The following is a 55,807-nucleotide window of genomic DNA, read 5'->3' as shown; positions in this document are numbered from 1 at the left end:
GACATCTGGATCGACCTGCTGAAGGTCGACACCCTTGGCGTCGCCGATAATTTCTTCGATCTCGGCGGTCATTCGCTGTTGGCGGGCCAGGCGATGGCACGCGTCGCCCGTGCGCTTGGCGTTTCGCTGCCGATCAAGACGATCTTCGAAGCGCCGACAATCGAAGAGCTTGCCCGGCGCGTCGACGAGGCCGTGACGACGAAACCGCTCAAGCCCGACGCAAACGTCCCAAGGTTCGCCGAAAGCGGTCCTCCCACGCTGTCGATCGCGCAGGACCAGATGATACGGATCGAGCAGAACCTGCCGGGTCTGCCGATGTTCAACCTGCCCTTCGCGCTCCATCTGCAGGGCCCACTCGATGCCACCGCCCTGGCGCAGGCGATCGACGACGTCGTGCGCCGCCACGAATCGCTGCGGACAGCGTTCGGCTGGAGCGGCGATGAGCCCGTCAGCCGCATCGCCGCCCCCGGCATGCTCGGCCCGGTCCTGACCGTCGAGACCATCGGCGACGGACGGCCACACAACAACAAGCGGCGCAAGGCCCTCGAGCTCAGGAAGATCGAGCTCCTGACGGAACAGGAAACCTTTACCCCGATCGACATCACGCGCGCGCCGCTGCTCCGGGCGCGGTTGTTGCGGCTCCACGCCGACGATCACGTGCTGCTGCTGACGCTGCATCACGCCATTGCCGACGGATGGTCGCTCGGCGTGCTGTTCGACGAGCTTTCCAATCGCCATGCGGCCCTCGCCGGACATCCGTCCGTACCGCTGCCGAAAGTGCCGCTGGCCTTTTCGGACGTCGCGCGCTGGCAACGCTGGTGGTGCAACACGGAAGCGGCGCGCCGGCAAGCCCGTGAATGGGCGCAGAGTTTGCGTGGCGCGGTCCCCGTGTTCGACGGCGAAGCACGCCCGGGCGTGTCTGCCGGCCACCATCCGGTCAGCCTGGAGCCCGAGCTGATCGCGCGGCTCACCGCGTTCGCCGGCCAGCAGACCGGCACGCTGTTCATGGCTCTCCTCACGGGATTGAAGGCCCTGCTGCTGGCGCGGACCGGGCGCACCGACATCTCGGTCGCCACCGCCATGGCGAATCGCACTCAGCCGGACACCGACGGCATCGTCGGCCCGTTCGAGAACACGGTGATCGTCCGCACCCGAATCGCGCCGGAGCTGTCGTTCGCGCAAGCCTTCGCACGGGTGCGCCAGAGCGTGCTCGACGCGCATGCGCGGCAGGAGCTGCCGTTCAACATCCTGGCCGACCATCTGCTGCAGGAGGGAATCGATCCGGCCTCGCTGGTCCAGGTCTATTTCACTCTGCAAAATCCGCTGCGCAAACCGCTCGATCTGCCTCAAATCACTCTGCGATCGATCGGAAACGTCGCGCGCGAGGGCCAGCCGGTGCTGCCAATCGACCAGACCTTTCTGTCGCTGATGCTCAAGGAGCGGCCGACCGGCATCACCGGATCATGCAACTACAAGAGCGAGCTGCTCGACGGGCGGATGATTGGCGAATGGATGGAATATCTCGTCGCACTGCTGGCAGAGGCGGTCGCGCAGCCCGACGCGCCGCTCGGACGATTGCGCAGTCGCAGGGCGGCGTGAGAGGTCGCCTTCGCATGCTGGAGCGAAAAACCACTCACCCGCCAAAGCTGTGAATGCCCAAGTTGCATCTTGATTATTTGGCGCTGTCGCGCAACATTATTCCCGCGTTTTGATTTGGACTTTGGACTATCTATTTTCAAACCGGGGGAGTGCGTTATGGGTTTCATCAAATTTACCAAGGGCACCTCGCTGAGCGACAAGGATCGCAAGTCGCTGCAAAAACTGCTGACGGACGAGAAGAAGAAGCTTCAAGCCGCGCTAAAGGACGTCGACGCCAGCCTTTCGATGCTGGGCGGCAAGAAGAAGGCCAAGAAGAAGCGGTAGGACTCGTCGGCTCGGACGCCTACGACCTTCGGATAAGGGCCGCTCGCCTGCGAGCTGGGGTCTCGCACAAGCTTGCGCCCGTAAACCGGCCAGCGGAATCGTCAAGAATTTGCCTGGGTGGACCGTTAGAAGCGGTCCGCTCAGTTGATTCTTGCGTCCCAGCCGGAGATTTGAGCCTCCGCCTGACGCCAAGGGCCCAATTGATTGATGGCAGACGACACAATTGACCTGTTTGTCGGACTGATCGAGACCATCGATACGCCGGGGGCGGTCGATGCGTACCGGCAATTTCTGTCGGCCAACGAACGCGCGCGGGCCGATCGCTTCATGTTCGAGCGGCATCGACGGCAATACATCTTCGCGCACGCGATGTTGCGCCTGGCGTTGTCGCACGTTGCACCCAATGTTGCGCCTTCGGATTGGTCCTTCGATACCGGCCGCTACGGACGGCCCTTTGTCGCATCGCCCGCGACCGCCCTGCATTTCAGCCTGTCCCATGCCGACGGCTGCGTCGCCTGCGTGGTCTCGAGACACGAGGCCGTCGGCATCGACGTCGAGACCGTGTCACGGCGTGTCGCGCCGCTGTCGACGGCGCTGCGCTTCTTCGCCCCCGAAGAGGTCGAGACACTGCGCGGATTGCCGGAGCCCGACGCCACCCAGCGCTTCTTCGACTATTGGACGCTGAAGGAAGCCTATCTGAAGGCCAGGGGTTTCGGGCTCAACCTGCCGCTCGACGGATTTGCGATGCAGGTGTCGCAAAAGGCGATCGAGATCAGCTTCAAGCCCGACATCGCCGACGATCCCGATGGCTGGCGCTTTTCGCTCAGTTCGCCCTCGCCCTCGCACCGCCTGGCGATCGCCGACGGCTCCCGGACGGCCGGCGGTCTTCCGATCAGCCGTCACGCCTGGCCGCTCCAGGACGCGGCCGAATGACCGGCCGGCGACTTCGCGTCTTTCCGGCCATCTCGCGCAATCGCGACCCCAAGAAATATATCGGCGAATTGATGCGGGTGGCGCAATTCGCCGACCGTAATGGCTTTGCGGGCATCCTGCTGTTCGAAGGCAACGACGTGTTCGTCGAGCCCTGGGCGATGGCCCAGCACATCATGGGGCAGACGTCGCGAAGCTCGCCGCTGATCGCCGTCAATCCGGTCTACATGCATCCGTTCACGGCGGCAAAATTCGTCTCGTCCTTCGCGCAGCTGCATGGCCGCAAGGTCTATCTCAACATGATCACGGGAACGGCGGTCAGCGACCTGCAGGCACTCGGCGACGAGCAATCGCATGCCGACCGCTACGACAGGCTCGGCGAATTCGTCGCGTTGATGCGCCAGCTCCTGGAAAGCCCGCGCCCGGTCAATTTCGACGGTCGGTTCTATCGCGCGAGCAATTTGCAGCTTCGTCCGCGCCTGCCGGCGGAGCTGATGCCGGAATACTTGATCGCCGGCCAGTCGGAGGCGGCGCAGCGCGTGGCAAGGGACACCGGCTGCATCAAGATGCAGATGCTGCCGCCTGATCTCGATCGCGGCCTCAGCGCACCCGGAATGAATTTCGGCATCTTCGCCCGCGAGACCCGCGACGCGGCGCGGCAGGCGGCGAAGGCCCGCTTCCGCGATAATCCCGATGATCGCGAGCTACTCTCGCTCACGATGGAGAACACCGACTCCACGTGGAAGCGTCGTCTCTATGACGGCCAGAGCGGCGAGCTCCAGGAGAACGGCTACTGGCTGTTGCCGTTCCTGACTTTCCAGGCCGACTGCCCCTATCTCGTCGGCAGCCATGCCGAGATCGGCGCGCGGCTGAAGGATTTCGCGGCGCAGGGCCTGACCACGATCATGCTCGACATGGTCGCCGACGAGACCGAGATGCAGCACGTCTGCAAGGCGCTCACGGCGAGCGGGATGCTTTAGAACTTCTTCCAACTCGCTTACTGAAGCCGTCGCATCGTCATGGCCGGGNCCATCCACGCCTTCCCGTACGGTACAAAGAACGTGGATGCCCGGGACAAGCCCGGGCATGACGGCCTCCCGTGGAGGCGGATATGCGATACCCCTGCCGCAAGCGGGGAGAGGCGAAGAACGGCCTCAGCGTGCCTCCTCAAATCCCGCCAGCACCGAGGTCAAATTGGCGCCGAGGATGTCGGAGAGATAGCCGCCCTCCTGCACGAACACAGTCGGCAAGTCCATCCGCGCGATGGCCTGGCCGATGCGGCGGAAACCGGGCGTGGTGACGGCGAGGCCGCGAAGCGGATCGTGCTCGGAGGCGTCGAGGCCGAGCGCGATGACGAGCGCGCCGGGCGCGAAGGACTCGATCGCCTTGCGCACCAGATCCATCGCCTGGATATAGCCGTCATCGCCGGTGCCGATGGCCAAGGGGATGTTGAGATTGGTGCCGAGGCCCGCTCCTTCGCCGCGCTCATGCGCATAGCCCCACACGAAGGGATAATAGTCGGTCGGATCGGCATGGATCGATATCGTGTAGACATCAGGTCGCGCGTAGAAAATTCCCTGCGTGCCGTTGCCGTGGTGGACGTCGACATCGAGGATCACGACGCGCTCATGCTTGAGCCGCAGATGCGCGGCCGCGATCGCGCTGTTGTTGAGGAAGCAGAAGCCGCCGGCCATATCGCGATAGGCGTGATGACCGGGCGGACGGCAGAGCGCGTAGGTCGCGTCCTCGCCGTCCATCACCATCTGCGCCGCGGTGACCGCGACGTCGGTCGCTGCGCAGGCCGCGGCCCAGGTACCGGGGCCGATCGGCGCTGCCGTATCAGCGGTGTGCCAGCCGAGCTTGCCGACGATGTGGGTGGGATAGGTCGCGGCTTGGCGGACCGGATGGATGTTGCCGATCATCTCCGGACCGGAATCGCCGAGTGCGGTCCAGGCGTCCCAGGCTTCGCTCAGGAACGACAGGTATTCCGGGCTGTGAATGCGCGCACGCGGCCCCTGCCCGAACTTTGTCGGCTCGACCAGTTGATGCTTGCCGTCATTCAGGCCCTTCAGCAGGCGGTCGGCGCGCTCGGGCTGCTCGGTGGTGCGCTTGACGACGCCGCGGACCAGGAAGAATTGCGGATCATGGCTGCGATGCAGCTCGGTATGGACGGCCTTCACTCAAACACTCCGGGTCGCATGCGCTTTGATGGTGCCATAGATGTCTTGATCCCTGTGGCGACAACATGCAAGCAAGAAGAATGCCGACCCTCGCCGCACCGTTCTGCGGATTGTCAGCGCACCGAGCATGATGACACTTGGCTCGACTGTTGCCATGAGGAAGATGCGCCCCCTCTCCCGCTTGCGGGGGAGGGCTGGGGTGGGGGTGTCGCCACAATCGAGACTCCCGATGTGGAGGAAGCCCCCACCCGGCGCTTCGCGCCGACCTCCCCCGCAAGCGCAGGGCGATCGCATATGAATGAGAGTTTGGCGGACAGCCTCCTTGCGGCCCATCCTTCGAGACGCCCGCTTTGCGCGGGCTCTCAGGATGAGGTCTTGATTTGTGGCGAAATGTTAGACCCTCATGGTGAGGAGCGCCGCCTCACGGCGCGTCTCGAACCATGAAGGCCGAGCACGTTCCAGCCAGTAAGGACCATAGCGATAGCCCTGCCCGCAAGCGGGAGAGGTTGAACGAGCCCGCCGGCTCAGCAGCGCCCGCGCTGGAGGCAATGTTCGCGGCCCTGCTGATCGGTGCGGAAGGACTCGATGAAGCCTCCCTGGCGCTGCGTGACGAAAACGGTCTTGCCGTCGCTGCCCCCGAAGGCGAGATTGGTCGGCTCCTTGCCTCTCAGCGCGATCTCGCGCTCGACCGCGCCATTGGGCTTCATCAACGCGACGGTACCCTTGAGAATCCGTGCGATATAGAGCCGGCCGGTGACGTCGGTGCGCAGGCCGTCGATCGAGTCAGGCTGGAATGCTTTCACGAGCTTCGCATCGGTAAGCTGGTTGCCGCTGACAGCGTACGACCAGACCTGGCCGCTGTTGGATTCGCCGACATAGAGCGTCTTGCCATCCGGGCTGAGATCGATGCCGTTGGTCGTGCCCATCGCGCGCGGCGCTACCATGATCTGTCCCTGCACCGAGCCGTCTGCCGCTTTCGCGATGCGCCAGATGTGACCCTCTCGCCCCTTCCAGTTCGGATCGCTCGCATAAATGGTGCCGTCGCGGGCGATGGTGATGTCATTGGGCTGATTCATCTCGTCGGAGTGAAACCAGACGGCGGGCTCGGTGTTGCCTTTCGGAATCGCGAGAACGTTGTGCTTCTTGTAGTCCGCAATGAACATCGTGCCGTTGCGATCGAAGCGGATGGCATTGCCGACGCTGCCGTCGGGAAGCACGACGAATGGCACCGAGGCGGCGCCGCCCGCAGGCAGTTTGCCGATGGTGCCGGGCTTGCCGAAATTGACGACGAAGAGATTGCCGTCGAGGTCGGCGGCGGGTCCTTCGATACCAAACGTGTATTCGCCGGCTGGCGTCACCTGCGCACTTTCGAACAGCTTTGTTTCGGCGCTGGCCGACGACGCCGCGATGACGAGAAGGATGCTACTGCACAGGCACCAGAGATTCCTGCCGGATGTAATAGCCATCGCCGTCGGTACACTCGCCGTTCAGATAGGGATCGGCCGGCCTGAAGAACCGGCTGAAGCCGGATTTGTCTACAGCGCTCCTTTGTGTCACGACGACGACCTTGGCGGCCGGTATTTCGCCGCATTCCTGGTTCGTTTTGCTGAAGAACTTGCGCTGCGGCGAGCCAGACTTGATCCGCATCCGCGTTCCCGGAACCATCCGCGCAACCAGCAAGTCCGCGGTATCAAGCAGGCGCGCATAGCGCGGCTCCGTCCTCGCGAGGTTCTCGCCGCCCGGCGGCATCAGCTTCTCGGCGCCCAGGCCGCGCAGCCGTGTGCGCAGCTTGCCGGAGTCGGGATCACCCGGGTAGATCCAGCCGTCCTGCGACAGCATGAACCGCAGCACGGCCCCGTCCTTGTCCGCGTCCGATTGCCCTGCCTTCAGACCGAAATCGGAATGGCAACCGACACAGTGCTTTTCGACCAGACCCTTGCGCAGCGTGGTGAGGCGGTCGCGGTTCTGCGCGTCCCTCGCCACGAACGCCGCGAGCTGATCGATCTGGGCCTGACTGCGCATATCGCAGGGCAGCGGCTGCGGCGCTTCGCCGGCGGCGCGGTCAATCCGGATCACTGTCTGGTTCTTGTCCTCGACCAACCAGATCGCGCCGTCCTCGGCGACAGTCATGCCGACGGGCGCGCCTTGCGGCCGCGTACCGTTGACCCGATGCCAGCCCGCGATCAGCTCCTCGAAGGGCGCGGCAGCGACCTCGCCGGTGTCGGTCTGGAAGCTTCGCGTCGCCTCGGCCGCGCAGCTGACGTGATAGCGCACCGGCGCCGGACTCGGCTTGGGGAAGCCATGATCATCGACGTCGTAGATGAGGACGCGGCTGCCGGTCGGGCGATAGCCGTGCAGTCCGACAAGCAGCTTGCCCTCCAGCTCCGGAAATTTTGCGCCGTGATAATAGAGCATGGCCAGCGGCGCGCCGTGCGGCGGCATCAGCGAGAGCGGTGCCTTGTAGAGCGCATTGCCGGTGCAGAGCGCCTTGTAGGGCCCGGACTGCAGCACGGCTTTGAATTCCGGGCTCGGCGTCGACAGATCGTAGCAATACGGCCAGCCATAGTGCTTGCCCGGCTCAATCGCGTTGATCTCCTCGTTCGGCTTGAAGATATCGGGCAGGTCGCGGCCGTTCTCGCCCTGCAGAAAGGCATAGCCGGTATCGGGGAAGCTCGGGTGCAGCGCCAGCGCCATCGAGTTGCGCAGACCTCGCGCATAGACCTGATGCGCCGGATTCGGATCGTTCGGCTTCAACGCCGGAAAAATGCCGCCCGCAGGCGGCGTGAACAGCCAGATCGCGGCCATGGCGTCGGCCCCTTCGGTGGCCGCGCAAGGCCGGTTGATCGGCGCCGGCGTGATACAGTCGTCGCTGTGCGACCCGATATTGACGAACAGGCGCCCGTTCTTGTCGAAGACAAACTGCTTGAGCGGGTGCGCGCTCTCGTCGAGCTTCGTGCCATCAGGCAGCGTGATCCGGCGGCCCGGCAAATGACGGATGATGGTCTCGACCGTGCTGCGCGGATTGTCCGCGAGCGGATCGACCCTGAAGATCGTCTCGGCGGACGAGGCGTACAGCTTCTTGTCCGGGCCGATTACGAGGCCGAACGGGTATTCGATCGCCGTCAGGAGTTCCTTGAACCGCTTGCCTGCCGGAGCGCGCGGATCGAGCAGCAGCAGCCGTCCATCGGTATGGCCCCAGCCGCCCATGTCGGCGACCACGAACAGGTCGTGGCCGGGCACCTGGATGATCGAGCGCGGAAATTTCAGATGATCGTCTTCGCTGGCGACAAGGCCGGCGCAGAACCCACCCTTCATGTCGAGCTGGATCCGGGGAAAGGCGAGATCGCCGCTGCCGCAGGTTTCCGCGCCGATCGCATAGCCGCTCTTCCTGAGTGGCTCGGACCACGCTGCCGAGGCGAGGCCGAGCAGGACTGTGAAGGCAGTCGCCATCAAGCGGCGGCTTCGATGTCCGCACCGTAATGTGAAGTGGTTCACCCAACCCTCCCCCGACTTTCGTCGAATCGAGCCTTCCACGCCGCCCGTGCGCCGTCCAGTTGATCATCACCCCCCTGTGATCAAACCCACCGAGGCCGAGCTAGCGACCAATATCCGTAGATTCCCTTACCGGGCTTGGCCCGAATGTTTTTCGGCATTTTCTGATGGTATCGATTTGCCATCCAAATCGCTTTCTACAGGAGGCGTATATGGTTCAGGTCTATTTTCACTGCTCCAATACTGACGGCACGCTGATCGATCGCTGCGGCACCGCCGTCGCCAACCTGACCGAGGCGCGCGATCGCGCCACCCAGATCATGCAGTCGATGATCCTGACGCCCGGCGCCGAAGACTGGCGCGACTGGGTGATCCACGTCAGCGACGACGACGGCGAGGAGATTTTCGATCTCCCCTTCACATCGATGCTCGGCAAGCCGCATTGAGGTGATGCCATGCTGTTCGCTTCGTTGAGCCTGCTCTGCCAGCCCCTGAACTTCGTTGCCACCAAGTGGCAAAGGTTGATTAAAATCGCAGGCAATCCCTACCGCCCCGAGCTTCACTACATGCGCGGGCCTGGCCCGAAATGGCACGCCAAGCATCAGGCCCGCCGTCGCGACGGCGCGCTGTAGGAGCTGCAGCTTCGACGCTTCCTGACTGACTTCCCCAAACTCGTCATGCCCGGGCTCGTCCCGGGCATCTTTGTCTTCACCGCCCGGTGAGCTTTGCCTTGCGCTTCTCGCCTGTTTCACACCAGCCATGTCGCTCCTGCCTATGGATGTTCTCGCTATCGGCAATGTGCCATTGTCGTTTTGCTTCGCCAATTGCGGAGCTGAGACGTCAACGCAACGAAGCACGACACCTGGGACACAAGACGACATCATGCCTCACCAGTTCAGCCTCGCCCAAAACATCCGCAAACCCGCCGTCAGGGCCAAGGGCGGCATCGTCGCCGCGCAGTCGCGCCGCGCGGCCGAGGTGGGCGCAGAGGTGCTGGCGGCGGGCGGCGACTGTGTCGATGCGATCGTCGCGACCACCTTCGCGCTGAACGTACTGGAACCCTGGATGAGCGGCATGGGCGGCGGCGGCGCGATGGTGCTCTTCCGCGCCAAGGAAAATCGCTACGAGGTGATAGACTACGGCATGCGCGCGCCGCAGAGCCTGCGCGTCGCCGACTATCCGCTCACCGGCCAGGGCGCGGCCTCCGACCTGTTCCCCTGGCCGCGGGTGAAGGACGACCGCAACATTCACGGCCCCGGCTCGATCGCGGTGCCCGGCGTCGTCGCCGGCATGGAGGAGGCGCATCGCCGCCACGCCAAGCTGCCGTGGAAGGATCTGCTGGCGCCGGCCGCGAAGCTCGCCGGCGAAGGGCTGCTGGTCGACTGGTGGACGACGCTGATGATCGCGAGCACAGCCGCCGATCTGCGGCGCTATCCGGCCAGCGCGGAAGCCTTTTTGAAGGACGGCCTGCCGCCGAATGCGCCGTGGGGTATCAAGGCCGAGACGCGGCTGCCGCAGGACAAGTTGAAGGCCACGCTGTCGCATCTTGCCGAGGCCGGCGCGCGCGACTTCTACCAGGGCGACCTCGCCAAAAGCATCGCATCCGACATCAAGGCCGACGGCGGCTCGCTGTCGGCCGAGGACCTCGCCGCATTCCGCGCCCATCTGCGCGAGCCGCTGGCGATCCCCTATCGTGGCGGCAAGGTCTTTGCGACGCCGGAGCTGACGGCCGGGCCGACGATGGCGCATGCGCTGCGCCTGCTGCAGCAGAATCTGAAGCCGGGCGGTACACCCGATGCGGCGACCTACGCCGAATATACGCTCGCTTTGCAATCGGCCTATCGCGAGCGGCTCGGAGACATGGGCGATGCCGACGGCAAGCGCTCGCTCGGCGCGGAATATCTGGCGCCGTCCTGCACCACGCACTTCTCCGTGGTCGACCGCCACGGCAACATGGCCGCGGTGACGCAGACGCTGCTCTCCACCTTCGGCTCGAAATACGTGACGCCGCACACCGGCATCACCATGAACAACGGCATCATGTGGTTCGACCCGACGCCGGGCACGACCAACTCGCTTGCACCCGGCAAGCGCTGCCTCACCAACTACACCCCCGTCATCGCCGAGACCCAGGACAGCAAGCGCCTCGCGGTCGGCGCCTCCGGCGGCCGCCGCATCCTGCCGGCGGTGATGCAGCTCGTCTCCTTCGCGATGGACTTCGGCATGGATCTCGACGCCGCGATCCACCAACCACGCATCGATGCCAGCGAAGGCGCAGTCGTGATCGGCGACGCCCGCCTGCAGGCGGACGCGCGCAAGGCGCTCGCGGCGCGCTTCGACTATGAGGAGACGCAGGTGCAGGCGCTGCCGATGAAATTCGCCTGCCCGAGCGTGGTAATGCGCGAGGGCGATACCAATTCCGGCGCGGTCGAGATCTTCCAGCCCTGGGCCGATGCGGTGGCCGAAGGCTGATCGTCACGACTCCTCCATATTTGCACGCGACACCGCAATCGATGTCCGCTCATCGAACGGACAGATGCGTGCCTAAAGGAGAGAATTAGGATGAAGAAGCTTGCGCTCGCCGCAACATTGATCATCGCGGCCGGCTTCACGATGCCCGGCGCGGCATTCGCCAGAGGCGGTCATGGCCACGGTCACGGTCATGGACACGGCCATGGTGGATTCCATGGACATCACCATGGCACGCCGCCCGGCTGGTATCACGGGCGCAAGGTCGGCTGGCACGGCCGGGGCTGCCCGCCCGGCCTGTGGAAGCAGGGCCGCTGCTGACACCCCATCTGCAACTCTTAAGAGGCGCCACCCCTGACCGGGCGGCGCCTTCTTTAAATGCCGAGACGGTCCCGCACGCGACCGGTGATCACGGCGCTGGTCACGGCCACCGGCCAGAGCGCGTGCATCGGGATCGGCTTGATGCCGGTGATCGGCATATCGATCTCGGCCTTGGCGCCGCCGATCAGGCGACGCGCGAGCTGCGCGCCCATCGCGGTCGAGAGCGCGACGCCGCGGCCGTTGCAGCCGAGCGAGATCAGGATGTCTTCCGCGGGCTCATGCACGTGCGGATAATGATCCTTGGTGATGGCGAGCCGGCTGTTCCAGCCATGAGTCCAGGAAACGCCCTTGAGCTGCGGCCATAGCCGCTCGGCATAGCGGACGAGATAGGCGACGTCGGACGGCGAATTGATCCAGCGCATCGGGCCGCGGCCACCCATCAAGAGGCGGCCATGCTGGTCGATGCGGTAGTAGACCGTGATGTGTCCGCTTTCGTAGAGCACGGAACGCGTCGGCATGATCGAGCGGGCGACCTCGTCCGAGAGCGGCGCCGTGGCGGCGATCGAGGAGAATACCGGCACGATGGTGCGGCGAAGCGCCAGCCAGAGATCGTCGGTAAAGCCGTTGGTGGCGAGCAGCACCTTTTCGGCATGCACCGCGGCACGCGGCGTTTCGATCCGCCAGCGGCTGCCCTCGCGGCGCAGCGACAGGGCCGGCGTCTCACCATGGACATTCGCGCCTGCGGACATCGCGGCGCGCGCAAGGCCGCGGGCATAGCTGAGGGGATGCAGATCGCCGCCGCGGGCATCGAGCATGGCACCGATGTAGCGGTCCGTGCCAGTCATCTCGCGCAACTGCTCGCGATCGAGGAACGACACCGGCATGCCGCGGCGGATGCATTGCTGCGCGGTCCTCTCGATCGCGGCGGCGCTGACCTCGTTATAGGCCGCGCGCAGCGTACCCTTCTGCCGCGCCTCGCAGGGGATCTGGTAGCGGCGGATCAGGTCGTGGGTGAAGTTCGTCGTTCCGTAGGAGAACTCGATCATGCGGCGGCCGAGTTCGGGGCCGAAATCGGCCTCAATCTGATCGGGATCGTGCTTCAGCCCGGGATTGGTCTGGCCGCCATTATTGCCGGAGGCGCCCCAGCCGGGCTCCTGCGCCTCCAGCACCAAGGCCTCTACGCCCTGCTCCGCCAAATGCAGCGCGGTCGAGAGGCCGGTGAAGCCGCCGCCGACGATGGCGACGGAGACATTCTTGTCGATGTCGAGCGGCGGCGTTGCAGTCGGCGCCACGGCCGTGTCGGCATAGAGTGAGGGCGGTAGTGGCAGGCGCGCAGGCGCATTCATGGCGAAGACCGATCAGAGCGGATGCAACACGCGGCGCAAAAAGTCCTGCGTGCGCGGATGCTGCGGTTGATTGAGGACGGCCTTGGCCGGTCCCTGCTCGACGATGACGCCGCCATCGATGAACAGCACGCGGTCGGCAACATCGCGGGCAAAGCCCATCTCGTGAGTGACGACGACCATGGTCATGCCGTCGTCGGCGAGCTTGCGCATGACGCCGAGGACATCGCCGACGAGCTCGGGATCGAGCGCCGAGGTCGGCTCGTCGAACAGGATCGCCTTGGGCTGCATCGCCAGCGCGCGGGCGATCGCGACGCGCTGCTGCTGGCCGCCGGAAAGCTGCGGCGGATGCACGTCGGCTTTTTCGGCGAGGCCAACCCGGGCGAGCAGCGCGCGTCCACGCTCAAACGCCGCGGCGCGCGGCTCCTTCTTCACATAGAGCGGTCCCTCGACGACGTTTTCGAGCGCGGTTCGATGTGGGAACAGGTTGAAGCGTTGAAATACCATTGAGACCTGGGTGCGGATCGCCACGATCGACGGCGCATCGCGGTCGACTTTCAGTCCCTCGACGCTGATCTCGCCGCGGTCGTAGCTTTCGAGCCCATTGATACAGCGCAGGATGGTCGACTTGCCGGAGCCGGAGGGGCCGATGATGCAGACCACCTCGCCCTTCTCGACGTTCGCCGTGATGCCCTTGAGCACCTCGACCTTGCCGAAGCTCTTGTGGACGTCGCTCAGCTCGATCATCGCTTGCCGGCCCGCTTCTCGAAGTGACGGACGAGCAGGATCAGCGGAATGCTCATGGTGAGATACATCAGCGCCACCAGCGTGAACACGCTGGTGTTCTTGAAGGTCGAAGATGCGATCAGCTTGCCTTGAAGGGCGAGCTCGGCGACCGTGATGGTCGAAGCCTGCGAAGAGTCCTTCAGCATCATGATCATGACGTTGCCGTAAGGCGGCAACACGATGCGCACCGCCTGCGGCAGCACCACGCGGCGCATTGTGAGCCACCAGCCCATGCCGATCGACTGCGCCGCCTCGATCTGCCCCTTGTCGATCGCCTCGATGCCGGCGCGGAAATTTTCGGCCTGGTAGGCTGAATAGGCGATGCCGAGCCCGAGGATCGCGGCTTGCAACGCGGTCAGCGTGACGCCGAGATCCGGCATCACGAAGTAGAGGTAGAATAGCAGCACGATGATCGGGATGCCGCGGATCACGTTGATCAGGCTGGCGCTGAGCCCCGACAGGAGGCCGATGCCTGAGACCCGCATCATGGCCCAGACGAGGCCAAGCACCGTCGACAGCAGCAGCGAGCCGATGGTGACGACGATCGTCAGCGCGACGCCGTTCAACAGGATCGGGAAGAACTCGACGGCGTCGTGCCAGAAGCCTTTCATCGCGCGGCCTTCTCAGCCCTCTATTGATCAGCCCTGCGCCTTCAGGCCCCATTTATCGAGGATCTTGTCGATGGTGCCGTTGGCCTTCAGCTTCGCCAGCGAGGCGTTGATCTTGCCCAGAAGCGCAGTCTCTCCCTTGCGCACGCCGATGCCGACCGAGCCGACGGTGACGGGTTTGTAGCCATCGACGAGACGCACCTCGGGGAAGCCCCCCTGCTTCAGATTGTAGGCGAGGATGGGATAGTCGGCATAGCCGGCCTTGAGGCGGCCGGTGTTCACGTCGCGCAGGATGTCGGGAATGGTCTCATAGGCCTTGACCTCGGCGAACAGGCCGGACTTCTTCAGCGCGTCGACGAAGGCGGTGCCGACCTGGGCACCGACCGTCTCGCCCTTCAGATCCTCCTGCGAGGCATAGGCCTTGGTGTCGCCCTTCGGCACGACGAGGCCTTCGCCATAGGTGTAGATCGGGTCGGAGAAGTCGACGACCTCCTTGCGCGGCGGCGTGATGAACATCGCGGCCGCGATAATGTCGATCTTGCTCGAGGTGAGCGAGGGAATCAGCGCCGAGAACTGCATCGGCTCGATCTGCACGTTGAGACCAGCGTCCTTGCCGATCTCGGTGATGAGATCGACCATGATGCCTTGGATGGTGTTGGTCTTGGTGTCGAGGAAGGTGAAGGGAATGCCGGTCGGCGTCGAGCCGACCTTCAGCACCTGCTGCGCCGATGCCGGCACGGTGGCTGCAATCGCGAGCGCCGCGACCGCGGCCTGAACGAAACGCTTCATCGCTATCCCCCTTTGGGTTCGGCCGATCGCGACGCCCGCGTGTATGGCGAGGCAGACGTTGCGGGCGACGCCTTTTCGGCTTATTTTCACCAATATGAAAATTTGGTCACACTTTCGCGGTCGATGCAAGCGGTTTTCATGCACATGAAGGAAGCGGTTTGACGTGAGCGGTGGCAAAAGAATGCGCAAACCGGCCGCCGCAAAGCCGGTGAAAAAGGCGAAGGCCAAAACGGCCGAGCCCGCGATGGACGTTGCGGTCGGCCGCCGCATCCGCGATCTCCGGCGGGTCAGGCAATTCTCGCTCGAAACGGTGGCCGAGCGCACGGAGCTTTCGATTGGCTTCCTCAGCCAGATCGAGCGCGGCCTGTCCTCGCCCTCGCTGCGCGTGCTGGCGACGCTCGCCGACGTGCTCGGCGTCGGCATCGCCGCGCTGTTCGGGACGAGCCCGAGCAGCGACGGCGTGTCCGACCAGATCGTGACGCGCGCGCTGCAGCGCCCCGAGCTCAAGCTCTGGCGCACCGGCGTCTCAAAACAGTTGCTGAGCCCGGCGAGCGCCGAGAACCGGCTCAATTTGTTCCTCGTGCATCTGGAGCCCGGCGGCTCAACCGGCGATGAGCTCTACACCCATGACGGCGAGGAAGCCGGCCTCGTGCTCGAGGGCGAGATGATGCTGACGGTGGATACGGAGACTTGGTCGCTGAAGACGGGCGACAGCTTTCGGTTTGCCAGCCGACGGCCGCACCGTTTTTCCAACCCGGCGCAGGATGCGAAGGCTGTGGTGCTGTGGGTGAATTCGGTGACGGCGGCGGGGTAGTTCTTCTCGCTCCACGGGCACAGCCGCAGTCCCGTCATCCCGAGGTGCGAGCGATGGGGCGCAACGCGCCACATGGCTCGCACCTCAGGGTGACGGTGATGGATTGGATATGGGCTTCCACGCCGTCATTGCGAGCGACGCGAAGCAATCCAGAATCTCGCCGCGGAGGCAGTCTGGATTGCTTCGTCGCTTCGCTCCTCGCAATGACGGGCGGATAAACCTTTACCCAAACCTATGAGCGTAGCGGTCCACCGTCAGCTCGCTCGTGTCGATCTCCGGCTTCTTGCCCGACAGCATGTCCGCGAGCACACGGCCGGAGCCGCAGGACATGGTCCAGCCCAGCGTGCCGTGGCCGGTGTTGAGGTGGAGATTACTGTAGCGCGTCGGGCCGATCACGGGCGGGCCGTCCGGTGTCATCGGGCGCAGGCCGCTCCAGAACGTTGCTTTGGAGAGATCGCCGCCGCGCGGGAAGAGATCGATCAGCGAATGATCCAGCGTGGCGCGGCGCGCGGGGTAGAGCTTGCTCGAATAGCCGGAGATCTCGGCGGTGCCGCCGACGCGGATGCGATCCCCCAAGCGGGTGATCGCAACCTTGTAGCTCTCGTCCATCACGGTCGATTCCGGCGCGCCGCTGGCGTCCTTGATCGGCACCGTGATCGAATAGCCCTTCACTGGATAGACCGGCAACGAAATGCCGAGCGGCGCAACCAGTCGCGACGACCAGCTTCCGAGCGCGAGGACATAGGCATCGGCCTGCAGCAGGCCGGCACTGGTCGCAACACCAGTCACGCGCGTGGCGTCCGTCACGATGCCGTTGATGCCGGTGTTGAACATGAAGCGCACGCCGAGCGCTTCGGCGTGCTTGGCCAGCGCCTGCGTGAACATGTGGCAGTCGCCGGTCTCGTCCTGCGGCAACCGCAATCCGCCCGCGAACTTCTCCTTCACGCCGCCGAGCGCCGGCTCGACCGCGATGCAGCCTTCTCGGCTGAGCACCTCATAGGGCACGCCGTATTGCTTGAGCACGGCGATGTCCTCGCCGGTGCCGTCGAGCTGCGCCTGGTAGCGGAACAGCTGCAAGGTGCCCTGCGCGCGCTCGTCATATTGAATGCCGATGTCGCGGCGCAGATCGCGCAGGCAATCGCGGCTGTACTCCGCAATCGGGATCATCCGGCTCTTGTTGACCGCGTAACGCGCGGACGTGCAGTTGCGCAGCATCTTGAGCAGCCAGATCCACATCACGGGATCGAGCTTCGGCCGGACCACCAGCGGGCCGTGCTTCATCAACAGCCATTTGACCGCCTTCACCGGCACGCCGGGGCCGGCCCAGGGCGAGGAATAGCCGGGCGAGACCTCGCCGGCATTGGCGAACGAAGTCTCCAGCGCCGGCTGCGGCTGACGGTCGACGACCGTCACCTCATGCCCGGCGCGCGCGAGATAGTAGGCAGAGGTGACACCGATGACACCGCTGCCGAGGATCAGGACTTTCACGCTTCGTCAAACTCCCGCGGCATCACGCGCCGCTGCCAAGACAGAAAAACACCGTGAACCGCGGGAGCAATTATCAGGCCACCCGCTTGATGGCGTCGCCGAGGATCGAGACCATCTGGTCGATGTGGCTCTTCTCGACGATCAGCGGCGGCGACATCGCAAAGGAGTCGCCGCTGGTGCGCAGGTAAAGGCCGCTGTTGAAGCAGTCGACCATCACGTCATAGCCACGCGCGCCGATCGCGCCCTCGCGCGGCGACAGCTCGACCGCACCCATCAGGCCGCAATTGCGGATGTCGATGACGTTCGGCAGACCTTTCAGCGAATGCAGCGCATCGCGCCAGTATTCGGCGATCGACGCACCGCGCGTGAGCAGGCCCTCGTCCTTGTAGATGTCGAGCGTGGCAAGGCCTGCGGCACAGGCGACGGGATGCGCCGAATAGGTGTAGCCGTGGAACAGCTCGATCTGGTTCTCCGGGCCGGTCATCAGGCCGTCATGCACCTTGCGGCTCGCGAACACAGCGCCGCAGGGGACAGTGCCGTTGGTGATACCCTTGGCGGTGGTCATCAGGTCCGGCGTGACGCCGAAGAAGTTGGCGGCGAACGGCGTGCCGAGGCGGCCGAAGCCGGTGATGACCTCGTCGAAGATCAGGAGGATGCCGTGCTTGTCGCAGATCTCGCGCAGCCGCTTCAGATAGCCCTGCGGCGGCGGCAGCACCGCGGTCGAGCCCGGCACCGGCTCGACGATGACGGCGGCAATCGTCTCGGCGCCGTGCAAGGCGACGAGGCGCTCGAGATCGTCAGCAAGCTCGGCGCCATGCGTCGGCTGATCCTTGGCAAAGGCGTTGCGGGTGAGATCGTGGGTGTGGCGGATGTGGTCGACGCCCGGAAGATGGGTCGCAAACGCACGGCGGTTCGCCACCATGCCGCCGACCGACATGCCGCCGAAGCCGACGCCGTGATAGCCGCGCTCCCGGCCGATCAGGCGGGTGCGCGTCGGCTGGCCGGTCGCGCGATGGTAGGCGAGCGCGATCTTCAGCGCGGTGTCGACCGATTCAGAGCCGGAGTTGGTGAAGAAGATGCGATCGAGCCCCTTCGGCGCGATTTCGGCGAGCCGCTCGGCGAAGTCGAACGCGAGCGGATGACCCATCTGGAACGACGGCGCGAAGTCCAGCGTCATGAGCTGCTTTTCGACCGCGGCCGCGATCTGCTTGCGGCCGTGGCCGGCGTTGACGCACCAGAGGCCGGCGGAGCCGTCGATCACCTTGCGGCCGTCGACGCTTGTGTAGTGCATGCCCTCGGCCGAGGAGAACAGGCGCGGCGCCTTCTTGAACTGCCGGTTGGCCGTGAACGGCATCCAGTACGAATCGGTCTTGATGGTGTTCGGAATCTGATGAAGGGTCACGGCCGCGCTCCTTTGCTGACCCTTTAGCAGAGCCACGGCTTCCTAAGCGCAACAAGCCCTTTTCTGTGCATTCGCAACCCATTGATTTGATTGGGCGGGCCGGTCCATATTTGCGCGATCCGCAACACCTGCAACAGGGACTTTGGGCATGAGCGTCGACATCGGTGGACGGCTGCGATTCATCCGGGCGCGCCACAAGCTGTCGCAGCGGGAACTCGCCAAACGCTCCGGTGTCACCAATTCGACGATCTCGCTCATCGAGTCCAACCAGATGAACCCGTCGGTCGGTGCGCTCAAGCGCATTCTCGACGGGATTCCGATGGGGCTCGCCGAGTTCTTTGCGCTCGAGCCTGAGACGCGGCGCAAGATCTTCTACCGCGCGGAGGAACTCACCGAGGTCGGCAAGAAGCCGATCTCCTACCGCCAGGTCGGCGACAATCTGTTCGGCCGGAGCTTGCAGATCCTGAAAGAGCGCTACGAACCCGGTAGTGACACCGGCCGAGTGCCGCTGGTCCATGACGGCGAGGAAGGCGGCGTGGTGATCTCCGGCAAGCTCGAGGTCACGGTCGAGGACGAGCGCCGCATCCTCAATCCCGGCGATGCCTATTATTTCGAGAGCCGCCGCCCGCACCGCTTCCGCTGCGTCGGCGGCAAGCCGTGCGAAGTAATCTCGGCCTGCACGCCGCCGACGTTCTGAGAGGCGTCGGCGCTTGTATGATCAATGATCTCGGCAGGCAGAAACGTCATGATAGACGCGCTCCCCCATAGTGTCCTAAGGTTGTGCTGAGCTGATGGGACAGGCATCATGTCGAAGGTCGGAGAGCACTTCATCGCACACGATGGCATGACAGAGCCGGGTCCGCTTGGAAGACTCTACGAGCACCTTCCTCCTGACATAGCTTCGCTGCGCGACATCGTATCAGGGCTCATTGTGCATGTGTCGTGCGCAGACCAGTACGGCATTCCGGCCAGCACGCCGCGCCCCCGCGAGACGCAGCCGGTTTCCGCTCGGCTACAACTCATCCAGGAATGCTTCGACGGACCGCTGGAGGTGCCTCGCCCTCCGCGGCAGCGGACGTTCGGCACATGCCGTGACTATTCGCTGTTACTCTGCAGCATTCTGAGACATCGCGCGATTCCTGCGCGTGTCCGGTGCGGATTTGCCACCTATTTCGACGCCGCGCCCAACCAGGATCACTGGATTTGCGAGTATTGGTCGGCGGCAGAGCAGCGCTGGCGTCGCGTCGATGCACAAATCGATGAGATGCAGCAAAGGGACCTTGGCATCACATTCGACCTGACTGACCTGCCGAATGATGTCTACCTGACGGCGGCCCAAGCGTGGAGATTAGCGAGGAGTGGGAGCGTCGATCCGGATGATTTCGGGCACGGCGACGCAAGGGGCCTTTGGTTCATGAACGTAGATCTCCACCGGGATCTCCTGGCGCTCGCAAACCGGCACACGTCGGTCTGGGACACGTGGCGCAGCGCGACAGCAGAAAACAGGTGCCTGGACGAGACGGACCTGGCCTATGGCGATCGCGTCGCGACGTCCATCGAGACGATTGAACAATCCGAGGGTTGCTCTTCCAGGCCTGATGAGACGGTAGCGTTTCTCAGAAACCCGTCATGGATTGATACGAGCGGCGCCTAGCTCCTTCTCGGAAGACGCCGCGGCGGGAGGAGCTCCCGACGCCGCGTTGGCCGTCAGCGCTGCGTCAACAGCTCCTCGATCTTGATCGGGAAACGGCGCACCCTCACGCCGGTCGCATGCCAGACGGCGTTGGCGACCGCGCCGGCACTGCCGGTGATGCCGATCTCGCCGACGCCTTTGATGCCGAGTGCGTTGACGTGCGGATCGTGCTCCTCGACCGTGATCACGTCGAGCGGTGGCACGTCGGCATTCACGGGGATGTGGTACTCGCCGAGGTTGGCGTTCATGATCCGGCCGCTACGGCGGTCGGTGATCGCCTCCTCGTGCAGCGCGAATGACATGCCCCAGATCATGCCGCCGAACAGCTGGCTCTTCACCAGATGCGGATTGACGATGCGCCCGGCCGCGAAGGCGCCGACCATGCGCGAGACGCGGATCTGGCCGAGGTCGGGATCGACCTTCACCTCGGCGAAGACAGCGCCATGCGCATGCATCGCATATTCTTCCATCGCCGCAGGGTTCGGCGCGCCGGTGCCGCGAGCCTCGACCTCGCCGAGACCGGCGCGTGCGAGGATGTCGGCGTAGCTCTCGCCACGGCTCTCATCGTCGCGGCGGAGCAGCTTTCCGTCGCGCGCGATCACGCCGGCATTGCCGGCGCCGAACAGCGGCGAGCGCTCGTCACCGGTTGCGAGATCGGCGAGCTTGGCGATGACCGCCGCGCCGGCATTGTGGATCGCCGCACCGGCGGTTGCCGTATGCGCGGAGCCGCCGGCGATGCCGGCGTCGGGCAGATCGGACGTGCCGGCCTTGAACGCGACGCGATCGACATCGAGGCCGAGGCCATCGGCCGCGATCTGGGCGAGCGCCGTCCAGGCGCCCTGCCCCATGTCATGCGCGCCGATCTCCATGGCGCCGGTGCCGTCGCGACGAATCGCCGCGCGCGCTTCGGCCTGGAACATCAGCGCCGGGAACGTCGCCGTGCCCATGCCCCAACCGACCAGAAGACCGGCATCGTCGCGCATCTGCCGCGGCTGAAGCGAGCGCTTCGCCCAGCCGAAACGCGCCGCCCCTTGCTCGTAGCAGGCCCGCAGCGCCTTCGAGGAAAATGGCCTGCCGGTGATCGGCTCGACCTCGGCGTAGTTCCTCAGGCGAAAGGCGAGCGGATCGATGCCCCAGGCCCAGGCCATCTCGTCGATCGCGCTCTCCAGCGCGATCGAGCCGGTTGCTTCCCCGGGCGCGCGCATGAACAGCGGCGTGCCGGTGTCGACGCGCACGGCGTCATGCGAGGTCCGGATCGCTGGGCTGGCATAGAGCGTGTGCGAGGCATCAGCGGCGGGCTCGTAAAAATCGTCGAATGTGCTCGACACCGTCCTGGCGTGATGATCGAGAGCGGTCAGGCGTCCTTCGCCGTCGGTGCCCACGCGCAGCCGCTGGCGCGTCGGTGCACGATGGCCGACCGGGCCGTACATCTGCTCACGGCGCAGCACGAGCTTGACCGGCTTGGCGACCAGCTTTGCCGCCATGATACCGAGGACCTGGGGACCAGCCATCAAGCCCTTGGAGCCGAAGCCCCCGCCGAGGAAGGGACTGCGGATGTGAATCTTCTCTGGCGCCATGCCGAACAGCTCGGCGACGCGTGCGCGCGACAGGAACAAGCCCTGGGTCGGCATGTCGATCGAGAGGTTGTCGCCGTCCCAGGCCGCGACGATCGCATGCGGCTCCATGGCGTTGTGATATTGCGGCGGCGTCTCATAGGTGACCTCGATCCGCTTGTCGGCCGCGACGAGACCCGCCTCGACGTCGCCGCGGCGATTTTCCGTCGGGTTGCCGACACCGACGACGGGCGGCACGAAACTTTCGCCGGCATCGAGCCCGACACGCGCCGGCAGCGTCTCGTAACGTGGCGCCAGCAGCGCCGCGCCTTCGGTCGCCGCCTCCAGCGTTTCCGCGATCACGACGGCGATGGGCTGGTTGGGATAGCGGACCTCGTCGCTCTGCAACACTTCCATCCGGAACACGAACGGATTGGTCTTGATTTCCGGGTCGATCGCGAGCTGTGGCTTGTGGCTCGACGTCATGATTTCAACGACGCCGGGATGGCGCTTGGCCGCGGCCACATCGAGCGAGGTCACGCGACCGCGCGCGATGCTGGAGACCGCCATCACGGCAAACAGCATGCCGGGCGGATGATTGTCGGCGGCATAAGTCGCCTGTCCCCTGACCTTGAGGATGCCGTCACGACGGGTCAGCGGCTGGCCGATGTTCGAGCCGTGCCGTAAGTGGGCGGGAGCGGAGGTGAGACTGAGCTCAGACATGGATGGCTCCGGAAATGGACGCAAAGGGAGAGGCCGGCAGCGCGGGCATGCGCGCAGGCGTACCAGCGGCGGCAAGGGTCAGCGCACGCACGACGATGCGGCGCCCGAGCTCGATCTTGAAGGCGTTGTCGCCGGACGGCTTTGCATCAGCGAGCGCGCGCCGGGCGGCTTCCTGGAAGGCGGCTGCATCAGGTGCGACGCCCTTGAGAACGTCTTCCGCTGCGCGGGCGCGCCAAGGCTTCGCGGCGACGCCGCCGAGCGCAAGCCGCGCTTCCGTGACCTTGCCGTTCTTGACCTGCAAGGCGGCCGCGGCCGAGACGACGGCAAACGCATACGAGGTACGCTCGCGGACCTTGAGGTAGCGCGCATGCGTGGCAAAGCCGCGTGCGGCGGCCGGCAGACGCACCGCGACGATGAGATCGCCGGGCTCGAGCGCAGATTCACGCTCCGGCGTATCCCCTGGCAGGCGATGCAGCTCGTCGAGCGCGATCTCACGCCGGCCGTTCCGGCCCTCGATCTCGACGATCGCGTCGAGCGCGACCAGCGGCACGCAGAAATCGGACGGATGCGTGGCGATGCAGCTCTCGCTCCAGCCGAGCACGGCGTGAGTGCGGTTCTCACCCGCGCGCGCGTCGCAGCCGCTGCCGGCCTCGCGCTTGTTGCAACGGCTGGCCGTGTCATAGAAATAGGCACAGCGCGTTCGTTGCAGGAGATTACCGCCCACCGTCGCCGCGTTGCGCAATTGCGCGGACGCCCCGGAGAGCAGCGCTTCAGCTACGGCCGGATAGGACTTTGCGAACTCAGCATCATGCGCGAGATCGGCATTGCGCACGAGCGCGCCGATACGGACGCTCCCGTCGGCGAGACACTCGATCCGGTCGAGACCCTCGAGACGCGTAACATCGACGAGACGATCCGGACGGCTGACGCCGCCCTTCATCAGATCGAGCAGATTGGTGCCGGCGGCGAGATAAGCAGCGCCGGGCTGGGCGCCAGCGGCAACGGCCTCTGCGACCGTGGCGGGCCGGACATAATCGAACGGTTTCATGCCGAGCGCCTCTGGTTGGATTCGTCCATGCCGGCCTGCGCCTCGAGCACGGCATCGACGATGCCGGCATAGGCGCCGCAGCGGCAGAGATTGCCGCTCATGCATTCGCGAATGCGTTCGGGAACATCGCCGGCCTGGCCTTCGCGCATCATTCCGATCGCGCTCATGATCTGGCCGGGCGTGCAGAAGCCGCATTGGAAACCGTCATGGGCGATGAAGGCGGCCTGCACGGGGTGAAGCTGGTCGCCGCGCGCGACGCCTTCGATGGTGAGGATGTCGGCGCCGTCATGGCTGATGGCGAGCGCGAGGCAGGAGTTGATGCGCTTGCCGTCGACGAGAATGGTGCAGGCGCCGCATTGGCCGCGGTCGCATCCCTTCTTGGTTCCGGTCAGATGGAGGCGCTCACGCAGGAGATCGAGCAGCGTGACGCGCGGATCGTCGAGGACGAATTCGCGCCGCGCACCGTTCACGGTGAGGCTGATGGAGTGGTTCATACAAGGCTCCGATCAGATGGACATGAGTGATCGCGCGGCGCGCCACCGCCGTGGCCGCCGTCGATTCCGCGTCGCCCGCGCATGAGCCGGGTCGACGTGTCAGCGAAGATACGGAGGCACCCTCCGTTTAACAAGAGCCGCCGGAAAATATTGGAATTCGTCAAAAGCCCGTGCGCAAACAACGCGATGCGCCACGCAAAGGGTTCAATCTAACCAGATCGTGATCTAGATTGCCGGGATGGACGACCATGCCGACCAGATCCGCAAGCCCCGCGCCGACGCCGTGCGCAATCGCGAGCGCGTGCTCGAGGCGGCGAAACTCGTGTTCAGCGCCGGCGGGCCCGAGGCGAGCCTGGAGGCCGTCGCCAAACGCGCCGGCGTCGGCATCGGCACGCTCTATCGGCATTTTCCGACTCGCGAGGACCTGTTCGAGGCGGTGTACCGGCGCGAGGTCGAACAGCTCAGCGAGCTCGCCGAGCAATTGAAGAATGCGAAGGATCCGGTCGACGCGCTGCGGCGCTGGCTGCGCTCGAACGTCGAATTCGTTGCCACCAAGAAGGGCATGTCGGCAGCGCTGGCACTGACATTCCAGAGCTCGTCGGAGCTCGCGGCTTTCTCGATGGACCGTCTGACCAAGGCGATCGGCTCGCTGCTCGATCGCGCGGTCGCGGCCGGCGAGATGCGCGGCGACGTCAGTCCCGAGGATCTGCTCCGTGCGCTGGTCGGCATGTGCTACATGCACGATCAGCCGGGTTGGCAATCGTCGGTGCTGCGAATGCTGGATGTGTTCGTCGACGGACTGCGCGTGCAGCCCGCCGGTAGGAGCAAAACGCGCACGGCCAAGCCGGCTAAATCGGCAGCGAAGCGGAAGCGATAGCACCGCGAGAGCTCAAAGGCACTCACCCGTTGTCGCAGTCGTGCTAGGATCGGCTCCGCCGGGACATCAACGCGGAGCCTGTCATGCGCATCGCAGCCTTGCTCATCGCACTCAGTGTCGCTCTCAGCCCGCTTCCGGCACACGCCGGCGACATCGCCGCCGCGCAAGACGTGATCCGCGCCCAAGAGCAGGCATTCGGCCGTGACGACGCAGCGGCCGCCTATTCCTACGCCGCACCGGCGATCAAGGAGATCTTCCCCGCCCCCGACATCTTCATGTCCATGGTGAAGAACGGCTACGCGCCGGTCTACCGGCACAAGGGTTTTGAGTTCGGCGACAGCAAGAGCGAAGGCAACTGGATCGCGCAGCGCGTCCACATCATCGACGCCGATGGCGAGGCCTGGGAAGCGCTCTACACGCTCGAGCAGCAGAGCGACGGCACCTACAAGATCACCGGCTGCTCGCTATTGAAGGCGGGACAGGCGGTTTAGGTGGCGAAGCCCGCCTTCACCGAATTCATCCGCGACCGGATCAGCAGCGCCACGACAATGCCGACATTGAGCGCGTTCCAGGCGACACCATTGGCGAACGCCGCGGCATATGAGCCGGTGGCGTCGAAGATCACGCCCGACACCCAGCCGCCGAAGGACATGCCGAACACGGAGGCGAAGATCACGATGCCGACGCGGGTTGCCGCCTCGCTCGCCGGCATCGCCTCGCGCACGATGATGGCGTAGCTCGGCACGATGCCGCCCTGGAACAGGCCGAACATCGCAGAGATCAGATAGAGCGAGGAGAGGCTGTCGAAGAATAGGTAGAACACCAGCGCAAAGCCCTGCGCCACCGATCCGACCAGCAGCGTGCGGATGCCGCCGATCTTGTCGGCGAGAAAGCCGGAGCCGATGCGGCTGACGATGCCGCAAGCCATCATCAGCGACAGCATCTCGGCCCCGCGCGCCACGCCGTAGCCGAGATCGCCGCAATAGGCGACGATGTGGACCTGTGGCATCGCCATGGCGACGCAGCAGGAGATGCTGGCGATCGAGAGCAGCACCGTCAGCGTGTTGGTCGAGAGCTTCAGATCAACCCGCGGCGGCGGTGCGTTGGCGTGGTTGCGGACCTTGTCGTCGCCCATCTGCATGCGCAGGACCAGCACCAGGATCGTCATCAGGCTCGCGCAGACGATGCCGATGCCGATATGGGTCGTGCGCCAGCCGACGGTCTGCATGCCCCAGCTCACGATCGGCGGCCACATCGTGCCGGCGACATAATTGCCGCTCGCGACGATGGTCACGGCAAGCCCGCGATAGCGCTCGAACCAGTGCGAGGCCTCCGCCATCAAGGGCGCGAAGGTCGCCGACGTGCCGAGGCCGATCAGGAAATAGGCCGCCACGAATTGCCAGAGCTGGCTCGACAGCGCCGCCAGCACGTTGGCGACACCGAGAAAGGCGATGCTGATCGCCATCGCCGGCACGATGCCGAACCGGTCGGTGATCTTTCCAGCGATCACCCCGCCGAGACCGAAGCCGAACATCATCAGGGTGAAGGCCAGCGACACGGCGCCGCGCGTGGCGCCGAATTCGGACTGCACCACGGGAATCACGACCACGACCGCCCACATGCCGACCGCCCCGATCGAGCCGATCAGGAGCGCGATGACGAGCCGCACCCAGGCCTGACGGGAATCAGGGGTGAATGACGACGGTCGCTGTCCGGGATGATTTGGTGCGTGCACGGGCGGGACCATGTTCGCTGATCGCCTCGTGGTCAAGCATCGTGCCGCGATATTGGGCATGCGCGGTGCGCTGCGGTAAGAAGAGCTTGGCGGAACCGCGCTTTGCCATTAGTTTGCAATCTGCGTGTGCAACACTGCCGCGTAAAGAGCATGTCGACGGGATGTTGTTGCAATTGACGCGATCGATGCGGATCAAGGTGGGGCGGCTGGTCGCCCTCGCCTATCTGTTCTGCGTCCTCGCGCCGGCCGCGGCTCTCGCCTGGGGGCACGGCCCCGCACCGTGTCTCGATGACGCGGTGCTGGCCGATCTTGTCCCGAATCATCACGAGACGGCTGCGAGTCACATGCATGGCAGCGCGTCGCATGACCACGCCGGCACGCACGCTCATCAGCACGCCGCACAGGACGCGCCCGCCAAACACCATCATGACGGCAAGGGCGCACCCGGCCCTTGCTGCGCGATGATGTGCGTGAGCGCGCTGCCGGTCTCGCTGCCCGACCTCGCCAAGCCGATCCAGCCGGTCTCCGCCTGCGCCCCGGATATCGTCGCCAGCCTGCACAGCGAGGCGCCGCCCCTGCTCTACCGCCCTCCGATCGCCTGACCTGACGTGACGACATGAGGCCAACGCGCGTTTTCGCGCGCATGCGCCTGTGATCATCAGACAGATCAGGAATAGACCATGCTTACGCTTCTCGGAGCGAGGTTCGCCGCCGCATCTTCGGCGCGTGGACGACACCTGCGATTCAATTGGCCGCTGCTGGCCGCGCTCGTGCTGTCCGGCTGCATGCCGGCCACGCCGCCGCTGCCAGGTGCTGATCCCGCCGATCCGGCGGCGAGGGTCGCACGCGTCGGCTATCGCTCGACGATCGCGCCCTATGACAGCCTGCGGCCTGCCGAGCCTGGACCGTGGCGCGAGCGCAACGACAGCGCTGCGCCTCAACCCAAAACTCAACCCAAGCCGGACCGGTAGGAGCGCGCCATGGCAAATCATTTTGCACGCGGCCTGCTTGCTCTTGCCGCGCTTGGCCTGTCCGGCTGCGCCGCCTTCTCACCAGACAGCGGCATGAATGCGGTGTCCGAGCTCACCAGCCAAAGCATCGGCAAAGACGTCGCCTTCGTCCGCTCCGCCGACGGCGCGGCTGCGGTGAGTGACACCGTCCGCCGCCTGCTGTCGCGCACGCTGAGCACTGAGGCGGCCGTGCAGATCGCGCTCCTCAACAACAAGGGACTACAAACGTCCTATAACGAGCTGGCGCTGGCCGAGACCGAGCTCGTGGAACAGAGCCTGCCGCCGAATCCCGTGTTCTCCATCTCGCGGATCTCCGGCGATGGCGCAAGCGAGATCGAGCGCCAGGTCGTCGGCGACATTCTTGCGCTGGCAACCCTGCCGATCCGCTCCGACATCGCCCGCGACCGTTTCCGCCAGGCACAGTTGCGCGCGGCACTTGCCACGTTGCGGCTCGCCGCCGACGTGCGCCGCGTCTATGTCCGCACTGTTGCCGCCAACGAGATGGTGGCGCTACTGACCGACGCGAAGTCGACGGCGGAATCGACCGCGCGGCTTGCTGTAAAACTCGGCGAGACCGGATCGATCAACAAGCTCGATCAGGCCCGCGAGCAGGTTTTTTACGCCGAGACCACCGCCGACCTCGCCACCGCGCGGCAGGCAGCGACCAGCGCACGGGAAAAGCTCGCGCGCCTGATGGGCCTGTGGGACGGCGGCCTCGATTTCCGGCTCCCCAACGCATTGCCGCCGCTACCGCGGCGGCCGCTTTCGTTGCCCTCGATCGAGGCCGATGCCGTGGCCCATCGGATCGATCTCCAGATCGCGCGCCTGGAGCTGACGGCGCTGGCAAAGTCGCTGAACCTCACCGAGGCGACGCGCTTCGTCACCCTGCTCGATCTCGCCGGCATCTCCCGCCGCACCCAGGATCCGGAAGGCCCGCCGTTCCGCGAGCGCGGCTTCGACGTGCTATTCCAGATCCCGATCTTCGACGGCGGCGAAGTGCGCGTGCGGCAGGCGGCGGAGACCTACAACCTCGCTTTCAATCGCCTGACCGAGCGCGCCGTCAATGTCCGCTCGGAGGCGCGCGATGCCTATCGGGTCTACCGATCCACCTACGACATCGCGAGCCACTACCAGCGCGAGATCCTGCCGCTGCGCAAGATCATCACCGAGGAGATGCAGCTCCGCTTCTCCTCCATGCAGGTCGATATCTTCGCGCTCCTGACCGAGGCACGCCAACGTCTCGCCTCGCTGCGCGGGGCGATCGATGCCAAGCAAAGCTTCTTCCTCGCGCAGTCCGACTTGCAGACCGCCGTCAACGGCGGCGGCGCGCCATCGGGCGGCAGCGACATTCCGACAACCATTGCCGCGGCAGNCCTGCCGATGGCGGCCACTGAAACGGAGACAGAGATGTTTTCCCGCCGAGGATTTTTGGGCACCGCCGCGCTTGCCAGCGCATCGGCAATCAGCGGCCGCGTCCAGGCCGCAGCGATTCCGGAAGCCCCGCACATGGACAAGGTGGTGATGCAGCCGCCACTGTACCCGACGAACGGGCCGGACTATCGCCCCGTCGTCACGCTCAACGGCTGGACGCTGCCGTTCCGCATGAATGGCGACTGGAAGGAATTCCATCTCGTCGCCGAGCCCGTGGTGCGCGAATTCGCCGAAGGCATGAAGGTCAATCTCTGGGGCTATAACGGCCAGTCGCCGGGTCCCACCATCGAAGCGGTGGAGGGCGACAAGGTCCGCATCTTCGTCACCAACCGCTTGCCCGAATACACCACCGTGCACTGGCACGGCATGATCGTGCCGAGCGGCATGGACGGTGTCGGCGGGCTGAACCAGCCGCACATCCCGTCTGGAAAGACCTTCGTCTACGAGTTCGAGATGAAGAAGAGCGGGACCTTCATGTACCACCCGCATTCCGACGAGATGGTGCAGATGGCGATGGGCATGATGGGCATGGTCGTCGTGCATCCGCGCGATCCGAATTTCCGTTCCGTCGACCGCGACTTCGTCTTCGTGATGAGCACCTATCGCGTCGACCCCGGCACCTACCTGCCGAAGGTCAACGAGATGACCGACTTCAACATGTGGACCTGGAATTCGAGGGTGTTTCCCGGCATCGATCCCCTGCCGGTCAGGCTCGGCGACAAGGTGCGCGTGCGCATCGGCAATCTCAGCATGACCAATCATCCGATCCATCTGCACGGCCACAGCTTTGCCGTGACCTGCACCGACGGCGGGTGGATTGCGGAGAGCGCGCAATATCCGGAGACGACGACCGACGTGCCGGTCGGCGCCGTGCGCGTGTTCGACGTGCTCGCCGACAATCCCGGCGACTGGGCGTTCCACTGCCACAAGTCGCATCACACCATGAACGCGATGGGCCACGACATGCGCAACATGATCGGCGTGTCGCGCAAGGATCTGGTGCGCGCCGTCGGCAAGCTCGCGCCGGACGCGATGGTGATGGGCCAGGCCGGCATGGCGATGGGCAACATGGAGATGCCCGCGCCCGACAACACGCTACCGATGATGACGGGCGCGGGCCAATTCGGCCCGATCGAGATGGGCGGCATGTTCACGGTGATGAAGATCCGCGAGGGGATGGCGCGCGACGACTATCGCGATCCCGGCCCCTATCAATTCCCGCAAGGCACCGTTGCCTACGAGGTCGAGGCGCCTGATGCGGCACCGGCGCGGCAACCAGGCGCGCCGGCGAAGAAGATGTAACCGCTCATTTCGACGAACCATCAACTGGAGACCAAGATGAAGAAGAAAACGATCATCACACTGGCGGCACTCTCGCTTTTGGCCGCGCCCGCCATCGCGCACGAAAATCATCGGCACGAGAGCTTTTCGGCCGGCGAGCCCGGCGATCCCAGCAAGCCCGCGCGCACCATCGAGATCGCGATGAGCGAGATGGACTATGAGCCATCGAGGATCGAGGTCAAACGCGGCGAGCAGATCCGCTTCGTGCTGCGCAATGTCGGCACGGAGGACCATGAATTCCTGCTCGCCACCAAAAAGGAGAATCTCGCGCACGCGGAGGTGATGAAGAAGCATCCGCACATGGAGCACGACGACCCCAACGGGGTGCGGCTCGCGCCGAAAAAGACGGCCGAGATCCTCTGGAAGTTCACCAAGGCCGGCACGTTCGAATTTTCCTGCCTGATCCCCGACCACCGCGACTACGGCATGGTCGGCCACGTCACCGTGAAGTGAGCCATGGAGCGAATCATGAAACCGATCATCCGACTGACCGCATCGCTCGCGCTGACGCTGGGCCTGTCCCTGGGCGCAGCCGCGCAAGGAGCCTCCATCAACGGCGAGGTGAAGAAGATCGACGAGGCCGCCGGCAAGATCACCCTGAAGCACGGCCCCGCCAAGAGCCTCGGCATGGATGAGCCCATGACCATGGTCTACCGCGTCAAGGACCCCGCTTTGCTCAAGCAGGTGAAGGTCGGCGACAAGGTGACCTTCGAGGCCGAGGAGGCGGCGGCGGGGTATACCGTGACGACGATGCAGAAGGCGAAGTAGGCATTCCACCATGGTCATTCCGGGGCGCGCCTCTTGGCGCGAGCTATGATGCGCAATTGCGCATCTGAGAATCCATGCCTCCACAACGCTTGCGGCACGACGGATTCCGGGTTCGCCCTCCGGGCGCCCCGGAACGACATCCCGAGAAGCCCGAAACACCCCGGTCCACCCTCCTACCGCACCCTCCGTTAACCCTTTGCTAACCATACACCGGGCAAAAATTGCCGGGTGAAGTCGAGTGTCGTCAGCCGCGTAAAACGGGAGCCCCCGTGGACGCCAGTGCGGTGCCTCACTTTCGGAGCGGTGGCCCATCGGCCACCGCGCAGGCGTTTGGGGCGCGCGGGCGGCAATCGCGCGGGGAGGCAGCTACCATGGTCGACGTCACCGCGGGACAGGGCGTAGGCGGCGCGAAGCCCACCCTCCCCTCCCTCACCGAAATCGGCAACATCCTCAAGCGCGGTGACATCGCGCTGGCGCTTGGCATCCTCACCATCCTCGTGGTGCTGATCCTACCCCTGCCCGCGATCGTGCTGGACCTGTTCCTGGCGATCTCGATCACGCTCTCGATCCTGATCCTGATGACGGCGCTGTTCATCCAGGCGCCGCTGGAATTCTCCGCCTTCCCGACCATCCTGCTGATCTCGACCATGCTGCGGCTGTCGCTCAACATGGCCTCGACCCGCCTGATCCTGTCGCACGGGCACGAGGGCACGGATGCGGCCGGTCACGTCATCGAAGCCTTCGGCAGCTTCGTGATGGGCGGCAATTTCGTGATCGGAATCATCGTCTTCGCCATCCTGATCATCGTCAACTTCGTCGTCATCACCAAGGGTTCGGGCCGCATCGCCGAAGTCGCCGCGCGCTTTCACCTCGATGCCATGCCCGGCAAGCAGATGGCGATCGACGCCGACCTCTCGGCCGGTCTGATCGACGAGAAGGTCGCCAAGGAGCGGCGCAAGGCGCTGGAGGACGAGAGCGGCTTCTTCGGCGCCATGGACGGTGCCTCGAAATTCGTCCGCGGCGATGCCATCGCCGGTCTTTTGATCGTCTTCATCAACGTCGTCGGCGGCATGATCATCGGCGTCGCGCAGCAGGGCCTGTCCTTTGCGGACGCCGGGCGCAGCTACACGCTGCTGACGGTCGGCGACGGCCTCGTCACGCAGGTGCCGGCGCTGATCGTCTCGACCGCGGCAGGCCTGCTCGTCTCCAAGGCCGGTGTCTCCGGCGCGGCCGACAAGGCGCTGATGAAGCAGTTCTCCGGCTACCCGCAGGCCCTCGCGATGTCCTCGGCGGTAATGCTCGTTCTGGCCGCCCTGCCGGGCATTCCGACCATCCCGTTCCTCGCGCTCGGGGCCGGCGCCGGCGCGCTGGCCTGGCAGGCGCGCAACCACAAGAAGACCGCCGTCAAGGCCGAGGAAGCCGCCAAGAGTGTCCCTGCTGCCGGAACGCCCGGCGCGCCGGGCGCCGCCGCAGCGGAAGAGCCGATCTCAGCGGCGCTGAAGATCGACGACCTCAAGATTGAGCTGGGCTACGCGCTTCTGCCGCTCGTCAACGGCCCCGACGGCACCGACCGCCTCACCGAGCAGATCAAGGCGCTGCGCCGCTCGCTCGCGATCGAGATGGGTTTTGTGATGCCGGCGGTGCGCATCCTCGACAATGTCCAGCTCGAAGCCAACACCTACATCATCAAGATCAAGGAGGTCGACGCCGGCACCGGCAAGATCTGGCCGAACCAGTTCATGGTCATGGACCCCGGCGGCAATCAGGTCCAGGTGCCCGGCATCCACACCACCGAGCCGACCTTCGGCCTGCCCGCGACCTGGGTCGATGCCAGCCTCAAGGAGGAGGCCTCGCTCAAGGGCTACACCGTCGTCGATGCCGCCACCGTGCTTTCGACCCATCTCACCGAGCTGCTCAAGGCCAACATGTCCGACCTGTTGTCTTACGGCGAGGTGCAGAAGCTGCTCAAGGAGCTGCCGAAAGAGCAGAGCGAGCTGGTCAAGGACATCGTGCCGGCGCAGGTCACGGTCTCCGGTATCCAGCGCGTGCTGCAGCTGCTGCTCGCCGAACGCATCTCGATCCGCGACCTCTCCACCATCCTCGAAGGCATCGCCGACTCCCTCGCCTTCTCGCGCAATCCCGCCACCATGGTCGAGCACGTCCGTGCCCGTCTGGCGCGGCAGATCTGCGCGCAGAACACCTCCTACAACGGCTACCTGCCGCTGATCGCGCTGTCGGCGCGGTGGGAGCAGGCCTTTGCCGAGTCCATCGTCGGCCAGGGCGAAGAGCGCAGCCTTGCAATGCAGCCTTCGAAACTGTCGGAGTTCATGACCGCCGTGCGCGAAGCGTTCGAGCGTGCCGCGCGCGAAGGCGAAGCGCCGGTGCTGGTCACCTCTGCGGCTATTCGTCCTTTCGTGCGGTCTCTGGTCGAGCGGTTCCGCGCCCAGACCACCGTGCTGTCGCAGGCGGAAATCCACCCCAGGGCGAGGTTGAAAACGGTCGGAAGCGTCTGATTTGCCTTAAGAAGCCGTGTGTTTTTCAGCCACAGGCAAATGGTTTTTGAGTTCCTGGCGCCTTGTCGACCAGATGCCGTTCAGGCGCCGTACAGGTACATTACAGCCTTGAAATAATTATATTATCGAACAGGCCGCAGCCGATTCTGATCGCGGCCGTTCACGTCCTTTCACGCTCTTGTGATCCCCCCTTGGGAACGAATCCTCCCCATACTAGGTTGTTGGGCATCGGAAGCATGAACCTGCCCGAACAGGGTAGCGACTACTTCGGGTAGATGGCGGCAGGAGGCTTCCATGAACCACTCGATCTACAGCGCGGATCGCTCGACCCATCTGAAGGTGGTGGTCGTGGCGCTCGTCGCAGGGATCGCGGTGGCAGGCCTCGGCATCGCGGCACGCTCGGGTTCGGATGAAGGTCTGACCCAAACCGCCCGCGTCATCAAGGCCGGCAAGCCAGTCGCTATCACCAGCTCGAACGGATCTCTCGTTCGCTAAGGAGTTTTGACGAGTTTCAGGAATTCACGCGGCTCTTTACCAGCCCCCCAAAGTCGCCACGTGGATATGTAGACGACCCCAACCCCAAGTCGACTACGGAAAGCGCCCGCCCCCCACGGGCGCTTTCTCATTTCTGGACCAAACTCGTCATTGCGAACGCAGCAAGGTCCACGGCACGCACGTCCCGACACTATCGCGCCCCATAGGTCGGTGGCGGCGCCTGCACGGTTGGCGCGGCGGCGGCGAAGAGGTCGTCCTTGCTGCGCGAGAGCGGCGGGTAGATGCGCTTGCAATTGATGGTCTGCTTGGTCGCCTTCGCGGCTGCACCAGTCGTGCGCACCTCGCGGTCCCATCCTTCGGTGTAGAGCGCGCCCCAATCGCCGAGATCGAGCACGGTTACGTACCAGTCGATCCGCAGCGGCAGCATCGGCTGGCCGGCGAGATCGGCCACCACATTGTGGCCGGCGAAGCGGCCCATGGGACGGGCGAACTGGCAGGACATCACGGTTGGATGCAGCCCGTCGACCACGCTCGAGGCGACATCGCCGGCGGCGAAAACCCCAGGCAAATCCGCAACCCGCATGAAGGGATCGACCAGCAGCCGCCCGAGGCGATCGCGCGCACCCGGCAGGCTGGCAGCAAGCGGGCTTGCACGCATGCCCGCGCACCAGACCACCGTCTGCGTTGCGATGACTTCGCCGGAGCTCAGACGAATGCCGGCAGCCGCGATGGACTCGACCCGCACGCCGAGACGCGTCTCCACCTCGAGCGAAGACAGGGCCGTCTCAATGACGGGGCGCGCGTGCTCGCCGATGGTTGCGCCGACCACGGGGTTGGGATCAACCAGGATGACGCGGCGGCCGCCAGTGATGCCGGCGCGCGCCAGCCGGGCCGGCATTTCGGTTGCAACCTCGATACCGGTAAAACCCGCACCAACCACGACGACCGTCGCGCGCCCCGGTGACGGCGCGCTGTGTCCGAGCACCGCGAGATGGGCCTCGAGGCGCAGCGCCGCGGCATAGGTGTCGACGTCGAAGCCATGCTGCGCGAGCCCCGGAATGTCGGGGGGCATCACTTCGCTGCCGAGCGCGAGCACCAGGCGGTCGTAAGCCAGCGTCTCGTCGCCGCGGCTCGTGACGAGCGATATCTCGCGTCGCGCCGGGGCGATGGCCTCAACCTCTCCGATGCCGTGGCTGACGCCGATCGGATCGAGCAGTTGCGGAAGCGGAAGCGCGACCTCGCTCAGGTCGACCTCGTAATTGCGCACGCGGATGTTGTGATAGGGATTGCGGTCGACGAGATGAATCTCGATGTCGGTCGCGCCGATCTCCGCGCGCATGCGCGCGGCACCGATGGCGGCCCACAGCCCTGCAAATCCGGCGCCGAGCACGACGATACGCGCCATGTCCGCCTACTGCGTTGTCCTCGATAAGTCCGAAAAGCTCGTCACAACCTGTATAGCGCATCCGACCGGACAGACCAACCGCAACGGCCCCGACCGGCGATGCAGAATTGCGGCTGGGGCTTACACCCCGCGCAATTCCGATGGCGTTGCGCCGAAGCGCTTGCGGAAGGCGCGGTTGAAGTAGGACAAGTCGGAAAAGCCTGCCGAATGCGCGATGTCGCTGATCTTGCGCGCCCTGGCGCGGGGATCACCGAGCAGTTTTCGCGCGAGGAGGAGCCGTTGTTCCAGCACGAATTCGGTGAAGGTCGTGCCGGCCTGCTCGAACAGCCGCTGCGCCTGGCGCGGGCTCAGCCCCGAGCGCGCCGCGACCTCGGACAGGCAGAGATCGTTGCGGCCGAGCGCGGCCATCACGTCGGCGCGCATCAGATCGAGACGCGCCGCCGCCTGCCCACGGCCGCGCGCGAGGCTTGCGTGCTCGGCATCGGTGCCGAGCAGGAGGCCGACGAGATCGACCATGTGTTGCGCGGTCAGGCGTTGGCCGATGGCATCGAGATGCGGGCCGTTATTGGCGGCGAGCGCGTGATAGCGGAAGATGGTTTCGGCGACCGCACCGTCGGAGAGGACCTGCGAGAGCTTGTCCTCGGCGCGCGGGCTGATCTCGAGCAGCGCACGGCGCGGCATGCGAATGGTGGTGAATCGGTCCTGATCGGTGTGGCCGACCGCGCCGGTGACGCTCATGTCGGCAAGCATCATCTGCGACGGCGCTAGCTCGATGGGGCGGCGGTTTTGCTCGACGCGGACGAGGCCCGCATGCGCTGAGATCAGCACGAGATCATCGCTGCCGTCGGCGAGGCTGCTCTGCGTGCGCGAATATTGCGCCGAGGTGCCTTCGGGAATGGCGAGCGCGATGTCTCCGATCACACTGATCTGCAGCCGGCAATCGATGCTGTCGCCATGGCTCGGCCCGACATCGAGGCCGCATGGCCCGCAGGCCCTGTCGCGCCACTGCTCGAATGCGGGGCCGCGCGGCAGCCCTGCATATTGGTGAAAGAAGATGCCCGGCGTCTTCGCTGCATCCATTTGACTTCTCGCCCTTGCCCTCTCCAGCGCAGCAACTTGCGCCGCCGAAACTCGATTGCGCGCATTTGACGCAGCGAACTGCACTGAGGTTCAAAGAGCAGAGAAAAGCGGGGTTGGCTTGTCGGAATGCGACGGAGAAATGGACAGTGGCGACATGATCGCCTCACGGGCGACGACTTCAACAGCGGCCTACTTCCTCGTCGGCGCCTGCGGCTGGGGCGGCGGCACGGTCTCGATCAGCTTGCCGGAAAATACCGGTGCCGAGGTCGGCTGGCCGCTCGGCGAGCCGCCGGCCTGCTCGACGGTGACGGCATAGGTCGCGTTGTTGACGACGTCGGCGTCGTAGGAGGCGAGCACCGGACGCGCGGTGAAGTCATTGGCGCCGATGACACCAAGCGAGCGCGGGCGCGGCAGCTTGTCGGAGATCAGCCAGAGCTCAAAGCTCTTGCCGGGCTCCGGCGTCGCGCCGACCTTGCGCACCGTGAAATTCCTGGTCGCGCCATCAATGGTGAGGATGAAGGCGGGGCCGCCATTCGGGCCTTGCAACAGCGCGACATATTGCGAGGGCGGCAGGACCGGCGCGGCGGGCGCCTTCACCTCGACGGTCTGGATGCGCGGTGCGGGACGAAGCGCGCCGGGCAGCGCGTCGGGCTGAAATATCTGGAGCGACAGCGTCACAAGCAGCGCGGCCGCGAGCGCGCCGGCCACGGACGCGATGCTGCGCCAACGCTTCACGCGGCCTTCGAGGCGGATCACGCTGCGGTCGTCGACGACCGGAATGCTCGTGACGGGCGCGACGTGAGGATCGGGCGCGTGAACCTGCGGCACGAATTGCGGCACGAAGTCCGACGTGACGTCCGAGGCATCCTGCTGCGACACCGCGGCCGGCTCCGGCGCAGGTACTGGCGGCGGCGCATCGAGCAGCGCCGGCGGCTCCTGAGGTGCAGGTGGCTGCTCCGCGACCGCCGGCTCCTGCGCTGCGGATGGCTGCTGCGATGCGGCGGTCTGCGCAATCGCGAACTTGATGCTCTCCCACACGATCGGCCGCGGTTCGACCGATCCGACCATCTGGTTGAGAACGCCGAGGCGGAATTCCCAGGCCTGCACGATCGCGGCGAAGTCCTTGTCCACCGCCATCATGGCCTCGACCTGCGCGCGCTCGCCGGCCTCGAGCGTGCCGAGCGCATATTCGGCGGCGAGCGCGATTTGGTCTTCCGGGTAGGCCATCAGCGTCCTTCACCTCTCCCATAGGGAGAGGTCGATTTGCATCTGGCGATGCGAAGCATCGTCCAGTGTAAATCGGGTGAGGGGTTCAGGTCCCACGAGAGAGCGAGGCCCCTCACCCGCATTGCATCTTCCGATGCAACGCGACCTCTCCCTATGGGAGAGGTGAACTGAGAACGCCGCGCTGGCCTGTACACTCTCGTCATCCTCTAAAGTCCAAGACACTCCCGGATATCCATCATGCTGCGCCTCAGCCAGGTCTTCACCGTGTTGACGGGCGCGGCAAATTTCTCCGCCAGCTGCTCGCGGCTCCAGCCGTTGTAATAGGCGAGAAGCACGAGCCTCTGACGATCCGGCTCGAGCCGGCCGATACATTCCAGGAGCCGCTTCAATTCCTCCGTCATCTCCCGGCGAGCCAGGGGATCGGGACTGTCGGCCGCGACCTCCATCGCCTGAGGCTCTTCCTCGATGGAGGCTTCCGTCTTCTTGCGCACGAGGTCGATGGCACGGTTGCGCGCGATCGACGCCATCCACGTGATCGGCGACGACAGCGCGGGATTGAACTGGCCGGCGCTGTGCCAGATTCTGACGTAGGTTTCCTGAATGACCTCCTCTGCGAGATCCTGTCGACGCAAGATACGGAGCACGACGCCATAAAGTTTCGCGCGCGTGGCGCCGTAGAGACGCTCGAACGCCGCCTCATCGCCCTTCGCCACCGATGCGATCAGCCCGACCAGCTCTGCTGGCGTCAGCATTCAGCCCCCCAACACGCGCCGCCCTGTCGCTTCTCCGCGTGGGCCTTTGGCACCCTGCTACCATAGCGCGCGAAAAAGCCCGTGACCAAGGGGTGGGGACGCCACACTGTGGACAGCCAATACGAAAACCCGGACCTTGCGGGCCCGGGCTTCGCAAATTCTCGGCGAGAGGGTCGCTGGCGGCGCCCCTAGGCGATGGCGCCCATGCGGGCCCGCATCAGGCCGATGCTGTCGAGATCGGCCTGCTCGCGAGCGCTTTCCTCGGCGCGTTCGCGGGCCTGGTCGCGCTCGTCCAGCAACTCGACCTTTTTCAGCTCCTCGAAGGCCTCGCCCAGCACGGCCTTGGCCTCCTCGAGCTGGCCTTTCAGCTCGTCGGCCGAACGGGTCAGGTTCTCGCGGCGCTGGATCGCGGCCTTGGCATAGGTCGGATAAGCGAAATGCGAGGGATCGTTGATCCCGGCGCGCTCCTGCTCGGTCAGGATCTCGCGCTCGAGGTCGGTCGACATCCGCTGGAAGTCGGCGATCATGGTCTCGATCTGGGCGACCCTGCGGCGCTTCTCGTCGACCTGAAACTTCTTCAGACGGATGAGGGTTTCACGTGACTTCATCGACTCGTACTCCCCAGAAGTCCCCTAGCTGCACGTGGGACGACACCGGTCTCCCCACAGGCCCGATTGGGGCCCAGACCGGCTTGGCTACTCTGTGGGAGCGGATGATGAACTGACAAAGTTAGCGTTCCGTTTCCAAATCGGCGAGGATTTGCGCCAACTGGCGGTAGCCGTCCGAAAGGGATGCACTTTCGTCCTTGCGCTGCCGAAGAAACGCCTCCAGCGGCTCGTGGAGCCGGATCGCCTCGTCGACCTCCGGGCTGGAGCCGGCCCGGTAGGCGCCCAGCCGGATCAATTCCTCCATGTCGGCATAGGTCGCCATCACCTGGCGCGCCCGCTGGATGGTCGGCCAGAACTGCGGGTCGGCCGATTTCGGCATGGTGCGGGAGACGGATTTGAGGATGTTGATCGCGGGGTAGCGGCCGCGCTCGGCGATCGAGCGCTGCATCACAATATGCCCGTCGAGGATGCCGCGGACCGCGTCCGCGATCGGCTCGTTATGATCGTCGCCGTCGACCAGCACCGTGAAGATCGCGGTGATGGCGCCCTCGCCCAAGCCCGGACCGGCGCGCTCGAGCAGCTTCGGCAGTTCAGTAAAGACGGTCGGCGTATAGCCCTTGGCGGTCGGCGGTTCGCCGGCGGAGAGCCCGATCTCGCGCTGCGCCATGGCAAAGCGCGTCACCGAGTCCATCAGGCACAGGACATCCTTGTCCTCGTCGCGGAAATATTCGGCGACCGCGAGGGTGAGATAGGCGGCCTGGCGCCGCATCAAGGCCGGCTCGTCCGAGGTCGCGACCACCACGACGGAGCGGGCCAGCCCCTCCTCGCCGAGATCGTCCTGCAAGAATTCCTGCACCTCGCGGCCGCGTTCGCCGATCAGCCCGATGACGCTGACATCGGCGTCGACGTTGCGCGCGAGCATCGAGAGCAGCACGGATTTGCCGACGCCGGAGCCGGCGAAGATGCCCATGCGCTGGCCGCGGCAGCAGGTAAGAAAAGTGTTCATCGCGCGCACGCCGAGATCGAGCGGCGCGCCGACGCGCTTGCGCGAATGCGCCGGCGGCGGCGCGTTGCGGAACGGCATCGGCGAGGTTCCCTGCGGCAGCGGCCCCTTGCCGTCGATCGGCTCACCCAGCGCATTGACGACCCGGCCGAGCCAGGCCGCAGAGGGCCGCACCTGGTTGGCGGCGTTGGCGATGACGGCCTTGCAGCCGCGGCGTACACCGTCGAGACCTGCGAATGGCATCACCACAGCGTTGCTGCCGGAGAACCCGATCACCTCGCAGGGGATGGAACGGTTGGCGCCGGTCTCGATCACGAGCCGCGCCCCCACCGACATGGCGTGAATGGGCCCGGCCACCTCGACCATCAGGCCGCGCACGCCCACAACACGGCCATAAATATTGACGCCATCGATATCGCCGATCTGTTCGGCCAGAGCCTTCATGCGGCTAGCGCCTTGATGAATTTGGACTTCATGGAGAAAAGCTTAAGTTTCGCCATATTTCGGAACGGCGCTTAACTTCGTGTTTACCCGCATCATTAATCATTGCGTCACCTGTCTTTGTGACTGAGCGCGCCTACCCTTCAGAAGAAGGCTGAGTCGCGGGAGTCGGTTAGGCCCGTCTCTTAAAGTGGAACTTGAACGGAACTGGGTGACGAAAGCTGCTTCTGCACAATACCTTAGGGCGATTCGACAAAAATTGCATCCGTAGGGCTTGCGTTCCAGAATCAGATTTTGTTAACCATCTCAGGTCAGGATCCGAATCAGTTGTTCAAAGGCGTTTTGTTGAGTGCCGCGAATGCGGCCGACCTGACGCCCGGAGCGGCGACTATGGGGAACTGGCATGCGCGTTTTGCTGATTGAAGACGACAGCGCCGTCGCGCAGTCGATCGAGCTGATGTTGAAGTCTGAGAGCTTCAACGTCTACACGACCGACCTGGGGGAAGAGGGCGTCGATCTCGGTAAACTATACGATTACGACATCATTCTTCTCGACCTCAACCTGCCCGACATGTCCGGTTACGACGTGCTCAAGCAGCTCCGGGTCTCCAAGATCAAGACACCGATTCTGATCCTCTCCGGCCTCGCCGGCATCGAGGACAAGGTCAAGGGTCTCGGCGTCGGCGCCGACGACTACATGACCAAGCCCTTCCACAAGGACGAGCTGGTGGCGCGCATCCACGCCATCGTGCGCCGCTCCAAGGGCCACGCCCAGTCGGTCATCCAGACCGGCGACCTCGTCGTCAACCTCGACACCAAGACGGTGGAAGTCGGCGGCCAGCGCGTGCATCTGACCGGCAAGGAATATCAGATGCTGGAGCTGCTCTCGCTCCGCAAGGGCACGACCCTCACCAAGGAAATGTTCCTCAATCACCTCTATGGCGGCATGGACGAGCCGGAGCTGAAGATCATCGACGTCTTCATCTGCAAGCTCCGCAAGAAGCTCGCCAACGCCTCCGAAGGCCGCAACTTCATCGAGACCGTGTGGGGCCGCGGCTACGTGCTGCGGGAGCCGCACGAGGCCGACGAGCGCATCCCCGCCTGATTGGGTTAAGTCGCGAGCCACGGCTCGCTCCTCCCAGCCTGGACCCCGCNCAAATGGCGGGGTTTTTGTTTTTGGGGCTCGTGAACGTGCCGGACGGGCACGTCTCTGAACCGACCTCAGACCCCCGCAAGCACCGGGGTGGCCAGCACGGGGCGTTTGACCGGGCAACGCGCGGCCGCCTCGCGCAGGTATCCGATCATCGCATAGCCGATGATGAAGCCGAACAGGAAGGTCGGAAGCACGAAGGAGAGCATGAACATCCATCCGGTGACACCATGGACGATCTCCATCACCGGCATGGGCACGATCTGGTGGATGGCAAGCAGCATCCATAACATCACCGTCATGCCACCACCGAAGACGAGGCCGTCCCTCAACTGCCTTGTCTGCCGCGACCGCCTGCCCCACGTCGAATCCTGCACCAGCAGGGCCGTCATCGCGCCGATGCCCCAGGGAAAGATCAGCAGCGGCAGTTCGTGCAGCACCACCTCACCAAAGGGCCGGTCCGGAAACTGGTAGAAGTCGAACGTCGCCTGCACCGGGAAAAAGATCAGCGCGCTGACCAGACCGACCGACAGGATGAACCCGACCGGGAGCCGGCCGAAGATGTTCTCGTTCGCGAACGCGTAGTGCCGCTTGAAGTGGTACACCAGCCAGAAGTTCACGATGAACTGGAGAGGGGTGGTGACGAGCGTCCGCAGCACGCCGGCGGATTGATCTCCGGGAAGATGAACGATCGTCCACGATGCGAGCAACCATAGGAGGCACCAGCCGCAGGCGAAGGCGGCGACGATCGCCACGGGCTTCAGAATGCCGGGCGAGGTCGGAGCCAGCGTGAACCCGATCGCCCCCAATCTGCGCTTGCTGCGCCCAAGCGTCCATTCTTCGGCGAGGGCCGCGCGTACGGCGAAGAGCAGAAGGTTGTTGAGCAGGGAATCCATGTCCTTGCGCAGGTCTTCCAGCATGCATCCGGCCGCCGTCTGGGCGGCCAGCTGGAGCTGGCTGACCGTGCTGTGGCGGGTCGAGAGGGAATCGAGGGCCTGCCAGTCGTTCGGCTCGACCTCGCTGTCCTCCATGATCGCGCCGTAGATCTCGCCGCTGCCCTTGAGCACGCGGACCGTGCGAAAGCACAGGGCGTCGTAAACGGACTGCAGTTCGGCATGAAGATCGGCGCTGCGCTCCATGAAGCTCTCGCGCTTTTCGGCGCAACGGTCGAGATGGAGCATCAGCGCCGAGATCTTGAGAAATCGCGACTGGATTGCGGTCGACTGCACGGCGCGGAAATCGTCGATCTGGTAGCCGATCCTGGACAGCTTGCGCTGCAGGATCGGCATGTCGTCGGGACGGACCTGAAACGGAGATGCGGCCAGCGCGTCGCGCAGCGAAAGCGCGCTCACGGGAATGCCGGCCAGTTCCTGGCAGAAGCCTCGCCACCACCTGGGAACGAAGGGAACGATCCAGGCGAAGATCAGGAGCCAGATCGTGGCAAGCGGCGACAGCTTCTGCGGCAGCAGCCAATAGGCAAACAGGATCGGCGCGATGAAGGCGGCGAGGCCGAATGCGAACAGCGGCCGCGTCGTGAACGAGCGGGTGCCCTTGAGCGTGTGAAACCTGAACCAGTAGAACAGCACGACAAGAAGCGGCCCGCCGAAGGAATCGAAGATCGCATTCAACGGCTCAACGAAAGTATCGAGCGTCACGGTGAACTCCTATCGCTAGGGTTCGCTGGTGGAGGACGCACCGGGCACTGCGGGCTCCGGCGATCCATGATGAAAATCACACGACCTGGGCGACGATCTTGGCCTTCTGGACCAGGAGGTCGATGTTGTCGGGCGCCAGCGCAATTGCGCTGTCGAGGTCGTTCTGGGCCTGCACCAGGTCCTTGACCTGCGCATACGCGTTGGCCCGCGACACCAGGTATTTCGTCTCGTTCGGATTCAGCTCGACGGCCCTGCCGAAAGCCTTGATGGCCTCCTCCAGATAGCCGCGCTTGTCGTCGATACCTGCGGCCGTCATGCTGACGATGCCCTTGATCCAGTAGAACTCGGCATTGCCGGGCTTGAGCCTGATCGCCTCCGTGATATCGGCCAGCGCATTCTCGTAGAGGCCGACCGTCACGTTGAAATTGGCCCTGCGCACGAAATATTCGGGCTTTGCCGGATCGAGCTTCAGCATGTAGGCGAAGCTGGCCGCCGCTTTCGGGATCTGCTTCTGCTTGTGCTGAAGCGTCCCGAGATCGAAATAGACTTTTGCCAGCCGGACCGAGAGTTCGTTGTCGTTTGCGAGCAGACTGTGCAGCTCCTGCCCCCGCCGGGTCAGGTCCTCCAGCGCCTCGATCGTGGCCGGCGCGATGGCGAGCGCGTCCATGAATTCGTCGCGACGCTGCCGCAGCGTCTCCTTCGACGGGCGCCCCGCGTCGACCGGGCTCGCCGGCGGCGGTGGCGTTTCGACGTCAAAAATCCTGCCGTCGGACGAGCGCATGTAGAGAACGGGGATGCCCCATTCGACCCGGGATTTCTGCTGGATGAATTTACGGGCGAGCGTCACCGCATCGTCGATCGGACGGTTGCCGGCGAGCGCGGCATAAAACCCTTCGGACATCGAGATCGCGGCGTTGTCGGTGATGGGAAACTGCATCGCCACCACGGCGGGCAGCCACCCCGTCTTCATCAGGCCGATCGCCGGATTGCCGAAGCGATCGCCGACATTGATCCTGGCGCTCTCGCAGCAATTGAGCACGATCAGGCGAAGGCTCTTGCGCGCCCCCGTCAGCATCGTCGCAAGGTCAGAGGCGAATTTCTTGACCGGCTTGCCGTCCTCGTCGACCATCACGACGAAGCCGCGCTCATCGAAGCTGCCGCCACAGGATACGGGCTGGGCGTCATCGACCCCGCCATGTCCGATGAAATGGAAGATGTGCCACTCGCCTTCGAGCAGCTTCTTCATCAGGTCTTTTCCGGTGCCGCCGGGGACCCACTGGAAGTCGACCCGACCTTCGTGCTGGAGCGCGTCGATGCCCTTGTTGATGCGGTCCCGCTCCCTCACGACGTCGAGCTTCGGCCATTCGCTGGTCGAGGGATCGGAGATCATGCCGAGAATGCGTAAGGGTCCCCTGACGCCCATCCGGCCGACGCCACCCGCCGTTTCGAGGTATCGCACGATCGGCCGCGTGAGGCTGACGAAGCCCGGCATGTCGTCTTCGTCGTAGAGATATTCCCAGGGCAATCCGGCAAGCTCGGTCGCCTCGATACGCAGCTTGATCCTGAGATCCTGGGCCGCGCCCTTGCTGCGCTCGTAGATGCGCTGGATCGAGGGCACCTCGGTGAAGACGCTGCGGAAGACCCCGCGCCCGAAATCCCGCAGCACCTGTTCGCCGCGCGTCGCCGGGCCCTGGCGGTTTTTCTCGTCGATCTCGAGGACCGCGTTTTCGAGCTCTCCGCGCAGCTTTGCCAGTTCGCCCGGCGCGGAGAACCAGAACTTCACCTGGCTCTTCGGCGCCTCGCCGGCCGGCGACTTGACGACGCGGCCGTAATATTGCTGCGGACCGCCCCCTGCCGGCAGATCAGAGCCGATCTCGAGCTCGAAATCTTCGTAGTCGGCAACAGGCATCTTAAGCCTCACTCAAACAACTTATTTGATCGAAAATTTCCTCGAAATTGGATGGCCCGCATCGCCATGGCCGCGCGCGCTTTGGCGACAAACATCGCCAGCGGTCAGATCATGCCTGCCTGATCGTTCATGCGCCGGTGAGCAGATCTCATCGAGGGCCCAATTCATGTGCGCCTCCAGGACAACGGCAACATCGCTGAACCATATTATCACACGCAACTTCAAGACGCATTTGTGAAGCAGGTCTCACATAGCCCGAAAAGTTTGTGCGGCGCCCTTTCGCCCTGGCGGTCGGGGCGGGTTTCGTTTTTTGGGGATCGAACGGATCCGGCCGCTGCGGCGACCAAACGATCGTGCCAGAATTTAAGCGGTAACAGTCGGATCCCCCCATGATTCTGCAATCGCTCGCCGGCCTGCCCGCCTTCCTGGTCTATTTCTGCACCGGGCTGATCGCCATCGTGGCGTACCTGTTCGTCTATACCCGCATCACCCCGCACAACGAATTCCAGCTCATTCGCGACAACGATCCTGCTGCCGCCATCGCGCTTGGCCTCAGCCTGCTCGGCTTCGTGGCCCCGCTGGTCAGCGCGATCGCGCATTCGGCCAACGTGCTGGACTGCCTGATCTGGGCCGCCATCGCGCTGGTGGTCCAGATCATCGTGTTCTATCTCGTCAGGGTCCCGGTGCCGAACCTGTCGGCGCGGATCGCCGGCGGCGAACTCGCCCCGGCGATCTGGCTCGGTCTCTCCTCGCTCGCTGCAGGCCTGCTGAATGCCGCCTGCATGATCTACTGATCTCCTGACATGGCCGGGAAGCCCCGCAGCAAGGATTTCGGCAAGCGCCGCCCGGCGTCCGTGCCGCCGCCGTCACGGGAGCCTGTGAAGCGCTCCGGCCACGTCGCACTGCTCGTGATGGGAACGATCGCGGTCGGCACCACCGCCTACACGATGATGCCGCGCCAGCATTGCGATCCCCCTCCCCCTCCGGGCGCTGCGGCACCGGCGCAGACGACCACGGCCTGCACCAGCAGCAGCCACGGCTCCTCCAGCGGCAGCAGCGGCTCGCGATGGTCGTCGCGCTCGAGCTTCTTCAGCAGCGACTCCTCCAGCCATTCCTCGTCGGGGACATCGTCCGACTCCGGCTCCGGCGGCGTCACCCGCGGCGGCTTCGGCTCCTTTGCGCACGCCTTCGGATCTTCGGGCGGCGGCTAAGGCGCGAGGTTTTGAATTCAACGGCGCGCCCCGATCTGCTTAGCTGGCGTCGCGGAGAGGACAACATGAAACGCTCGCGAAGGGTCGTGCTTACCTTGATGGGCAGCGCCGCGGTCGGCGCGGTCTCGACGGGATTCGCAAAACGCGAGCGGCCCTGCGGCCCTGGCCTCGAAGCCGTTCCCGGCATCGACGGCCAACCCTATTGCCGGCCGACCTATGGCGGCTTCGGCGGCACGCTGCATCACATGCATGGTCACGGTCATGGCGGCCACGGTCACGGCGGCGGCTGACACATGCAACGCATCACCTGTCCCGAGCGCGACGATTGGCGCCAGACCGCCGAACAATGCGGCTTCGATTTCCACACCATCGACGGCGAACGCTATTGGGACGAGCGCGCCTATTACGCCTTCACGCTCGACGAGATCGAGCGCGGCATCGAGACCCCGACCGGCGAGATCGATGCGATGTGCCTGGAGCTCGCCGGCCGCGTGATCGGCGACGAGCAAAAGCTGCGGCGATTGCGGATTCCGGAAGCGTTCTGGGATCTGATCGCACAGAGCTGGGAGCGCGACGATCGCAGCCTTTACGGCCGGCTCGATCTGAAGTTCGACGGCGAGACGCCGGCAAAACTGCTCGAATACAATGCGGATACGCCGACCTCGATCTTCGAGGCCGCCGTGTTTCAATGGACCTGGCTCGAACAGGCGATCGAGCGGCGCATCATCCCAGCGCGCGCCGACCAGTTCAACTCCATCCATGAGCGGCTGATCGACGCCTGGAAGACGATCGGCGCGGGCCGTCATCTGCATCTCACCGGCACCACCGGCAATGACGAGGATGCCGGCACGCTTGCCTATCTCGAAGACACCGCGCGCCAGGCGGGGCTTGCGACCACGCTGCTCGATGTCGAGGAGGTCGGCTGGCGCGACGCAGGTGGCGGCTTCGTCGATCTCGACGACCGCGACATCGCGTTGGCGTTCAAGCTGTACCCCTGGGAGTGGATGTTCCACGACGACTTCGGCGCAAAACTGACTGAGGCGCCGACGCGCTGGATCGAGCCGCCCTGGAAGGCGGTGCTCTCCAACAAGGGCATCCTGCCGCTCCTGTGGGAGATGTTTCCGAACCACCCCAATCTGCTGCCGGCCTTCTTCGAGGACGATCCGCGCGCAGCCGAGCTCGGAACATCCTACGTGCGCAAGCCGCTCTTGTCGCGCGAAGGCGCCAATGTCACGCTGGTCTCGGGCGGCGTCCCGCTCGACGCGCACGCCGGCCCCTACGGCGCCGAAGGCTTCGTGCGCCAGGCGCTGTCGCCGCTGCCGATTTTCTCGGGCTTTTATCCAGTGGTTGGGAGCTGGCTGGTGAACCACGAGCCCTGCGGCCTGTCGATCCGCGAGGACGAGAGCCCGATCACCGGCAACAGCTCGCGGTTTCTCCCGCATGCGATTTTGTGAGGGGGCCGTCTTCTGGGTTCTGCTTGATTATGCACGCGCCGGTATAACGAGACGTTTTGCTCGATCAGGCGGATGAAGCCATCGCGACTGCGCGCCGTCTCCAAAACGAATTGTCCGAAGCCGTCGCTGCGGCTCACGTTCAATGCCGACGCATGAAGCATTGGCACACTCTGCAATCGGGCTTGGCCCCAGCCGTGGCGATCTCGCTTAGGGTACGCGCGCGTGTCAGCGATCAGGGCGTCAGGTAGAACGCGAGCGACGCCAGTCGATCAGACTACTAGGCTCGTAAAGAAGGACTTGGTTATCTCGACGACCGAGGGCTCCCTCTCATCAGAAGTGGCGGCGGTGACAAACTCGCTTTTGCAGTTAAAACAGCGCCAAAGATCTTGGATTTCTTGGGCATTGACGCGCTCACGCCACTCGAGGTGGACTAACCCAGAACCACATTGAGGGCATTTTTCTGGATGGGGCGTCGAGAAGATCGATGCCATGTGGAACCTCCCTGGTTTTCGGCGCAGCATACGACTGTCTCGGCGTCTTGGAGTTGATACAAAACAAACGATTTGCCCATTTGTCATCGCCGGGCGGCTTCCATGTTTGGAACCGTCGAGTGCTGGCGCGCCCTCCGCAATCGGGCCTTGGGGTCCTCTGAGAGACGCGCAGGTTTGCTGCCGTCCTGACAAGCCACGCGGCTTTGATTGGACATCGCGCGCGGTCGTTTGATGTGATCCGAAAGCAATTTGCCTTGCTAGGGAACTCGCAGCATGTGGAACTGGATGATGCTGGGGCTAGAAAGCAATCGCGTGATCGGATTGCGCCTTGCAAAGTTGATGCGCGGCGGCAAAGCGGCCCAACGTGAAGCCCAGCGCATGGTTAGTGAAAAAGTGCTGGCGGCGGCGAAGGCCGGTACAAGCCTGATGGCCGGCGCATCCGGAGACAAGATTGTTGAGCAATACCGAAGGAAGGTGGCAGCAAATGCCAAACGGCTCAGCCGGAAACGAACACGGCGCAAACGAAAGTAAAGCTGCCCTACCTCCTACGGGGCTCACTTGCTCCGGTGCTTGAGCGCTCATTTGTGCAGATTGGTACACAATGGGCCGCGCAGCATCCCAATTTGAAATCCGTGAACTTCATGCATTGGAACGCTGGGTCAGGCACGAGATTTGATAAATTGCGCAGTATCGCGGCTGCGCTGAGGGGCGTTGCATTGGAGGCAGCGCATGAAAGTCATCATCGACGAAGACGACGAGATCATCGCCATAGCAACGGATGATCATACTCTAATCGGCGGCCACCATCGCCTCGCTGTGTCGGCCAGCATGGGTAAAAGACTTTTCTGGCGAGATACCGGCAAACCTGTGAAGCTTGATCTCTTCTTCAAGCATCATGAAAGTTCCATCCGACATACAGCCTGAGCCGTCGCCTGATCGAGGGGGATTTTCGGTCGACTGCAAGGGCTGCGGCCAGCGGCTAAAGCCTAAACCCGGCGATTTCCGTGTGTTCTGCCCATACGGCTCGGTGCCAAACCGGTCCGGCAGAACGGGAAGAGCTGTTCGCGGTCGAACTTACTTGCGCTGCTTCTTGAGCACAGCCACGGGCACTATGTCGCGGCGCAGGATGACGCGCGGCACAGCGAACGCGGGATATGGGCAGGCAGTTTTCTCGAGCCTTGGCAATTCGGAGCCGGCTTCGCGTTCCGCGAAGCCACCCGCTCCTGCAAGGGGAGAGGGCGAAAAGGCACCTCACCTCGCCGCGGCAACCCTCAGCGACTGCGGCATCAATCCCCCCATCGGGCGGCCGGAGCGCGCCGGGTTGAGCTGATAGAGGCCGCGACGATCGGTGACGGGACGGAAGACATCCGTGATGCCGACGACGGATTCGGCGGCGCCGAGCAGCAGCGTGCCATCGGCCTCCAGGCCCTTGGCCATGCGCTCGAAGATCACCGCCTTGGTGTCCTGATCGAAATAGATCAGCACGTTGCGGCAGAAGATGATGTCGAACGTGCCGAGATGCGAGAAGTCCTGCAGCAGATTGAGCTGACGGAACTGCACCATCGAGCGGACGTCGGCATTGAGCTGCCAGATGTCGCCGGACTGCGTGAAATACTTCACCAGCATCTGGATCGGCAGGCCGCGCTGCACCTCGAACTGGCTGTAGACGCCGGCCCTGGATTTCTCCAGCACCTCCTGCGACAGATCGGTGGCGACGATCTCGATGCGCCAGCCGGCGAACGCCGCGCCCATCTCCTTCAGGCACATCGCGATCGAATAGGGCTCCTGCCCCGTCGACGATGCCGCCGACCAGATGCGCAGGCTCTTGCGCGCGGCGCGCGCCTGGATCAGGCCGGGCAGGATGGTGTCGCGCAGATGATCGAACGGCACCTTGTCGCGGAAGAAGAAGGTCTCATTGGTGGTCATGGCCTCGACCACGTCGGTCGCAAGCCGGCCGTCGCCGTTCCTGATCTTCAGCACGAGGTCCGGAATACCGGACAGGCTCGCCCTGCGGGCAAGCGGCAGCAGCCGGCTCTCGACCAGATACTGCTTGTCGGCGGAGAGATCGAGACCAGAGCGTTCTTTCAGAAACTTGCGCAGATACTCATAGTCGACGGGAGTCACGAGCGGTCTCCCGAAAACAGGCGATTGACCTTCGCACCGACCTGGTTGAGCGGCAGGATCGCCGAGCAGATGCCGGCATTGGCGGCCGCGCCCGGCATGCCCCACACGACGCTGGAAGCTTCGTCCTGTGCGATCACGCTGCCGCCGGCGGCGACGATGTCCTTGCCGCCGCGCATGCCGTCCGAGCCCATGCCGGTCAGGATCACGGCGAGGATGCCGCCGTGCCAGATGTCGATCGCGGAGGTGAAGAGCGGATCGACCGCCGGCTTGCAGAAGTTGACGGCAGGGCCGTCGTCGAGCGCGATCGCGGTGTCCGTGCCGTTGCGCACGACGCGCATGTGCCTGCCGCCGGGCGCGAGATAGATCCGCCCTGCTTTCACCGGCTCGCCATCGACCGCTTCATGCGCGGGCCGGCGGCTCGTGCGCGCCAGATGCTCGGCGAGAATGGTGGTGAAGGTCGGCGGCATGTGCTGGGTGATCAGCACCGGGAAGCGGTCGATCACCGGGCCGAGCTCGGCCACCAGGGCCATCAGCGCCTGCGGGCCGCCGGTCGATGAGCCGATCAGCAGCACCTTCGGCGCCTGCATCGAGAACGGGCGCGTCGTCAGCGGGGCTGATGGGGCATGCACGGCAGGCGCAGCCGGGGCCGGCGCGGCAGGCCGTGCCGCCGGCTCGCGTGCGAGCGGAGCGTGGGGTGCGGGCGCCAGCGGCGGACTCGCAACGGCAGACCTCTTGCGCAGCCGCGCGCCGAGATGGCGGATCTTCTGGATCAGGTCATGGTGGAAGATGTCGGCGGCCGAGGCTTCGCGCGTCGACTCCGGCTTCGGAATGTAGTCGGCCGCGCCCAGCGATAGCGCCTTGAAGCTGATCTCGGCGTTACGGCGGGTCAGCGTGGAGGCCATGATGATGACGAGGTCACGCTTCTTGGCCAACAGCTTTGGCAGCGCCGAGAGACCGTCGAGCTCGGGCATTTCGATATCGAGCACGGCGACGTCGGGGTTGATGCGCTCGATCTGGTTGACCGCCTCGAGCCCGGTGCGCAACGAGGCCGCAACTTCCATGTCGTGCTCGGCACCGATCCAGCGCGAGATCAGACCGCGAATGACGACGGAGTCGTCGACGATCATCACCCGCAGCGGCCCCGCTTCTCGCGACGGGCTCGTGGTCGAATTACCTGCGAACGCAACACTCATTACTCACCAACTCAGACTGAAACGGTTCAGTTAACAAAAAACGCCGAAGGAGCCGTTCAGCCTCCGTGCGGTCGCTCAGATCAGGCCAACTTCCTGGAACTTCGCCGTCACGATGTCCTTGTCGAACGGCTTCATGATGTATTCGTTGGCGCCGGCGTGCAGCGCGCGCGCGATGTGCGCGACGTCGTTCTCGGTGGTGCAGAACACCACCTTGGGCTGGTCGCCACCGGGCATGCGCCTGAGGTGGCCGAGGAACTCGTAGCCATCCATGACCGGCATGTTCCAGTCGAGCAGCACCGCATCGGGCAGCCCGCGCTTGCAGGCCTCAAGCGCCTTCTCACCGTCCTCGGCTTCGAGAATCTGGAAGTCGAGGCCCTCCAGGATCCGGCGCGCAACCTTGCGGATGACGCTGGAATCGTCAACGACGAGACAAGTTCGCATGTGAACCTCTACTTCTATCCCCCTAAGGGGCACTTCCAATTGCAAGTGCGTCGGCGGCTTCGCCGCCGTATCATGCCGCCATCATGTCGGGCGCGAGCTCGAGGACGCGATCGACGTCGAGGACGACCATGAGCTGTCCGTCGAGGCGGTGGACGCCGCCGGCGAGCTTGGCCATGCGGGGATCGAGGTTGACGGGATTTTCCTCTTTGCCGTCCTCGGGCAGGCGCAGCACCTCGCCGATCTGGTCGATCAGCAGGCCATAGGATTCCCCGCGGAGGTCGACGCCGACCGCCATCGGCACCTTGCCGTCCTCGGCCTTGGGCAGGCCGAGCCGGGCGCGCATGTCGACCACGGTGACGATGCGGCCGCGCAGATTGAGCACGCCGGCGATCTCGCGGGAGGCCAGCGGCACGCGGGTGACGCGTTCGGGCATGAACACGTCCTGGACGCGGGAGATCGGCAGGCCGAACAGCTGGCCGCCGATCATCGCGGTGACGTATTCGACCATGGCGCCTTCGGTGGTCTGGGTCTTGGTGCTCATTGACGTATCTCCTTCCCGCCCGCGTTTTGTTTGAGCATGATCTCGTCGGAAAACCGCTTCACACTTTGCCGGATCATGCTCTAGGCCGCCGCCCGGCTCAGCTCGGAGGCGCCGGCGGCGCCCGCGGTCTGTTCCTTCAGCGCCGCGATCAGGCCGGGACGGTCGAACTTGGCAACATAGTCGTGGAAGCCGGCCTGCCGGCCGCGCTCGATCGCCGCCGGCGAGACCAGCGCCGACAGGCCGATGATCGGGATCGCACCGAGATTGTTGTCCGAGCGCAGCGCCTCGGCGAACTCGAACCCGTTCATGTCGGGCATCTCGATGTCGGTCAGCACCACGTCGAAGTTCTGGCCCGCGCGGAGCGTGGCGAGCGCCTCCTGCGCGCCTCCCGCGGTGCGGACCCGGTAGCCGGCCGCCTTGAGGACGGGGGCCAGCATGTTGCGGAAGAAGGCGGAGTCGTCGACCAGGAGCACCGACTGCGCGTGCATCGACGGCTTCATCTCCTTGCGGGTGAACCAGTCGGCGAACGCCATCGGCAGGAAGTGGCCGACGTCGATCACCTCGGTGGCCTGGCCCTTGATCACGGCCGAGCCCAGGATGCCGGCCGAGGAGCCGCCGACCTCGATGTTGAGCCGTTCCTCGACGATGTCGATGATCTCGTCGACGACGAGGCCCATGGAGCGGCCGTCGTCGGCAAACACCAGGATCGGCTGCGCGCCCTGGCTCGCGATGGTGACGCTCTCCATGGCGACCAGCGGCATCAGCTGCTCGCGGTACTGCACCATGTAGCGGCCGTTACTGAACTCGATCTTGTCGGCGGGCAGCTCTTCCAGGCGGGTGACGAGGCCGAGCGGGACCGCCTTGGGCTGGCTGGAGCCGGCGCGGAACACCAGGAGCGAGGTGGTCTGCTCGCCGCTTCCGATGTGATGGCCGGAGGCTTCATCGGCCATGTCATGGGCCGAGGAGCCGGAGGCGCCGAGCGCTTTCGCAATGCCGTTGGGGTCGATGATCATGATGACCGCGCCATCGCCCAGGATCGTGTTGCCCGAGAACATGTCGATGTGGCGCAGCTTGGTCGACATCGGCTTGACCACGATCTCTTCGGTGTGGAACACGCCGTCGACGACGATGCCGAAGGTCTGGCTGCCGACCTGCGTCACCACGATGAAGCCGTTCTCGGGATCGCTGGCGGCGCCGTCGTCGATCTTCAAGAGCTTCTTCAGATGGATCAGCGGCAGCAGCTTGTTGCGCAGGCGCAGCACCGCGGTGTCCTTGATGCGCTCGATGCGGTGCTCGGAGTTGGCGCGGGCCCGCACCAGCTCGACGACCGAGAGCTGGGGAATGGCAAAGCGGTCGCCGGCGGCCTCCACGATCAGCGCCGAGACGATCGCCAAGGTCAGCGGGATCTTGATGGTGACGGACGAGCCTTCGCCGGCGACCGACTTGATGTCGATGGTGCCGCCGATCTGGTCGATATTGGTGCGCACCACGTCCATGCCGACGCCGCGCCCCGACACCGAGGTGATGGCGGCCGCGGTCGAGAAGCCCGGCGCGAAGATGAACTTGTGGATCTGGGCTTCGCTCATCTTCTCGAGCTCGGCCTCGGTGACGAGACCGCTGGAGAGCGCCTTGGCCTTGATCTTCTCGGTGTTGAGGCCTCTTCCGTTGTCGGCGATGCAGATGATGATGTGGCCGCCCTCGTGATAGGCGGACAGGCGAATGGTGCCCTGCTCGCCCTTGCCGCTGGCGAGGCGCTCGGCCGGGGTCTCCAGGCCATGATCGGCGGAGTTGCGCACCATGTGGGTGAGCGGGTCCTTGATCAGGTCGAGCACCTGGCGGTCGAGCTCGGTGTCGGCGCCGTGCATCTCCAGCTCGATCTGCTTGCCGAGTTCGCTCGACAGGTCGCGCACGATGCGGGGCAGCTTCTGCCAGGCGTTGCCGATCGGCTGCATGCGCGTCTTCATGACGCCCTCCTGCAGCTCGGCGGTGACGTTGGAGAGGCGCTGCAACGGCACCTTGAACTCGGTGTCCTCGTTGCGGCGGGAGATCTCCAACAGCTGGTTGCGGGTCAAGACCAGCTCGGAGACCATGGTCATCAGATGCTCCAGCGTATCCACGTTGACGCGGATCGACTGGTTGGCGACGCGGTCGCCCTCGGCGGCGGTCTCGTCGGCCATCGACTTCTTGGGCGCGGCCTTGGCGGCGGGCTTTGCGCTCTCCTTGGCCGTTTCCTTGGCGGCAGGCGCCGGAGCGGCCGGCGCCGGCTCGGCCTTGATCTCGGCCTTGGCCACCGGCGCCGGCACTTCGATCGCGGTCTCGCGGAAGGCGCGCTCGAGCTCGTCGAGCGACACCTCGCCCGGGCGCAAGGGGCGCTCCAGCGTCTGGTCGACCAGCGAGCCCGTGGCCATCTCCTTTGCCGGCGCGGCGGCGGGGGCGTCCGGCGCGAGCGGCGGCGCTTCAGTGACGGGCGCGGCACCTGCGGCCGGCATCGGCTGCGCCGAGCCGGACATCGCCGCCATGCCCTGCTCGACCATCGCTTCCAGCTTGTCGATCAGGTCACGGTCGGTCCCTTCGGGCTCGGCTTCGGTGGCCTCGAGCCCGGCCAGAATCTCCTTGATGCGGTCGATCGAGGACAGGATCACCGTCACCGCCTGCCCCGTCACCGGCATGCCGTCGCGGAATTTGCCCATCAAGGTCTCGCCGGCATGCGCCAGCGCTTCCAGACGCGGCAATCCCAAAAAGCCGCACGTGCCCTTGATGGTGTGGACCAGGCGGAAGATGTTATCCAGGATCTTGGCGTTGTTCGGCTCCTGCTCGAACTTCACCAATTGATTGTCGACGGTGTCCAGGCTCTCGCTGGTCTCCGTCAAAAACTCCCGCAACAGATCATCCATGA

53 protein-coding genes and 1 pseudogene (1 of these 54 cut by a window edge) are annotated in these 55,807 nt (G+C 64.8%); 28 read left to right on the top strand and 26 right to left on the bottom strand.

All coding sequences use genetic code 11. The annotated features are described in order from the left end of the window. From AXW67_RS39515 to AXW67_RS39505, 4 genes are all read left to right on the top strand, one after another. Window positions 1-1,599, top strand: partial view of a non-ribosomal peptide synthetase gene (locus AXW67_RS39515; RefSeq protein ID WP_063682249.1) — the 3' portion only. Its footprint begins 4,845 nt before the window's first position; 1,599 of the gene's 6,444 nt are visible here — the last part of the coding sequence; the start codon falls outside the window, past its left edge; it ends in the stop codon at window positions 1,597-1,599. Window positions 1,600-1,755: 156 nt separating this feature from the next. Continuing rightward, window positions 1,756-1,923, top strand: a complete 168-nt coding sequence (locus AXW67_RS43440) for a hypothetical protein (protein WP_198024727.1) — start codon at window positions 1,756-1,758, stop codon at window positions 1,921-1,923. 207 nt (window positions 1,924-2,130) lie between these two features. Continuing rightward, window positions 2,131-2,856 (top strand): 4'-phosphopantetheinyl transferase family protein, encoded by a 726-nt coding sequence (locus AXW67_RS39510; protein ID WP_027552762.1) that lies wholly within the window; start codon window positions 2,131-2,133, stop codon window positions 2,854-2,856. Further along, complete coding sequence (locus AXW67_RS39505) at window positions 2,853-3,833, top strand: LLM class flavin-dependent oxidoreductase (protein WP_063682248.1); 981 nt, start codon at window positions 2,853-2,855, stop codon at window positions 3,831-3,833. Before AXW67_RS39510 ends, AXW67_RS39505 begins: the two co-directional genes overlap by 4 nt. A 174-nt stretch (window positions 3,834-4,007) precedes the next feature. Here AXW67_RS39505 and AXW67_RS39500 read toward each other — a convergent pair whose 3' ends face one another. From AXW67_RS39500 to AXW67_RS39490, 3 genes are all read right to left on the bottom strand, one after another. Continuing rightward, the gene (locus AXW67_RS39500; protein ID WP_063682247.1) at window positions 4,008-5,033 is read right to left on the bottom strand and encodes a histone deacetylase family protein; all 1,026 of its coding nucleotides are present in this window, start codon (window positions 5,031-5,033) and stop codon (window positions 4,008-4,010) included. A 524-nt stretch (window positions 5,034-5,557) separates the two neighbouring features. Beyond that, entirely contained in the window at window positions 5,558-6,499 is a 942-nt protein-coding gene (locus AXW67_RS39495; RefSeq protein ID WP_027552759.1) for an SMP-30/gluconolactonase/LRE family protein, read from the bottom strand. Next, window positions 6,456-8,483, bottom strand: coding sequence for a PQQ-dependent sugar dehydrogenase (locus AXW67_RS39490; RefSeq protein ID WP_201723774.1), 2,028 nt, complete (start codon window positions 8,481-8,483; stop codon window positions 6,456-6,458). Before AXW67_RS39490 ends, AXW67_RS39495 begins: the two co-directional genes overlap by 44 nt. A gap of 254 nt (window positions 8,484-8,737) precedes the next feature. Here AXW67_RS39490 and AXW67_RS39485 point away from each other — a divergent pair, with 254 nt between their 5' ends. The 4 genes from AXW67_RS39485 to AXW67_RS39475 all read left to right on the top strand — a co-directional run bounded on the left by AXW67_RS39485 (window position 8,738) and on the right by AXW67_RS39475 (window position 11,315). Further along, on the top strand, window positions 8,738-8,971 hold the full coding sequence (locus tag AXW67_RS39485; RefSeq protein WP_027552757.1) for a DUF6894 family protein: 234 nt from the start codon (window positions 8,738-8,740) through the stop codon (window positions 8,969-8,971). Window positions 8,972-8,980: 9 nt separating this feature from the next. Then, window positions 8,981-9,157, top strand: coding sequence for a hypothetical protein (locus AXW67_RS43435; protein WP_198024725.1), 177 nt, complete (start codon window positions 8,981-8,983; stop codon window positions 9,155-9,157). 250 nt (window positions 9,158-9,407) lie between these two features. After that, window positions 9,408-10,997, top strand: a complete 1,590-nt coding sequence (locus tag AXW67_RS39480; RefSeq protein ID WP_063682245.1) for a gamma-glutamyltransferase — start codon at window positions 9,408-9,410, stop codon at window positions 10,995-10,997. 90 nt (window positions 10,998-11,087) lie between these two features. Further along, window positions 11,088-11,315, top strand: a complete 228-nt coding sequence (locus tag AXW67_RS39475; protein WP_051310624.1) for a hypothetical protein — start codon at window positions 11,088-11,090, stop codon at window positions 11,313-11,315. Between the two features lie 53 nt (window positions 11,316-11,368). On the opposite strand, the gene AXW67_RS39470 is transcribed toward AXW67_RS39475, so the two are convergent. The 4 genes from AXW67_RS39470 to AXW67_RS39455 are packed head-to-tail and all read right to left on the bottom strand — an operon-like array spanning window position 11,369 to window position 14,841. Beyond that, window positions 11,369-12,661, bottom strand: a complete 1,293-nt coding sequence (locus tag AXW67_RS39470; RefSeq protein ID WP_063682244.1) for an NAD(P)/FAD-dependent oxidoreductase — start codon at window positions 12,659-12,661, stop codon at window positions 11,369-11,371. 12 nt (window positions 12,662-12,673) lie between these two features. After that, on the bottom strand, window positions 12,674-13,405 hold the full coding sequence (locus AXW67_RS39465; RefSeq protein ID WP_063682243.1) for an amino acid ABC transporter ATP-binding protein: 732 nt from the start codon (window positions 13,403-13,405) through the stop codon (window positions 12,674-12,676). Beyond that, window positions 13,402-14,055: an amino acid ABC transporter permease gene (locus AXW67_RS39460; protein ID WP_027552752.1), complete on the bottom strand. Its 654-nt coding sequence runs from the start codon at window positions 14,053-14,055 to the stop codon at window positions 13,402-13,404. The genes AXW67_RS39465 and AXW67_RS39460 overlap by 4 nt, the downstream gene beginning before the upstream one ends. 27 nt (window positions 14,056-14,082) lie before the next feature. Further along, complete coding sequence (locus AXW67_RS39455; protein WP_063682242.1) at window positions 14,083-14,841, bottom strand: ABC transporter substrate-binding protein; 759 nt, start codon at window positions 14,839-14,841, stop codon at window positions 14,083-14,085. Window positions 14,842-15,022: 181 nt separating this feature from the next. On the opposite strand from AXW67_RS39455, the gene AXW67_RS39450 reads away from it, so the two are divergent. After that, a complete protein-coding gene (locus AXW67_RS39450; protein WP_063682241.1) occupies window positions 15,023-15,655 on the top strand; it encodes a helix-turn-helix domain-containing protein in 633 nt (210 codons plus the stop codon). A 222-nt stretch (window positions 15,656-15,877) separates the two neighbouring features. On the opposite strand, the gene AXW67_RS39445 is transcribed toward AXW67_RS39450, so the two are convergent. Together AXW67_RS39445 and aptA are read right to left on the bottom strand one after the other, a co-directional pair. Next, window positions 15,878-17,143: a D-amino acid dehydrogenase gene (locus tag AXW67_RS39445; RefSeq protein ID WP_063682240.1), complete on the bottom strand. Its 1,266-nt coding sequence runs from the start codon at window positions 17,141-17,143 to the stop codon at window positions 15,878-15,880. Window positions 17,144-17,216: 73 nt separating this feature from the next. Next, on the bottom strand, window positions 17,217-18,545 hold the full coding sequence (gene aptA / locus AXW67_RS39440; protein ID WP_035685011.1) for an omega-aminotransferase AptA: 1,329 nt from the start codon (window positions 18,543-18,545) through the stop codon (window positions 17,217-17,219). A gap of 148 nt (window positions 18,546-18,693) precedes the next feature. Between aptA and AXW67_RS39435 the strand changes: the two genes are divergently transcribed. Both AXW67_RS39435 and AXW67_RS39430 read left to right on the top strand, forming a co-directional pair. Further along, window positions 18,694-19,242, top strand: a complete 549-nt coding sequence (locus AXW67_RS39435; protein WP_027552747.1) for a cupin domain-containing protein — start codon at window positions 18,694-18,696, stop codon at window positions 19,240-19,242. Between the two features lie 108 nt (window positions 19,243-19,350). After that, window positions 19,351-20,199 (top strand): transglutaminase domain-containing protein, encoded by an 849-nt coding sequence (locus AXW67_RS39430; protein WP_063682239.1) that lies wholly within the window; start codon window positions 19,351-19,353, stop codon window positions 20,197-20,199. 53 nt (window positions 20,200-20,252) lie between these two features. Here the strand turns inward: AXW67_RS39430 and AXW67_RS39425 are convergent, their stop codons facing one another. Genes AXW67_RS39425 through AXW67_RS39415 form a run of 3 tightly spaced genes read right to left on the bottom strand, consistent with a single transcriptional unit; the run spans window position 20,253 to window position 24,056 of the window. Beyond that, window positions 20,253-22,514 (bottom strand): xanthine dehydrogenase family protein molybdopterin-binding subunit, encoded by a 2,262-nt coding sequence (locus AXW67_RS39425; RefSeq protein ID WP_063682238.1) that lies wholly within the window; start codon window positions 22,512-22,514, stop codon window positions 20,253-20,255. Beyond that, window positions 22,507-23,562, bottom strand: coding sequence for an FAD binding domain-containing protein (locus tag AXW67_RS39420; protein ID WP_063682237.1), 1,056 nt, complete (start codon window positions 23,560-23,562; stop codon window positions 22,507-22,509). The genes AXW67_RS39425 and AXW67_RS39420 overlap by 8 nt, the downstream gene beginning before the upstream one ends. Continuing rightward, on the bottom strand, window positions 23,559-24,056 hold the full coding sequence (locus AXW67_RS39415; protein WP_063682236.1) for a (2Fe-2S)-binding protein: 498 nt from the start codon (window positions 24,054-24,056) through the stop codon (window positions 23,559-23,561). Before AXW67_RS39415 ends, AXW67_RS39420 begins: the two co-directional genes overlap by 4 nt. Window positions 24,057-24,294: 238 nt before the next feature. On the opposite strand from AXW67_RS39415, the gene AXW67_RS39410 reads away from it, so the two are divergent. Together AXW67_RS39410 and AXW67_RS39405 are read left to right on the top strand one after the other, a co-directional pair. Continuing rightward, window positions 24,295-24,933, top strand: a complete 639-nt coding sequence (locus AXW67_RS39410; RefSeq protein ID WP_063682235.1) for a TetR/AcrR family transcriptional regulator — start codon at window positions 24,295-24,297, stop codon at window positions 24,931-24,933. An 83-nt stretch (window positions 24,934-25,016) separates the two neighbouring features. Then, window positions 25,017-25,424, top strand: coding sequence for a DUF4864 domain-containing protein (locus AXW67_RS39405; RefSeq protein ID WP_063682234.1), 408 nt, complete (start codon window positions 25,017-25,019; stop codon window positions 25,422-25,424). Here the strand turns inward: AXW67_RS39405 and AXW67_RS39400 are convergent. After that, window positions 25,421-26,680, bottom strand: a complete 1,260-nt coding sequence (locus AXW67_RS39400; protein ID WP_063682233.1) for an MFS transporter — start codon at window positions 26,678-26,680, stop codon at window positions 25,421-25,423. The two genes, AXW67_RS39405 and AXW67_RS39400, sit on opposite strands and share 4 nt — an antisense overlap. Here AXW67_RS39400 and AXW67_RS39395 point away from each other — a divergent pair. The 8 genes and pseudogenes from AXW67_RS39395 to AXW67_RS39365 all read left to right on the top strand — a co-directional run bounded on the left by AXW67_RS39395 (window position 26,629) and on the right by AXW67_RS39365 (window position 34,226). Then, complete coding sequence (locus AXW67_RS39395) at window positions 26,629-27,270, top strand: urease accessory protein UreE (RefSeq protein WP_245315893.1); 642 nt, start codon at window positions 26,629-26,631, stop codon at window positions 27,268-27,270. The two genes, AXW67_RS39400 and AXW67_RS39395, sit on opposite strands and share 52 nt — an antisense overlap. Before the next feature lie 78 nt (window positions 27,271-27,348). Then, window positions 27,349-27,639, top strand: a complete 291-nt coding sequence (locus AXW67_RS39390; RefSeq protein WP_063682231.1) for a hypothetical protein — start codon at window positions 27,349-27,351, stop codon at window positions 27,637-27,639. 9 nt (window positions 27,640-27,648) lie between these two features. Then, window positions 27,649-29,050 (top strand): annotated as a pseudogene (locus AXW67_RS41405) (TolC family protein); the annotation flags it as partial. Between the two features lie 35 nt (window positions 29,051-29,085). Further along, window positions 29,086-30,411, top strand: a complete 1,326-nt coding sequence (locus AXW67_RS39385) for a copper oxidase (RefSeq protein WP_063682275.1) — start codon at window positions 29,086-29,088, stop codon at window positions 30,409-30,411. Between the two features lie 36 nt (window positions 30,412-30,447). Beyond that, complete coding sequence (locus AXW67_RS39380; protein ID WP_063682230.1) at window positions 30,448-30,903, top strand: cupredoxin domain-containing protein; 456 nt, start codon at window positions 30,448-30,450, stop codon at window positions 30,901-30,903. Between the two features lie 15 nt (window positions 30,904-30,918). After that, window positions 30,919-31,218, top strand: a complete 300-nt coding sequence (locus AXW67_RS39375; protein ID WP_063682274.1) for a copper-binding protein — start codon at window positions 30,919-30,921, stop codon at window positions 31,216-31,218. 371 nt (window positions 31,219-31,589) lie between these two features. Beyond that, window positions 31,590-33,731 (top strand): flagellar biosynthesis protein FlhA, encoded by a 2,142-nt coding sequence (gene flhA / locus AXW67_RS39370; protein WP_063682229.1) that lies wholly within the window; start codon window positions 31,590-31,592, stop codon window positions 33,729-33,731. Window positions 33,732-34,025: 294 nt separating this feature from the next. Continuing rightward, window positions 34,026-34,226 (top strand): hypothetical protein, encoded by a 201-nt coding sequence (locus tag AXW67_RS39365; RefSeq protein ID WP_027552733.1) that lies wholly within the window; start codon window positions 34,026-34,028, stop codon window positions 34,224-34,226. 190 nt (window positions 34,227-34,416) lie between these two features. Here AXW67_RS39365 and AXW67_RS39360 read toward each other — a convergent pair whose 3' ends face one another. The 6 genes from AXW67_RS39360 to fliI all read right to left on the bottom strand — a co-directional run bounded on the left by AXW67_RS39360 (window position 34,417) and on the right by fliI (window position 40,745). Next, a complete protein-coding gene (locus AXW67_RS39360; RefSeq protein WP_063682228.1) occupies window positions 34,417-35,631 on the bottom strand; it encodes an NAD(P)/FAD-dependent oxidoreductase in 1,215 nt (404 codons plus the stop codon). Window positions 35,632-35,751: 120 nt separating this feature from the next. Then, a complete protein-coding gene (locus AXW67_RS39355) occupies window positions 35,752-36,711 on the bottom strand; it encodes a helix-turn-helix transcriptional regulator (protein WP_063682227.1) in 960 nt (319 codons plus the stop codon). A 189-nt stretch (window positions 36,712-36,900) separates the two neighbouring features. Further along, a complete protein-coding gene (locus tag AXW67_RS39350; RefSeq protein WP_063682226.1) occupies window positions 36,901-37,938 on the bottom strand; it encodes an anti-sigma factor in 1,038 nt (345 codons plus the stop codon). A 206-nt stretch (window positions 37,939-38,144) separates the two neighbouring features. Next, window positions 38,145-38,690: a sigma-70 family RNA polymerase sigma factor gene (locus AXW67_RS39345; protein WP_063682225.1), complete on the bottom strand. Its 546-nt coding sequence runs from the start codon at window positions 38,688-38,690 to the stop codon at window positions 38,145-38,147. Between the two features lie 188 nt (window positions 38,691-38,878). Next, on the bottom strand, window positions 38,879-39,298 hold the full coding sequence (gene fliJ / locus AXW67_RS39340; protein ID WP_027552728.1) for a flagellar export protein FliJ: 420 nt from the start codon (window positions 39,296-39,298) through the stop codon (window positions 38,879-38,881). A gap of 121 nt (window positions 39,299-39,419) precedes the next feature. After that, on the bottom strand, window positions 39,420-40,745 hold the full coding sequence (gene fliI, locus AXW67_RS39335) for a flagellar protein export ATPase FliI (RefSeq protein WP_027552727.1): 1,326 nt from the start codon (window positions 40,743-40,745) through the stop codon (window positions 39,420-39,422). 400 nt (window positions 40,746-41,145) lie between these two features. On the opposite strand from fliI, the gene ctrA reads away from it, so the two are divergent. Continuing rightward, a complete protein-coding gene (ctrA, locus tag AXW67_RS39330) occupies window positions 41,146-41,847 on the top strand; it encodes a response regulator transcription factor CtrA (protein WP_016848562.1) in 702 nt (233 codons plus the stop codon). Between the two features lie 116 nt (window positions 41,848-41,963). Here ctrA and AXW67_RS39325 read toward each other — a convergent pair whose 3' ends face one another. Both AXW67_RS39325 and AXW67_RS39320 read right to left on the bottom strand, forming a co-directional pair. Beyond that, window positions 41,964-43,547 carry a hypothetical protein gene (locus tag AXW67_RS39325; RefSeq protein ID WP_063682224.1) on the bottom strand — a complete coding sequence of 528 codons (1,584 nt, stop codon included), beginning with the start codon at window positions 43,545-43,547 and terminating at the stop codon, window positions 41,964-41,966. A gap of 76 nt (window positions 43,548-43,623) precedes the next feature. After that, window positions 43,624-45,456 (bottom strand): CHAT domain-containing tetratricopeptide repeat protein, encoded by a 1,833-nt coding sequence (locus tag AXW67_RS39320; protein WP_063682223.1) that lies wholly within the window; start codon window positions 45,454-45,456, stop codon window positions 43,624-43,626. A 389-nt stretch (window positions 45,457-45,845) separates the two neighbouring features. Here AXW67_RS39320 and AXW67_RS39315 point away from each other — a divergent pair, with 389 nt between their 5' ends. The 6 genes from AXW67_RS39315 (at window position 45,846) to AXW67_RS39290 (ending at window position 49,536) form a co-directional block, all read left to right on the top strand. Beyond that, window positions 45,846-46,250, top strand: coding sequence for a DUF350 domain-containing protein (locus AXW67_RS39315; protein WP_027556412.1), 405 nt, complete (start codon window positions 45,846-45,848; stop codon window positions 46,248-46,250). Between the two features lie 9 nt (window positions 46,251-46,259). Next, window positions 46,260-46,667, top strand: coding sequence for a hypothetical protein (locus AXW67_RS41400; RefSeq protein ID WP_082908228.1), 408 nt, complete (start codon window positions 46,260-46,262; stop codon window positions 46,665-46,667). Between the two features lie 65 nt (window positions 46,668-46,732). After that, window positions 46,733-46,957: a hypothetical protein gene (locus AXW67_RS39305; RefSeq protein WP_063682221.1), complete on the top strand. Its 225-nt coding sequence runs from the start codon at window positions 46,733-46,735 to the stop codon at window positions 46,955-46,957. 3 nt (window positions 46,958-46,960) lie between these two features. Next, window positions 46,961-48,121 (top strand): glutathionylspermidine synthase family protein, encoded by a 1,161-nt coding sequence (locus AXW67_RS39300; protein WP_063682220.1) that lies wholly within the window; start codon window positions 46,961-46,963, stop codon window positions 48,119-48,121. 764 nt (window positions 48,122-48,885) lie between these two features. After that, complete coding sequence (locus AXW67_RS39295; RefSeq protein WP_027556408.1) at window positions 48,886-49,143, top strand: hypothetical protein; 258 nt, start codon at window positions 48,886-48,888, stop codon at window positions 49,141-49,143. Between the two features lie 198 nt (window positions 49,144-49,341). After that, window positions 49,342-49,536 (top strand): hypothetical protein, encoded by a 195-nt coding sequence (locus AXW67_RS39290; RefSeq protein ID WP_063682219.1) that lies wholly within the window; start codon window positions 49,342-49,344, stop codon window positions 49,534-49,536. A gap of 327 nt (window positions 49,537-49,863) precedes the next feature. Here the strand turns inward: AXW67_RS39290 and AXW67_RS39285 are convergent, their stop codons facing one another. The 5 genes from AXW67_RS39285 to AXW67_RS39265 all read right to left on the bottom strand — a co-directional run bounded on the left by AXW67_RS39285 (window position 49,864) and on the right by AXW67_RS39265 (window position 55,805). Then, window positions 49,864-50,736 (bottom strand): CheR family methyltransferase, encoded by an 873-nt coding sequence (locus AXW67_RS39285; protein WP_027556406.1) that lies wholly within the window; start codon window positions 50,734-50,736, stop codon window positions 49,864-49,866. Further along, window positions 50,733-51,929 (bottom strand): protein-glutamate methylesterase/protein-glutamine glutaminase, encoded by a 1,197-nt coding sequence (locus tag AXW67_RS39280; protein ID WP_063682218.1) that lies wholly within the window; start codon window positions 51,927-51,929, stop codon window positions 50,733-50,735. Before AXW67_RS39280 ends, AXW67_RS39285 begins: the two co-directional genes overlap by 4 nt. A 75-nt stretch (window positions 51,930-52,004) precedes the next feature. Next, complete coding sequence (locus AXW67_RS39275; RefSeq protein WP_007600538.1) at window positions 52,005-52,370, bottom strand: response regulator; 366 nt, start codon at window positions 52,368-52,370, stop codon at window positions 52,005-52,007. 70 nt (window positions 52,371-52,440) lie between these two features. Further along, window positions 52,441-52,911, bottom strand: coding sequence for a chemotaxis protein CheW (locus AXW67_RS39270; RefSeq protein ID WP_063682217.1), 471 nt, complete (start codon window positions 52,909-52,911; stop codon window positions 52,441-52,443). Window positions 52,912-52,991: 80 nt separating this feature from the next. After that, window positions 52,992-55,805, bottom strand: a complete 2,814-nt coding sequence (locus AXW67_RS39265; RefSeq protein WP_063678485.1) for a hybrid sensor histidine kinase/response regulator — start codon at window positions 55,803-55,805, stop codon at window positions 52,992-52,994. Window positions 55,806-55,807: the final 2 nt, after the last annotated feature.

The organism is Bradyrhizobium neotropicale (assembly GCF_001641695.1).
Taxonomy (GTDB): Bacteria; Pseudomonadota; Alphaproteobacteria; order Rhizobiales; family Xanthobacteraceae; genus Bradyrhizobium; species Bradyrhizobium neotropicale.
Note: the sequence above shows the minus strand (reverse complement) of the source record. Positions and strands in the feature narration are given on the sequence as shown.

What these genes read in the sequence shown, in the direction of transcription:
- AXW67_RS43440 (WP_198024727.1), top strand. Translation starts at nt 1,756, where the DNA reads ATGGGTTTCATCAAATTTACCAAGGGCACCTCGCTGAGCGACAAGGAT.
- AXW67_RS39510 (WP_027552762.1), top strand. Translation starts at nt 2,131, where the DNA reads ATGGCAGACGACACAATTGACCTGTTTGTCGGACTGATCGAGACCATC.
- AXW67_RS39505 (WP_063682248.1), top strand. Translation starts at nt 2,853, where the DNA reads ATGACCGGCCGGCGACTTCGCGTCTTTCCGGCCATCTCGCGCAATCGC.
- AXW67_RS39495 (WP_027552759.1), bottom strand. Translation starts at nt 6,499, where the DNA reads ATGGCTATTACATCCGGCAGGAATCTCTGGTGCCTGTGCAGTAGCATC.
- AXW67_RS39490 (WP_201723774.1), bottom strand. Translation starts at nt 8,483, where the DNA reads ATGGCGACTGCCTTCACAGTCCTGCTCGGCCTCGCCTCGGCAGCGTGG.
- AXW67_RS39485 (WP_027552757.1), top strand. Translation starts at nt 8,738, where the DNA reads ATGGTTCAGGTCTATTTTCACTGCTCCAATACTGACGGCACGCTGATC.
- AXW67_RS43435 (WP_198024725.1), top strand. Translation starts at nt 8,981, where the DNA reads ATGCTGTTCGCTTCGTTGAGCCTGCTCTGCCAGCCCCTGAACTTCGTT.
- AXW67_RS39480 (WP_063682245.1), top strand. Translation starts at nt 9,408, where the DNA reads ATGCCTCACCAGTTCAGCCTCGCCCAAAACATCCGCAAACCCGCCGTC.
- AXW67_RS39475 (WP_051310624.1), top strand. Translation starts at nt 11,088, where the DNA reads ATGAAGAAGCTTGCGCTCGCCGCAACATTGATCATCGCGGCCGGCTTC.
- AXW67_RS39470 (WP_063682244.1), bottom strand. Translation starts at nt 12,661, where the DNA reads ATGAATGCGCCTGCGCGCCTGCCACTACCGCCCTCACTCTATGCCGAC.
- AXW67_RS39465 (WP_063682243.1), bottom strand. Translation starts at nt 13,405, where the DNA reads ATGATCGAGCTGAGCGACGTCCACAAGAGCTTCGGCAAGGTCGAGGTG.
- AXW67_RS39460 (WP_027552752.1), bottom strand. Translation starts at nt 14,055, where the DNA reads ATGAAAGGCTTCTGGCACGACGCCGTCGAGTTCTTCCCGATCCTGTTG.
- AXW67_RS39455 (WP_063682242.1), bottom strand. Translation starts at nt 14,841, where the DNA reads ATGAAGCGTTTCGTTCAGGCCGCGGTCGCGGCGCTCGCGATTGCAGCC.
- AXW67_RS39450 (WP_063682241.1), top strand. Translation starts at nt 15,023, where the DNA reads ATGCGCAAACCGGCCGCCGCAAAGCCGGTGAAAAAGGCGAAGGCCAAA.
- AXW67_RS39435 (WP_027552747.1), top strand. Translation starts at nt 18,694, where the DNA reads ATGAGCGTCGACATCGGTGGACGGCTGCGATTCATCCGGGCGCGCCAC.
- AXW67_RS39430 (WP_063682239.1), top strand. Translation starts at nt 19,351, where the DNA reads ATGTCGAAGGTCGGAGAGCACTTCATCGCACACGATGGCATGACAGAG.
- AXW67_RS39425 (WP_063682238.1), bottom strand. Translation starts at nt 22,514, where the DNA reads ATGTCTGAGCTCAGTCTCACCTCCGCTCCCGCCCACTTACGGCACGGC.
- AXW67_RS39420 (WP_063682237.1), bottom strand. Translation starts at nt 23,562, where the DNA reads ATGAAACCGTTCGATTATGTCCGGCCCGCCACGGTCGCAGAGGCCGTT.
- AXW67_RS39415 (WP_063682236.1), bottom strand. Translation starts at nt 24,056, where the DNA reads ATGAACCACTCCATCAGCCTCACCGTGAACGGTGCGCGGCGCGAATTC.
- AXW67_RS39410 (WP_063682235.1), top strand. Translation starts at nt 24,295, where the DNA reads ATGGACGACCATGCCGACCAGATCCGCAAGCCCCGCGCCGACGCCGTG.
- AXW67_RS39405 (WP_063682234.1), top strand. Translation starts at nt 25,017, where the DNA reads ATGCGCATCGCAGCCTTGCTCATCGCACTCAGTGTCGCTCTCAGCCCG.
- AXW67_RS39395 (WP_245315893.1), top strand. Translation starts at nt 26,629, where the DNA reads ATGACGACGGTCGCTGTCCGGGATGATTTGGTGCGTGCACGGGCGGGA.
- AXW67_RS39400 (WP_063682233.1), bottom strand. Translation starts at nt 26,680, where the DNA reads ATGGTCCCGCCCGTGCACGCACCAAATCATCCCGGACAGCGACCGTCG.
- AXW67_RS39390 (WP_063682231.1), top strand. Translation starts at nt 27,349, where the DNA reads ATGCTTACGCTTCTCGGAGCGAGGTTCGCCGCCGCATCTTCGGCGCGT.
- AXW67_RS39385 (WP_063682275.1), top strand. Translation starts at nt 29,086, where the DNA reads ATGTTTTCCCGCCGAGGATTTTTGGGCACCGCCGCGCTTGCCAGCGCA.
- AXW67_RS39380 (WP_063682230.1), top strand. Translation starts at nt 30,448, where the DNA reads ATGAAGAAGAAAACGATCATCACACTGGCGGCACTCTCGCTTTTGGCC.
- AXW67_RS39375 (WP_063682274.1), top strand. Translation starts at nt 30,919, where the DNA reads ATGAAACCGATCATCCGACTGACCGCATCGCTCGCGCTGACGCTGGGC.
- flhA (WP_063682229.1), top strand. Translation starts at nt 31,590, where the DNA reads ATGGTCGACGTCACCGCGGGACAGGGCGTAGGCGGCGCGAAGCCCACC.
- AXW67_RS39365 (WP_027552733.1), top strand. Translation starts at nt 34,026, where the DNA reads ATGAACCACTCGATCTACAGCGCGGATCGCTCGACCCATCTGAAGGTG.
- AXW67_RS39360 (WP_063682228.1), bottom strand. Translation starts at nt 35,631, where the DNA reads ATGGCGCGTATCGTCGTGCTCGGCGCCGGATTTGCAGGGCTGTGGGCC.
- AXW67_RS39355 (WP_063682227.1), bottom strand. Translation starts at nt 36,711, where the DNA reads ATGGATGCAGCGAAGACGCCGGGCATCTTCTTTCACCAATATGCAGGG.
- AXW67_RS39350 (WP_063682226.1), bottom strand. Translation starts at nt 37,938, where the DNA reads ATGGCCTACCCGGAAGACCAAATCGCGCTCGCCGCCGAATATGCGCTC.
- AXW67_RS39345 (WP_063682225.1), bottom strand. Translation starts at nt 38,690, where the DNA reads ATGCTGACGCCAGCAGAGCTGGTCGGGCTGATCGCATCGGTGGCGAAG.
- fliJ (WP_027552728.1), bottom strand. Translation starts at nt 39,298, where the DNA reads ATGAAGTCACGTGAAACCCTCATCCGTCTGAAGAAGTTTCAGGTCGAC.
- fliI (WP_027552727.1), bottom strand. Translation starts at nt 40,745, where the DNA reads ATGAAGGCTCTGGCCGAACAGATCGGCGATATCGATGGCGTCAATATT.
- ctrA (WP_016848562.1), top strand. Translation starts at nt 41,146, where the DNA reads ATGCGCGTTTTGCTGATTGAAGACGACAGCGCCGTCGCGCAGTCGATC.
- AXW67_RS39320 (WP_063682223.1), bottom strand. Translation starts at nt 45,456, where the DNA reads ATGCCTGTTGCCGACTACGAAGATTTCGAGCTCGAGATCGGCTCTGAT.
- AXW67_RS39315 (WP_027556412.1), top strand. Translation starts at nt 45,846, where the DNA reads ATGATTCTGCAATCGCTCGCCGGCCTGCCCGCCTTCCTGGTCTATTTC.
- AXW67_RS41400 (WP_082908228.1), top strand. Translation starts at nt 46,260, where the DNA reads ATGGCCGGGAAGCCCCGCAGCAAGGATTTCGGCAAGCGCCGCCCGGCG.
- AXW67_RS39305 (WP_063682221.1), top strand. Translation starts at nt 46,733, where the DNA reads ATGAAACGCTCGCGAAGGGTCGTGCTTACCTTGATGGGCAGCGCCGCG.
- AXW67_RS39300 (WP_063682220.1), top strand. Translation starts at nt 46,961, where the DNA reads ATGCAACGCATCACCTGTCCCGAGCGCGACGATTGGCGCCAGACCGCC.
- AXW67_RS39295 (WP_027556408.1), top strand. Translation starts at nt 48,886, where the DNA reads ATGTGGAACTGGATGATGCTGGGGCTAGAAAGCAATCGCGTGATCGGA.
- AXW67_RS39290 (WP_063682219.1), top strand. Translation starts at nt 49,342, where the DNA reads ATGAAAGTCATCATCGACGAAGACGACGAGATCATCGCCATAGCAACG.
- AXW67_RS39280 (WP_063682218.1), bottom strand. Translation starts at nt 51,929, where the DNA reads ATGAGTGTTGCGTTCGCAGGTAATTCGACCACGAGCCCGTCGCGAGAA.
- AXW67_RS39275 (WP_007600538.1), bottom strand. Translation starts at nt 52,370, where the DNA reads ATGCGAACTTGTCTCGTCGTTGACGATTCCAGCGTCATCCGCAAGGTT.
- AXW67_RS39270 (WP_063682217.1), bottom strand. Translation starts at nt 52,911, where the DNA reads ATGAGCACCAAGACCCAGACCACCGAAGGCGCCATGGTCGAATACGTC.
- AXW67_RS39265 (WP_063678485.1), bottom strand. Translation starts at nt 55,805, where the DNA reads ATGGATGATCTGTTGCGGGAGTTTTTGACGGAGACCAGCGAGAGCCTG.